Genomic DNA, 57,671 nt, shown 5'->3' on the forward strand with positions numbered 1-57,671 from the left:
AGGCCCGATAAGCTGGCGCATCGGGCATATATGTTGACCCGGTGCGCCTTATTTCATGCCGGATGCGGCGTGAACGCCTTATCCGGCCTACAGGCTTATTCGGCTGGCATCGAATACTCGGTAACCTTATTAATGGTTTCCGGCCCTTTTTCCGGTTTCGACAGGTGCATCGCCGCGAGCGTGTTGTAAGCCGACTGGCTCACTCCGCCTTCGAAGCTCATCTCACTTGCCCCCGGAAGCTGGTAAGCATTTGCGCCCGGATTCCATTTCTTAAAGAATTCCGAAAGATCCGCCTGAGCAACCCAGGATGCACACAGCATCAGCGTGTCAGCAGCGTTACCGTTTGACTCAGCACAGTAATTTCTGCCGCCAAACTTATCATTGCTGACATCATCGCCGCGCGCTTTACGGTGCATCAACTGGAACAGGTTCCAGCCCTTCATCCCTTTACGATCGCTGTAGAACTTAGGCAGGTCACCATCTGGATACCACTGTCTGATATCAAAGTTTTCCTCTGCCCACTCCTTCAACTGTGCGTACATCAGCAGACGGTCACCCGCACCGCCGCGCGCCCAGGCCTGACCGTTGCTCTCGTCCAGATATTCCGGCGCGACGGTAATGTCGTCAGCGACACGGTTCATCTTACCGAGATAGCGATCCTGCATGTACAGCGCCAGCACGTTGTTCGCCACTTCAGTTGCACCCGGTACGTTCAGCGGTGTTTCTGCAGCGTTATGACCGACTTCGTGCCAGATCAACCAGTCGTTCAGCGGCGTCGTCGGCAGCGTGGTGCTGTTCGTCGAGAAGCTGCTGTTCATTACCGGATAACCCGAGTGCGCATCACCGATGGAGATCTGCACATCGTTGGCGAAACGATGCTTGTGACCTGTCAATGCTTTATAGGTAAACATCCGGTGGTTACCACTTTCGCCATCACGACCGTAGAAGTCATTCATCGAGCTGGCAAAGGTATCCAGTTCCTCTGCGAATTGTTTCAGGTCACCCTTGTAATTGCTGGCGTTCAGGTTGTTCTTCGGTGCGGTGTAGACGAAAGAATCTGACTCCAACTCGCCCAACGGCGCAGGAGATTTCAGATCGTTTTTCCATGCGCCGTCTTTATAGAACGGTGCTTTTACCACACCGGTAAAGGTGAAGCTGGCAGATTCATTGGTAGAGCTATTGCCCTTGATATAAATCAGACCGCCGTAAGGAACCTTGAACGTCACCTTACCATTAGCCTCCAGAGTATATGTTTTGGTGACTCTTGGCGGACGGTTCAGAGCAACTTCATGCTTTTCACGTCCGGTCAGGTCATCGGCCAGCGCCACGGTTACGGTCACTGGGACTTTCGCATTGGACTTAATGCTAACTTCCTGCTGAGCTGGTGCCCACAGGCCGGTTGATTGCATGTTCCCCGCAAACCATTTGGTCGGATTCGAGTACAGGCTGATGGTTTCAGTAACCTCCTCTCCACCTACAGATACCGCTCCCGGATACTTCTCAACATCAACTTTAATGTTCAGATCCCACCAGGAACGGCCCAGCATCAGGCGCGTCAGCGGTTTTTCCATATAGTTGAGCGGATAGCTCGGGTTCATCATGCCTGCTTTGCTGCTACCGTCACCGTAGATCATGTTGTTATCAACCAGCGATTTCTTCAGTTCCGCGGAGCACTCGGTGCCGCCCTCGTAAGCATCGTTGGCGTAGCAGTTCAGGAACTCAGTGAACGTTTTAAAACCCAGCTCGTCATTTTTGCCTTCTTCATAACGATAAGCCGTGTCGTTCCACAGCCAGACCGACATGTTCTGGTACAGACGTTCCAGATCGACGCTGTTCAGACGTTCGCCTTTACTGCCTTTAGTACGGAAATAAAGCTCATGTTGATACAGGCGCTGAATGTTGGTGCCTAAATCCGCAGCCTGCACCATCGCTTTCGCAGTGTCGGCGTCAAGATTCAGTTGCGTATACTGCGGAACATACATTGTCCCCGTCACAGGAACACCCGTACCAGGACGATATTCCAGGCAGTTGACCTCATAGTGATAGTCAGGATCCTTACACTCTTCCAGCCTAGGGAACGCATCCAGAATTCTCTTCTTCGCCGCAGCCAGCAACTCAGGCGTTTTGTAGTCGGCTTCATCAATAAACGCGTATTGAGTTACTTGTTCACCATCAACCTCTTCTTGCCAACTGGCAACTTCCAGCTTCGGTTTCTTATCAGGTTTGTTATCAATCTGATATTTCCAGGTAACTTCGCCTGTCTCAGAATTAATGGTGTACGGCAGCGCACCTTCCACAACCGGATAACGTTCATAAACCCAAATGCCATTCGCTCGGCGCTGGCGTACGCGATCCGGATAACCCTGCGGATCGTTGTTCACCACCGATTTGTTCAGAGCCATTGACAGACCCGCGGCATCCAGCAGACGCACAAAGCCAGACGCGCTCTCTTCCTTAAGATTGCTCATCACGTTTTCCATGATCAGCACTGAGCCGCCTTTGTTCAGATAGGCGATCAGATCGGTCACATCCTGCTGAGTCAGCTTCGGTTTGCTGGTATCTGCACGCAGAGGCACTGCATAGGGATCGCCAGACCACTGAGTCACATATTCAAAACCGTTGAGGATCAGCAACGGAACTTCTTCCGGATTCAGATCGCCATAGCTGGTCAAATGTTTAACAGAAATACCTGCAAAATCCGGATGGAAGCCAAATGGAGCACTGTTCCCAGTGACCTGGCCATGACGTTTGAAATAAACGTTTTCCAGGTTCGTACCCACGGTCATTGTGCTCTTGGTATTCGGCTGCCAGATGTCGTTTGACAGGTAGCGCAGTACGTTCTGCATGAAGTGCTTCATATCATCTGAATCACCGCTGAGCGTACACTCACCTTTATCATTGACACCACCGGCCCAACTGTAACCATTAGGGCAACGCAAAATGCTGTTGTAGTGCGGGTTACCGATAACCATCAGCTTGCCATCACCGACTTGCCCCAGCGAAATAAACGGCAGGTTGAAGGTCGCGGTATCGCGCGTCACGTTTTCCGGCACAACAAGAGAAGGCGCTTCAGTAATGTACGCCAGCTCGTTTTTATCCCAGGCGCGTTTTTCACCAAAGGCCAGCCAGTAGTTTTTATCATTACGCGCCATCAGAATCGGGAAGGCCGCGTTGGAGATATTCACCACCGCCTGACCGCGCGCATTACCGGTGCTGCCATAGAAGTTGGTGGAGTCATGGAATACATGGAACTTGCTGACAGATTGGTAGTTCGTATCCACACCCCACAGTTTGTTGATAACGCCCTGAATCTGACCGTCATTAACATTGCGTGTCGTCAGCGAGAACCAGCGAGCCTCGTTACAACCGGCGGTTTTCGTACAAATCGCGGTATCGATCTCTTTGGCCTGTCCCGTCTTAAACTGCTCGATAAATTCGTTTGGCAGCACAACGGTTTGATCGCCTTCATCCAGCGTCGCGCCATTGGATAACGAGAGATTGATAATCTCGTTAATCACGTTGGGATATTCAGCAAAGACCTTGCGTACATCGTCCGGAACAACACGGGTATTATTTTGCCCGGTCGTCGAATAGCGATGAATCAGTTGATCGACATTCGCGCCGCGAACTTCATCACCCAGTTCAGTCAGCGCAATGGTCGACTTGTTGCCGCGTACTGAGCCAAGTTCAAAGGTATCGATACCAAAGGAGATGGTTTCGCCCCAGCTAAAGGAAAATTCACCATTTTCCCCTGTCACACCACGGCCTGAATTGGTGTAGTAGTCAACACCAGCAACACCATATCCCTGGCTATCCACCAGGCGGCCTTCGGAGAGAATAATTTCAGTAGGTTGATACTGATAAAACTGTTCCGCATTAGCTGACACAAATTTGGCGTTCAGATCCGGCGTTGTTCCCTCTGTCGTGACGGGCACGACCGGTGAGGTATGGGTGGATGGCGCTTTATCGGTCGCGACATTGTTTTCCACTTCCTCATTTACCAGCTTTTTGAATTCTTCCGGTGCCAGATCGATTTGCTTATACAGTTTTTCAAAGCGTGCGCGATCGACCACTGACGAGAAGGTCAGACAAAGTTGTTCTGCATCCGCCGGGCAACTGTCGCTGGAAGTTAACAGAGAGATAGCGTTGGTTTTCTCATTTTCAGAATCCGCCAGCTCCTGCGCGTCCTCGAGGCTAAACGACACTTTGTCAACCGCACGCAGGCTACGCGCAGCTTCTGACTGGGTGTTGAAAGTTGCAATGGTCGTACTACCAACCACACAACTCACGGTGTTGCCAGGTGTAAAAGTAAAGCCATCGCTGGATTCACCATTACAGGTAGCACCAGTTACCCGCTGGCTTCCGCCCAGGGTCAGATAACCCGTTTTCGTGGGAACAGGTTCTGGCTCTGGTTCTGGTGTCGGCTCAGGATCAGGGGTTGGATCCGGCGTAGGTTCTGGGTCCGGCGTCGGCTCAGGCGTCGGCTCCGGGTTTGGTGTTGGATCAGGTTTCACTTCCGGCAAAGACCCTGTTCCAGAATCTACAGGCGGAGTATCGGAGGACGAGCCTGAACCACCGCCATCACAACCGGCTAACAGGGTTGCGCTTAAAATAGCCGCTAAAAGCGATTTCTTATATTTAAATTTCTTATTCATTAATAACGCAAGTGACAAAACAAAGTTAAAAAATTCGTAACTGTGGAAATAGTTTTATGTTTTACCTTCTCTAAAAATAACCTCCATTCTTAAGAAATCTGCATTATTGATAACGAAATAGATAAAATTTATAGGAATATCCCCTATACGATGTCAGAGGGGTGATTTATAAAAATTTTTAACAAACAAAAAAGTAACAATTATTCACAATATTACTATCTCAAGTCATTGATAGTTTTAACGATTGCGATTGCAAAAGCAACAGATAGCACGCTACTTGCTCATCAAGCGAACACAATTAATACAGCTTGTTTTGCGTGGTAAAAAAACACAGATTTTCACGCCATTAATTATTTACCGGGTTATCTAATCATCAAACATTATTGATCTAATGATAATAAATAGAGAAATAATCTTGCTATTGTTTAGCCGGAATAACGAAACAGATATGAAAAAAGCCGGATGATATTTACAGCCATCCGGCTCTATTGAATTACGAAACCAACATTCCGGTAAACACATATGCCTGCAGCAGCGTGATAATGCCAATAACGCTGGCAAAGATCAGACTGTGCTTCACGGTGTAACGGAACAATTCAGATTCTCTGCCCACCATGCCCGTCGCGGCGCAGGCCACGGCGATAGATTGCGGGGAGATCATCTTGCCGGTCACGCCGCCGCTGGTATTTGCTGCCACCAGCAGAGTGTCCGAGACGTTGATTTGCTGCGCGGTGGTTGATTGCAGTGAACCAAACAGGGCGTTCGAGGATGTGTCAGAGCCGGTAAGAAATACCCCCAGCCAACCAAGGAACGGCGAGAAGAACGGGAACATCACGCCAGTACCCGCCAGTACCAGCGCCAGCGTAGTGGACATGCCGGAATAGTTGGTCACGAAGGCAAATGCCAGCACCATGCCAATCGACAATATCGGCCACTTCAGGCTAATTAGCGTTTCTGCGAAAACGCCAATACCTTTCTTGATCCCGACACCAAGAATGAAGATAGAGATAATTGCCGCGATAAAAATCGCAGTTCCGCCAGCGGAGAGTGGATCAAATTTAAACACCGCATCCATTGGCGTCGGTTGGGCGACAATGGGTGCCGCTTTCAGTACCTGTTGATGCAAATGGGGGATCTGGAAGTTAATCACCAGCGAATAAAACGCGCCGCCCGGAGCGAATAACGCTTTAAACGGCTTCATGGTCCAGATGGTGACCAGCACCGTTAAGATTAAAAACGGTGACCACGCACGAATGATTTGCCCAAGGCTGTATTCTGACGGTACTGGGCCGCCAGAAGACGGTTTATTCACCACCATCGCACCTGCGGATTGCCCCATGCTGATTGCCGTTTCGGTATTTTTCGGCCGCCAGACTTTGAGGAATAAAGAGAGTGAGACGATACTCACCAGCGCCGAAGTAATATCCGGCAGTTCCGGGCCAATGTAGTTAGAGGTAAAGAACTGGGTAACTGCGAAGCTACCACCCGCCACCAGCGCCGCTGGCCATGTCTCTTTCACCCCTTTCCAGCCGTCCATCATCGCCACCAGCCAGAACGGCACCAGTACCGACAGGAACGGCAACTGACGTCCCGCCATTGCGCCAATGTCGAACGGATCGATGCCAGTCACCTGACCGGCAACCAGAATAGGCACGCCCAACGCACCAAACGCCACCGGCGCGGTGTTGGCAATCAGACACAGCCCCGCCGCGTATAACGGTTTAAAGCCCAGCCCCACCAGCAGCGCGCCAGTAATAGCCACCGGCGCGCCAAAGCCCGCAGCTCCTTCTAACAGTGCGCCAAAAGAGAAGCCAATCAGCAACACCTGCAAACGTTGATCGTCGGTGATGGAGATAACCGAGCTGCGGATAATATCAAACTGGCCGCTGGCAACGGTTAATTTATAGAGAAATACCGCCGCGACAATAATCCAGGCGATTGGCCATAAACCATAAATAAAACCATATCCCGCAGCAGCAAATGCCATATCAATCGGCATTTTAAAGGCGAATATCGCAATCAATATCGATAATATAAGGGTTATTGCTCCGGCGACATGCCCTTTCAGACGTAATATCGCAAGCGCAACGAAGAAGAATATTATCGGGATCAGGGCAACCAGAGCGGATAGCCCCAGCCCTCCCATCGGCATATACATTTGGGTCCAGGTAACCATATTGTTCAGTCTCTTATTATCTTTATATGCTTGATATGCTTAAGGTTGCAATAAGCAAAAGAGGACTGAACTGTAAAATATAGGCGTTATACTTTACAGCAACAGCACGCCGCTCACGCAATTGCTACCTCAGGCATAACAAGTATATCGGGTAAGGGGTTCTGTTCCGCACCCGCAGGCGCAGAGTATCGTTAAGATGTCCATATTGTTGTTTTAACCCGCTAATGATGCGCTACGGGTATTTAATTTTATTAAACCCTGATAATCGCTCCGGTTATTTCCGGGATAAATGAACTACCGCAGTAACTATAATAGCCCCAGCGGTAAAACTTGCCGGGGCTTTTGCTATTGCTATTAATGACTTTCTTTTTCGCGTAAACGCCAGGCATGTAATAACGGTTCGGTATAACCGTTTGGCTGTTTCACACCGAGGAAGATTAAATCGCTGGCGGCTTTAAACGCACACGAGTTAGCAAAATTCCCCACCATCGGACGATACGCCGGATCGCCAGCGTTTTGCTGATCAACCACTTTCGCCATATTCTCCAGCGACGCCTGCACCTGTTCTTTGGTCAGAATGCCGTGACGTAACCAGTTGGCGATATGTTGGCTGGAGATGCGCAGCGTTGCACGGTCTTCCATCAGCGCCACGTTGTGGATATCCGGCACTTTTGAACAACCAATCCCCTGCTCTACCCAACGCACCACATAACCCAGAATCCCCTGCACGTTGTTATCCAGCTCTTGTTGGATCTCTTGTGCCGACCAGTTTGCGTTTTCAGCAACCGGAATGGTCAGCAGATCGTCCAGCAGAGGCTCAAATTCTGCATTGAACTCTGTGTTGGCAATGTTGGCTTGCACGCTCTGTACGTTGGTTTGGTGATAGTGCAACGCATGCAACGTGGCTGCGGTCGGTGACGGAACCCAGGCCGTGTTCGCCCCGGCACGTAACTGATCGCCCTTTTGGCTGTACATGTCTGCCATCAGATCTGGCATTGCCCACATCCCTTTACCGATTTGCGCTTTACCGCGCAGCCCACAAAACAGGCCGGAAAGCACGTTATTGCGCTCGTAGGCTTTGATCCACGGTGTCGATTTCATCTGGTTTTTACGCAACATCGGGCCCGCTTCCATCACCGAATGCATCTCATCACCAGTACGGTCGAGGAAGCCGGTGTTGATGAACGCCACGCGGTTGCGTGCCTGGGCGATACAACTACGCAAGTTCAGCGAGGTCCGGCGTTCTTCATCCATAATGCCCATTTTCAGGGTATTTGGTTCCATACCAAGCATGGTCTCAACGCGGGTAAACAGTTTGTTGGCAAACGCCACTTCCTGCGGACCGTGCATTTTCGGTTTCACAATATAGACGCTGCCAGTACGCGAGTTTTTCTGCACTTTTAAGTCGTAGAGGGCAATCGCACCTGTCATGACGCCATCAAGAATACCTTCCGGAATTTCATTGCCTTCGCTGTCCCAAATTACGGGGATAGTCATCAAATGCCCCACGTTGCGGATAAACAGCAGCGAGCGCCCGTGCAAAGAAATTTCAGAACCATCGGCGGCGGTGTACTGACGATCGTCATTCAGTTTACGCACGATTTGCCGACCGTTTTTCTCCATTTTCTCTTGCAGAGTGCCCTGCATCAGCCCCAACAGATTGCGGTACAGCAGGATTTTATCTTCAGCATCAACCGCAGCGACCGAGTCTTCACAATCGAGAATGGTACTGATGGCGGCTTCGACGATAACGTCGTTGATATGCGCCGGATCGTCTTTGCCAATCCGTCCGTTGGCATCGATTTGCAGTTCGATATGCAGACCGTTATTTTTCAGCAAAATGCAGGTCGGTGCAGCAGCATCACCACGGTAGCCGACAAACTGCGCCGGGGTACGTAACGTGGTTTCTGAGCCATTTTTCAACAGAATACGTAATTGTTTGTCGACCACCTTAAACGCCGCCACATCCTGATAGCTGCCGTTTTCCAGCGGTAGTGATTCATCGAGGAAGCGGCGAACCCAGGCGATAACCTGCGCACCACGCTGCGGATCGTAGCCGCTGACCATCGCCCCTTCCTGCGGGATGATGTCGCTGCCGTATAGCGCATCGTACAGTGAACCCCAGCGAGCGTTCGCCGCATTCAACGCGTAGCGGGCGTTCATTGCCGGAACCACCAGTTGCGGCCCCGCCTGGCTGGTGATTTCGCTGTCGATGCCGGTGGTTTCCACCGTCACATGGCCCGGCTGCGGCACCAGGTAGCCCAGTTCACGCAGGAAAGATTTATAGGCTGCTTTATCTTTTACCGGCCCCGGATTGCTGCGATGCCATTCGTCGAGCGCCGCCTGAATGCGATCGCGCTCTGCCAGTAACTGACGATTCTCTGGCGACAGATCGTGAACAATATCATCAAAATTGTGCCAGAACGCCGCAGAGTCCAGCCCTGCTCCGGGTAAAACTTCTTCATCAACAAAACGTTTAAAGTTGGCGTCAATGCGTAAACGGCCCTGGGTTATGGTTTCACTCATTGTTAATCTCCTCGTTTTCGCTTATTTCGCCAATACCGCTGCTGCCGCTTTCGCGACCTGCGCATCCTGTGCCCCGGTTAAACCAGACACACCCACAGCGCCAATAATCTGCCCATCAACAACAACCGGTACGCCGCCTTCCAGCGACGTCAGTAACGGTGCCGTCACAAACGCCGTACGTCCGTTGTTCACCATCTCTTCATAGCCCTTAGTTTCGCGGCGCCCCAGCGCGGCGGTACGCGCTTTCTCCTGGGAGATGTAGGCCGCAATCGGCGCGCAATCATCCATACGACTTAACGCCAGCAGATGACCGCCGTCATCGGCAACAGCAATGGAAACGGACCAGTTATTTTTCTGCGCCTCTTCCTGACCTGCGGCAATAATTGCACTCGCCATTTGCTGGCTAAGAATGACTTTAGTTTTCATTTTGTTATTCCTTTTCAAGGGCTTGTTCTACAATTTCAATCCAGTGACGCACAGAGGTACGACCGGCGCTCGCCAGATGCGTCTGGCAACCAATGTTGGCGGTAACGATCATTTCCGGTTTGCCGCTTTCCAGCGCATTCATTTTGTTATCCCGCAACTGGCGCGCCAGATCGGGATGCGTTAACGCATAAGTTCCCGCCGAACCGCAGCACAGATGGCTGTCGGGAACGTCGGTTAAGGTAAATCCCAGCCGCAGTAACACTTTTTCTACTTCGCCATTCAGTTTTTGCGCATGTTGCAGGGTACACGGACAGTGGAAGGCCAGTTTTTTATCGCCGCGAATCGCCAGCTTTTCCAGCGGCTCCTCACGCAAAAGCTCGACTAAATCAACCGCCAGTTCGCTGACCTGACGCGCTTTATCGGCATACAACGCATCGTTTTTCAGCATCTGCCCATACTCTTTAACGAATGCCCCACAGCCGCTGGCGGTTTGCAAAATTGCCTCGGCGCCTGCTTCAATCGCCGGCCACCAGGCATCAATATTATTTCGCGCGCGCTCTAACCCTTTCTCTTGCGCATTAAGATGATAGTCCACCGCGCCACAACAGCCTGCTTCGTTAGCTGGCATGACGCTGATCCCCAGACGATCCAGCACCCGCGCGGTTGCCGCGTTGGTGTTGGGCGAAAGCGTAGGCTGGACGCAACCTTCCAGCATTAAAACCCGACGCTTATGACGCAACGGCGGACGCGGTTTGGCTTTCACGATCCCGGCGGGGAGTTTTGCTCTAATCTGCTCTGGCAAAAACGGTCGTAGCACCAGGCCTACTTGCGTCAGCGCACGGAAGACCGCCGGACGCGGCACTACCTGACGCAGCCCTTCGCGTAGCATTCGATCCGGCAGTGGACGTTTCACTTTTTGCTCGACGATATCACGCCCGATATCCAACAGAGTGTGATAGCGCACACCAGAAGGACAGGTGGTTTCACAGTTGCGGCACGTGAGACAGCGATCGAGATGCTCCTGCGTTTTAAGTGTAACTTCGTTACCTTCCAGCACCTGTTTAATCAGATAGATGCGCCCACGCGGCCCGTCCAGTTCATCACCCAGGAGCTGATAGGTCGGGCAGGTTGCGGTACAAAATCCGCAGTGCACACAGGCGCGCAGAATGCTGTCAGCTTCCAGCGCCCGCGTATTCTGGCGCATCTCTTCGGTTAACCGGGTTTGCATAGTCTGCTCCTTAAAGTTCCGCGTACATGCGACCGGGGTTAAACACACCGCAAGGGTCGAGCTGCTGTTTAAGCTGCTGGTGATAGCGGAATAAAGGGGCAGGCAATGGAGCAAAACTGCCATCACCTGGACTAAAGCGAGTTGCGTGACCACCAGCGTTGCGGGCGATACGGTGGATTTGATTGTCATCGGCTGTCGATTTCAGCCAGCGTAACGCGCCCCCCCAGTCGATCAGTTGCTCGCCGGGTAAATCCATCATCGGTGCATCGGTGGGTAATGAAATGCGCCACAAAGTCCCTGGTAACGAGAAGAATGGCAGTTGTTGTTCACGCAATTGCTGCCAGAACTGACCCGCAACCTCTTCGCCCCCCAGCAGTTCACGCGCCGCTTTTACCGAGCCTTCACCGCCTTCAAGGCGGAGCCACAAGCCGTTGTCGAAGTAACATAAACCGCTAATGGGTAATGGCTGGAGTTGCCACTGGGCGATTTCGTTCATGGCTTCTTGCAGGCTGATTTCCCGACGCAGGCTGATAGTGGCGCGCGGTCGAGGCAACACTTTCATTGAGATTTCAGTAAGTACGCCAAGACAGCCATAGCTTCCGGCCATTAGCCGTGAGAGATCGTATCCGGCAACGTTTTTCATCACTTCGCCACCAAAACGCAGATGTTTTCCACTGCCGGTAATAATGCGCGTACCGAGGACAAAATCGCGTACCGAACCGCTCCACGGTCGACGCGGCCCCGCCAGACCACAAGCGACCATGCCGCCCCAGGTGGCTTCTTCACCATAATACGGTGGCTCGCAGGGCAGCATTTGCCCCGCACTTTCCAGCGCCGCTTCAATCGCCATCAGCGGCGTTCCGGCACGAGCGGTGATCACCAACTCGGTCGGGTCGTAATTCACAATGCCGCGATGACAACGCACATCCAGCGTTTGCCCGGTGACAGGGCGACCTAAAAAGGCTTTGCTATTGCTTCCCTGAATCACCAGCGGCGTTTTATTACTAATCGCCTGATTCACCTGTTCCAGCAGCGCCTGGCTGTAATCACACTCACGTAGCATCAGAAACGCTCCAGTTCAGGGAAAGGTAAATGACCGTGGTGCACGTGCATGGCACCAAATTCAGCGCAGCGGTGTAGCGTGGGAATGTTTTTTCCAGGGTTCAGCAAACCATCGGGGTCAAATGCCGCCTTGACCGCATGGAAGGTCGTGATTTCATCGCTGTTGAACTGGGCGCACATTTGATTGATTTTTTCGCGCCCAATGCCATGCTCCCCACTGATGCTGCCGCCCACTTCCACGCAGAGTTCGAGGATCTTCCCACCCAGCGCTTCCGCGCGGGCAAATTCGCCGGGTTCATTGGCATCGAAAAGGATTAACGGGTGCATGTTACCGTCTCCGGCATGAAAGACGTTGGCGACGCGTAAATCATATTGCTGCGATAAACGAGCAATGCCTTCCAGTACGCCAGGCAGCGCGCGGCGTGGGATGGTGCCGTCCATGCAGTAGTAATCGGGAGAGATGCGCCCCACCGCCGGAAAGGCGTTTTTACGACCGGCCCAGAAACGCACACGCTCCGCTTCGTCCTGCGCCAGACGGACGTCAGTCGCGCCCGCTTTCCGTAAGATGTCGTTAACCCGTTCACAATCTTCCTGTACGTCAGACTCCACGCCGTCCAGCTCGCACAATAAAATCGCTTCGGCATCAACGGGATAACCGGCATGAATAAAATCTTCTGCCGCGCGAATCGACAGGTTATCCATCATCTCCAGCCCACCAGGGATAATGCCATTGGCGATGATGTCACCGACGGCGAGTCCGGCTTTTTCTACCGAATCAAAGCTGGCTAACAGAACCCGTGCCACGGGGGGCTTCGGCAGCAGTTTTACCGTCACTTCGGTGGTCACGCCGAGCATACCTTCTGATCCAGTAAACAGCGCCAGCAGGTCAAAACCCGGCGAATCCAGCGCGTCCGATCCCAGTGTCAGCGTCTCTCCGTCCAGCGTTTGCACTTCAATTTTCAGCAGGTTATGTACGGTAAGCCCATATTTCAGACAGTGAACGCCACCGGCATTTTCCGCCACATTGCCGCCAATGGAACAGGCGATTTGTGAAGAAGGGTCCGGCGCGTAATAGAGATTATGCGGCGCTACGGCCTGGGAGATAGCCAGATTACGCACGCCCGGTTGCACGCGCGCACGGCGACCGACGGGGTTTATATCGAGGATCTCTTTAAAGCGCGCCATCACTAACAACACGCCTTTTTCCAGCGGCAACGCGCCGCCAGAAAGCCCGGTGCCCGCGCCACGAGTCACCACCGGCACACGCAGACGGTGGCAGACAGCCAGAATCGCCGCCACCTGTTCTATCTGCTTAGGCAGAACAACCAGTAATGGACGCGTGCGATACGCGCTCAACCCGTCACACTCGTAAGGAGTGCTCTCCTCATCGGTATGCAGGATCTCGAGTCCGGGGACATGCTCACGCAGTGCCATCAGTACCGATGTTTGGTCGACATCGGGTAAAGCGCCATCAAGACGCTCTTCGTACAAGATGCTCATGAGTAGGGTTCGCTTTGTTGTGTTGTGTGGTAGCTGATTTTTGCGTGCTGCTTCTGTGAACAGTTATTAAGCGGGCTTTTTGTTTTCGTCTATCTCTTTAGTTACCGGTCAGACCATTTTTTTTCCAGCTCTGTGACCACGCATAGGTTAATTCAATGTTAAATTGATGTAACATAATCACTTGCATGATGTGCGTGTTTCGCGAATTAAGAACAGAAAAATTGGTCCTACCTGTGCACGAGGTCCGGGAATGAAAGATGAACGTCGCCCTATTTGCGAAGTGGTTGCAGAGAGTATCGAACGGTTAATTATCGACGGTGTGTTGAAGGTCGGGCAGCCGCTTCCCTCGGAACGTCGACTGTGCGAAAAGCTCGGCTTCTCGCGTTCCGCACTGCGTGAAGGGCTGACGGTGCTGCGCGGGCGCGGGATTATTGAAACGGCGCAGGGGCGCGATTCTCGGGTCGCGCGACTTAATCGGGTACAGGACACCAGTCCGCTGATCCATCTGTTCAGCACGCAGCCGCGAACACTGTATGATCTGCTCGACGTCCGGGCATTACTGGAAGGCGAATCAGCAAGGTTGGCGGCAACGCTGGGAACCCAGGCTGATTTTGTATTGATAACTCGCTGTTATGAAAAAATGCTCGCCGCCAGTGAGAACAACAAAGAGATTTCACTGATCGAACATGCGCAGTTGGATCACGCTTTCCATCTCGCTATTTGTCAGGCTTCCCACAATCAGGTGCTGGTTTTCACTCTGCAATCATTGACCGATCTGATGTTTAATTCGGTGTTTGCCAGCGTGAATAATCTCTACCATCGCCCCCAGCAAAAAAAGCAGATCGATCGCCAACATGCGCGGATCTATAACGCGGTTTTGCAACGACTGCCGCATGTGGCCCAGCGCGCGGCCCGCGATCATGTGATGACCGTGAAAAAGAATCTCCACAATATCGAACTGGAAGGCCACCACTTGATTCGCTCGGCGGTGCCGCTGGAGATGAGCCAGAGTTAGCGGGCGTTAAATCTGCTTTTCATACACACGGTAACGCTTATATGGCTGTGCGCCAATACGTTCCAGCATGTTATTCATGCCCGTATTGGTTTCGAGGATCCATGACATCTCCAGCGCGTCGATCTTCCTGCGGGTAAAGGGATCGCGTAATGCTTCAATCAGCAACAGCGCGATTACCGGTCCGATACGACTAAACTGATATTCGTCGCGCACACCCATTAGCGGCACTCGCGCAGTGCGCATACCACTGACTTTTAAGCGCCACAGCAATTTTGCCCAGCCGAGGGGAAATAGCGATCCATTCAGATCAGCAATCGCCTCGTTGATGTTCGGTAAGCCGACAACAAACGCGCAGGGTGCAGAGTCTATCTCAGCAATGTAGATCATATCGTCCGGCACCAGGTATTTAAGCTGATCGCCCATGATGGCAAATTCGCGTTCGGTAAACGGCACAAAGCCCCAGTTGTGCTGCCAGCCAGAGTTGAAAATCTCACGCAGGATCTGCATCTCTTCAGCAAACCGCTGGCGATTGATGCAGCGAATGGTCACCTTTTTGCGTACCTGATCCATCAGTTTTTTTAGCGCCGGAGAGAAAGTGAGATCGGTTCGCTGCATCCACCACGCCAGTAAATCAATGCCTTTCTGATAGCCCAATTGCTCGAGATGCGCGGCATACCACGGTTTGCCGTGCGGCATCATCGCGCAGGGCGGCGTATCAAACCCTTCAATCAGTAACCCACTCTCCTGATTGATATTCAGGCTGAAGGGGCCAGTGATGTTGCGTGCCCCTTGTGACTTCAGCCACCCTTCCGCTGCGTCAAATAAGGCCGCAAATACCTGTGGATCATCAATGGCGTCAATCATGCCAAAATGCCCCGTATCTTCGCCGTATCGCTCGCGGTGCAAGGTATCGATTTGCGCCGTAATGCGCCCGACTATCTGCCCCTCTTTTTTTGCCACCCACGCCTGCCAGATAATATGGTCCGTTCCCGGATTCTTTTGTGACAGATGCTCACTGCGTTCAATGCATAAAGGGGGGATCCAGTTTGAATCATTGGAATAAAGTGACGACGGAAAAGCGATAAATGCCTTTAAGTCATTTTTATTTATTACTTTTTCAATTTTAATCATCAGCAGATCGCATTCCATATTTACGTGGATAACAAATAATTAACGGTGAAAAACAGGCTGCAACTGCAACGAACGGCACCTTCATAATCCACCCAATGAATACAAACGAAGATAAAATAATATTTATTAATAATTACGGTAAAACCAGAGCCTGCGTAAGACGGTTAATAATGCCTTTTATAGACTTAATGCGACCAGACAAGGCATTACTTAATACATTCATAAATTAAATATCATTCACAATAAGAAACAAAAAAACAGAACTTATTATTTTAATCAATGTTCAATATCGCACCAATGAAAATACTATCTCATTTATCTTTTATGCATATATAATCCACCGCATTATTGTCATTTTATTTTTGATATCCAATTTTCTTGTGGTGTATATGTCCAATAAAATCTTTACGCATTCCCTGCCTATGCGCTATGCCGATTTTCCAACGCTGGTTGATGCTTTGGACTATGCCGCTCTGGGTAACGCCGGAATGAATTTTTATGACAGGCGTAGCCAGCTTGAAGATGAACTGGAATATCACACTTTAAAAGCACGTGCGGAAACAGGAGCCAGGCGACTGTTATCGCTAAACCTGAAAAAAGGCGATCGCGTGGCGCTGATTGCGGAAACCAGTAGCGGGTTTGTCGAAGCGTTTTTTGCCTGCCAGTATGCCGGATTAGTCGCTGTCCCACTGGCGATTCCGATGGGCGTCGGTCAGCGGGATTCATGGAGCACAAAACTGCAAGGGTTGCTGGCAAGCTGCCAGCCTGCGGCGATTATCACTGGTGATGAGTGGTTGCCGCTGGTCAATGCCGCGACGCAGGGCAAACCCGAGTTACATGTTTTGAGCCACGCCTGGTTTAAAACCTTGCCAGAAGCCGATGTTACGCTCCCGTTGCCAGTGCCAGACGATATCGCCTATCTGCAGTACACCTCCGGCAGCACCCGTTTTCCCCGTGGCGTCATCATCACTCATCGCGAAGTGATGGCCAATCTACGTGCCATCAGCCACGATGGCATTAAATTACGCCCAGGCGATCGCTGTGTCTCCTGGCTACCTTTCTACCATGATATGGGGCTGGTCGGTTTTCTTCTGACACCTGTCGCCACGCAGCTTTCAGTGGATTATTTGCGCACCCAGGATTTTGCCATGCGCCCACTGCAATGGCTTAAATTGATCAGCAAAAATCGCGGCACCGTCTCCGTTGCGCCACCATTTGGCTATGAATTGTGCCAGCGCCGCGTGAATGAAAGAGATCTCGCTGAACTGGATCTCTCCTGCTGGCGCGTCGCCGGTATTGGCGCAGAGCCTATCTCCGCCGAACAACTCCATCAATTTGCTGAATGTTTCCGTCCAGTTAACTTTGACGATAAAACGTTTATGCCGTGCTACGGACTGGCAGAGAACGCGCTGGCTGTCAGCTTTTCCGATGAAGCCTCTGGGGTTGTGGTTAACGACGTGGATCGCGACATCCTCGAATATCAGGGGAAAGCCGTTACGCCGGGTGTTGAGACACGTGCCGTATCAACTTTCGTCAACTGCGGTAAAGCGTTGCCGGAACATGGCATTGAAATCCGTAATGACGCGGGGATACCGGTAGCGGAACGTGTGGTGGGCCATATTTGCATCTCTGGCCCCAGCCTGATGAGTGGCTACTTTGGCGACATGGCTTCACAAAACGAGATTGCCGCGACGGGTTGGTTAGATACTGGCGATCTCGGTTATCTGCTGGACGGTTATCTGTATGTCACCGGGCGCATTAAAGATCTGATTATTATTCGTGGCCGCAATATCTGGCCGCAGGATATTGAATATATTGCGGAACAGGAACCGGAAATTCACTCTGGCGATGCCATTGCTTTCGTTACCGCCCAGGAAAATATTATTTTGCAGATCCAGTGCCGGATCAGCGACGAAAAGCGCCGCACGCAGCTTATCCACACGCTGGCGGCGCGGATACAAAGCGAATTTGGCGTAACTGCGGCTATCGACCTGTTACCGCCCCACAGTATTCCCCGCACCTCTTCCGGCAAGCCCGCCCGCGCAGAAGCGAAAAAACGTTATCAGAAGGCCGTTGCCGCTAATCCTCATGTTCAGGGATCTCTCGTATGAATCAAACTGTCGCGGTGACGGGCGCTACCGGGTTTATCGGGAAATATATTATCGATAACCTGCTCGCCCGCGGCTTTCACGTTCGCGCTTTGACGCGTACTACCCGCGCTCACGTTAGCGATAATCTCATCTGGGTGCGCGGTTCGCTGGAAGATACGCATTCGCTTAGCGAACTGGTTGCCAGCGCCAGCGCGGTGGTCCATTGCGCCGGGCAAGTGCGCGGACACAAAGAAGATATCTTTACCCGTTGTAACGTCGACGGCAGCCTGCGCCTGATGCAGGCGGCAAAAGAGAGCGGCTGCTGCCAACGTTTCCTGTTTATCTCTTCACTGGCGGCGCGTCATCCCGAACTCTCCTGGTATGCAAAATCTAAATTCGTAGCCGAACAACGACTGGCAGCAATGGCTGGCGAAATCACGCTGGGCGTTTTTCGTCCAACTGCAGTGTATGGCCCCGGCGATAAAGAGCTAAAACCGCTGTTTGACTGGATGCTGCGCGGACTTCTGCCACGTACTGGCGCACCAGATACGCAGCTCTCTTTTCTGCACGTCACCGATTTCGCCCAGGCTGTGGGTCAGTGGTTAAGCGCCGATTCCGTACAGACGCAAACGTATGAATTATGCGATGGCATCGCCGGAGGTTATGACTGGCGACGTGTCCAACAGCTTGCCGCTGTAGCCCGTTGTGGTTCTGTGCGGATGGTCGGTATTCCTCTGCCGTTACTCACCTGCCTTGCGGATATCAGTACCGCGTTGAGTCGCCTCGCAGGTAAAGAACCCATGCTGACCCGCTCGAAAATCCGTGAATTAACCCATGCCGACTGGTCGGCAAGTAATAAATGTATTTCTGAAGATATTAATTGGTTTCCCGGGGTTAGCCTGGAACACGCATTACGCAACGGGCTATTTTGATTGTCTTGTTTAAAGGTGTGTTAACGTTTCTATGGTAAATCGTGAAATAGTAATGGATTACATCCTTTCCTGTTTACAGGAGTTGGTCGAAAACGGTGTGGAAATTAAGCCCGACAGCGATCTCGTCAACGATCTCGGCCTGGAGTCGATCAAAGTGATGGATCTCTTAATGATGCTGGAAGACAGATTCGATATTTCCATTCCTATTAATATTCTGCTGGATGTCAAAACCCCTGCGCAATTAATGGAAACTCTACTTCCATGGCTGGAGAATAAATAATGGGGCTTTATGATAAATATGCGCGCCTTGCTGGTGAGCGGCTGCAATTTAGTGATAACGGTTTAACGCCGTTTGGCACCTGTATTGATGAAGTGTATTCCGCCACCGAAGGCCGTATCGGCAATAAAAAAGTGATTCTGGCCGGGACCAATAATTATCTCGGATTAACCTTCAATCATGATGCCATTGCGGAAGGTCAGGCGGCGTTAGCGACCCAAGGCACCGGCACCACCGGTTCTCGTATGGCTAATGGCAGTTATGCGCCGCATCTGGCATTAGAGAAAGAAATTGCAGAGTTCTTCAATCGCCCTACCGCTATCGTTTTTTCAACCGGTTATACCGCGAATTTAGGTGTCATCAGCGCACTTGCCGACCATAACGCCGTGGTGTTACTCGATGCCGACAGCCACGCCAGTATTTATGACGCCTGTTCTCTCGGCGGTGCGGAAATTATTCGTTTCCGCCATAACGACGCCAACGATCTGGAGCGTCGCATGGTTCGCCTCGGTGAACGGGCAAAAGAGGCGATTATCATCGTTGAGGGCATCTACAGTATGCTCGGTGATGTGGCACCGCTGGCAGAAATCGTTGATATCAAACGTCGCCTCGGTGGTTATTTGATTGTCGATGAAGCGCATTCATTTGGCGTATTAGGCGCAACGGGCCGCGGACTGGTTGAAGCCGTTGGCGTTGAAGACGATGTGGATATTATCGTCGGCACCTTCAGTAAAAGCCTGGCCTCCATTGGCGGTTTTGCCGTGGGTTCGGAAGCGATGGAAGTGCTGCGCTACGGCAGCCGCCCGTATATTTTTACCGCCTCGCCTTCCCCTTCCTGCATTGCGACCGTGCGCTCGTCGTTAAAAACCATTGCCACACAACCAGAGCTGCGGCAAAAGCTGATGGATAACGCCAACCATCTGTATGACGGGCTACAAAAGTTGGGTTATGAGTTAAGCTCGCATATCAGCCCGGTAGTGCCGGTGATAATCGGTTCGAAAGAGGAAGGGTTACGTATCTGGCGCGAGCTTATCTCGCTGGGCGTTTATGTGAATCTTATCCTGCCGCCTGCCGCACCTGCGGGTATTACGCTGCTGCGCTGTAGCGTTAACGCCGCTCACAGCCGCGAGCAAATCGATACCATCATTCAGGCATTTGCTACCCTGAAGTCGTAATATTGGCCCGCCGTGGTGTTACGCCACGGCTGGATTAATGTTGCCTGTCATACCAATACACCAGAATCAACGCCACTAACACAAACGCTACCGGTAAACCGAGCGCGGTAACGGGCGCGCTCAACGCAAATAGCAATCCCAGATTGACCATGATTTGATAGCTGATCCAGGTAAGCAAGCCAACGATGACGCCTACAGCAAGACGGCTGCCCATCCCCGGCGAGCGCGGAGTGCTAAAGGTAAAGGGCACAGCCAGTAAAATCATCGCCAGAGTTAAGATGGGTTGCCCCAGTTTTTCCCACAGTGCAAGGCGGTATTCGCTGCCCGGTTGTCCGGTTTCCTGCAAATAATGGATGTAATGGTTGAGTTGACGGACAGAAAAAGTATTCCCCGGCATCGATAACTCTTCGAGATTCATACTGGTGAATGCCGATTGCCAGGCAAGATTGGCTAATGCTTCCTGCGTTTCTTTACCGTTAAGCCATTTTTTGTGATTCACGCCGTGCAGGATCCACGTTTTGTCGTTTTCAATGGTGGCACTGCGTGCATAAATGTAGGATTCGAGCGAGAGATCGTCGCGGTAATGAAATATCTCCACGCCCACAGGCTGACCCAGTTCGTTCAGCGATTTCACCGTCACAAATTCATTGCCGCGCCTGGCCCACAGCATATTGCCGGTAATATCATCCTCATCTCCCAACGCTACCGCGGTAGATTTGATTTGCAGTGCCTGTTGCTGCAATGGCGACGCAACCCACTCATCAATCGCGCCTAACGAAACAGTCCACAGTATTCCGGCGACCAGCGCCACCAGTGCAATACGGAAAATAGAAAAACCCGTGCTACGAATGGCGGTAAGTTCGCTGTTTTTCGATAGTTGCCCCAGGCCAACAATCCCACCCAATAACGCGATAAATGGTGCAAGCTCGACCAGTGTGCGCGGTAAGGTCATCAGTACCACCAGCACCGCCTGAGTCCAGCGATAACCACCAGGGCTGACATCATCCAGTTCGTTAATCAGGTTGAAGGTGGTAAAAAGCGGCAACAGTAGCCCGGCCGCGGCAGCAAAACCGAGGAAGATATGGCGGATTAAATAGCGACTGAAAACATTCATCGGGAAAATTTCTGCAGCAAAGAGAAGTCGCGAGCAACCAGCATCAACAGACCTATTAGCATGAGTCCGGGCACTAACCACAAACCAGGAATGAGGGGAATCGCGCCGTTAGCCACCAGGGTGCGGCAGACGTCGCCGCCATAAAAAATGGCAATAAACAGTAATGTCAGTGGCAGTAACGTAGAAAATCGCCCCTGCCGCGGTTTTACCCGGCTTAAAGAAATAGCCAGCAGTGCCATCAACAACGCCGTCAGGCCACGGCTTTGTCGCCATTGCAGCTCAGCATGATCGGCAGGAAAGACAGAGTGTGCCAGTTCCGTGACCGATTTCGCTTTGCGTTTGACGTTAGGGCTTTGATCCAGCGGATTCAGATGTAATTGCAGATTACGGTAAAGCTGTTCGTTGTCGTCACGGCCCTGATGATCGAGAAGATAGGCAGTTCCGTTATGCAACATAACGGTAGGTTTCTCGGGTGATGGGTCGACCACATCGACCGAACGGGCGCGGAAAATACGTGTTCGATTGGCGGTAGAAGTATAAATCAGCGCATCGGTCAGGCGGTTATTATCTTGATCAACCGTCTGAGAGAGGATCATTCGTCCGTTATCGTTAGTGTTAAATTTCTTTGCCCGCAACTGGCGAACATCCAGCTCCGACTGCGACTGTTGCTCCAGTTGATAAATCTGCGCATAAGCCCACGGCCTGCCATACATCGACAACAGAGTGACAAAAATACTTAGCGGTATCGCCAGGTAAAGAACGGCTTTGTACAAACGCGCCGGACTGCCTCCCGCCGCAGAGATAGCGGTAATTTCTGAATCGGTATACATCTGCCCAAGCGTCACGCCAACCGACACATACAGGCCAACCGGTAATAACATCTCCAGTGCAATCAGCACCTTGTAGAAAACGATATCCAGTACAACATCAAGCGCTAAGGTTCCATTTGCCGCTTCGGTCAGATAACGCTGTGCGGAGTAGCTGGCAAAAATAAAGATCAGAAAACCGATGATAATCAGCACCAGACGGCGCGTACCACGCATGATGTAGTGCTCAACCAACTTCATCTCACTAACGCCCTCAATCCTTTGAATTTTTTATTCATTGATCAGCTTATGTGCCAACGCAATAACATGATCTACTTCTTCCGGCACCAGGCTACCGTCCTTTGCCCACTGGATTTGCCCGTATTTATTCAGCACCAGAATGGTTGAACTCTGCTCCGGCAGTTGCCAGGCAAGACGTCCCAGACCATTGGCGTCAATAACAAATTGCGCCCACGGATAGCGGCGTTTATTTTTTTCAATTTTACCTGCCACGAAATAACCGGTGCCAAAGATGGCATCATCGGTGTTCACTATGGTGGTGGGCTGAAAACGATCCTGAGGGAAATTTGCTATTTCTACTGCTTTGATTAGCAATGAGTTCTTTTTCTTTGCCGACTTTCGCCCGGCAATATACTGGATAATACGAACTTTTCCCGCCAGTTGCGTGCTATTCCACTTTTGGTAGTGAATCTCTTCGTTATTAAGCAGCAACTCACCGCCTTCCTGGATATAAACAGGGGGAACCGGTTTTCCTGTGACGAAATTGTGTGCCTGCGCACCAGGTAATAAGAGCATGATAATCAGTGCGACAATCAAACGAGATAACATCATTACCCCGGTTATAGCGGAAAACGCGAAATCAGCAGTTCTAAACGCTGACGAATATCGCTATCGAGTGCCACTGGTGCATCATACGACTGGCGATTTTCCATATCGTCCGCCACCATGTCGTCGTGCTTATCTCCCATCAGGCCATTAATGGCTGCGAGAAAGCGGGAAATCTGCAACGCCTCTTTATTTTCAGGATCAAGCGATCTTAACGTGTCGTAATAAGAAACCTGCTGGCTGATGATTTTTCGCACATCATGAAATTCCCTGCCTGTAAGCTGTGGTTTGGCAACAATCTCCTTCAGAATGTGCATTTGCTTCTGGCGATAAGCGATAAAGCCGTTCACGCTTTCTAACTGGCTATGGCGTAATAAATAACTCACCAGCCACCATACAAGAGGGCTTAAATAAATACGTAACAAGTTTCCGTAATACGACACGATATTTTTCTTACCGTTACGAAAACCGTCCTGAAAACGCCCAAGAAAAACCGTCGTTTTGCCGAATAAGAATCCCGCCCGGTGTTTTTTTAAATACAACCGTTGGGCAAAACGTAGATGCTTGTAGCGCGCTCGCATGTATTTAAACTGTTTGCGCTCGTCAGACGTAAGCTCCTCACCTTTGGACTGTTTGCGGATTAAATGCAGTAACTCCTGACGATTAACACCATTCAGCCAGAATTGCAGACATAACGCATAGTTATCCTGAATGATTTCAGCAGTACAACGCAAAGCAATTGTCGATGGTAAACTGACCCACTCATCAATAACATCATCTTCCTCAACCGCAACAAATAAACGCTCGCTCGCCTCAAGCGGGAAATATTTTCTCATCATCAGGATTTCTCTCCGGCTGCGTTATAACGCAATGAATGGCGCTGAAAAAACGCCTTTAAGGTCGGAATTAATGAGAGCGCCACATCCAGACATTGACCGCCGAAATAGGCAAACGCCGCTCCCAGCACGCCAAACAGATGGCAGAACATGAACAGCAACACGATGTAGCCGATTGAAGCGATGGTTTGCGCCACGAGAAAAGCGCGTTGTTTCCCCGCCATCAGCAGCAATGATTCCTGCGGGAAACCCAGCATCGAAATAACAATCGCGCCCAACATGACCTGAATCAGGTCATATGCTTCGAGATATTTAACGCCAAATACCAGCGAAATAAGTGGTTTACCAACGATCAACACCGCAAGCGCAACCAGAATGCCGATCCCGCCCGCCAGCAAGCCGGACTTCACGCCTAACAACCACGGTCTGGTGGTTCGAGGATCTAAACGCATCACTTCAGGGTAAAAGCTCTTACCCAGCAAACTGGCGGGCGTTCCGGCAGCGTCAAAGAATGTCATAGCGATTTTAAATAATCCGGCGGCCGCTGGCCCTAACACGATCCCCACCAGCACCGTGCTGCACGAGTTACGCGCCGACCAGATGGAGTGAGCAATGTTGGTTGACCAGACAAAACTCCACGCGCCTTTAATGTGTCTGGCAGACTCAAACAGATTTAATTTGAAGGCGTTATGGATATTTCTACGACGCAGTTCACGCGCAGCAAACCACCAGTACATCGTGCCACCAACCAGATTCGAGGCGTACCAGGCGATCACGAAGCCCGCAAAACCAAAGTCAAAATACCAGGCAATGACGCTTCCCGCCGCACGCAGAAAAGGTTTCGTCGCCTGCTGCACCGCAATTAAGTCGAAGCGATCCACTGCGCGCAAAATGCCGGTCGGCGTGGAGGAAGCCATTGAGGGGATAAGCGTGCAATAGAGCGCCGCCAGCCAAAAACTTTGCTCATCCAGACCTAACGAGTGAGAAAGAAATGGCAGCAAGGCAATGCCGCCGACAATCGCCACCGCACCACTGACGATATCCAGCGAAAAGGAAAAAGAGACAACATTGCGAAATTGTTGGGGATTATTATTGGTTAAGGCTGGCGTGCCATACTGCACTACCAACTGCCATGTCTGAAACTTAATAAAATCACTGATCGACTTGGCATACGATTGCACAATCACCAGTACGCCAAACATGGCTGGCGTCATCCCTTTCCCTGCGCATGAAAGCGCCAGTAAACCCAGCAAAGCGCTCACGACATTGCTGGAGCCTAACCAGGCGCTATTGCGAATAATGGTGCGAAATGCGCCATCTGCAAACCAATGTTTGATGTTAAAACCCGCCAATTCAGCCAGACCTTATCGTTGAAAATGAAAAACAGCCCGCCAGCCTTAAGTTAAACGTCGGCGGTCAGAAACGATGGCAACCAGAGAAACCGCTTTCTGTGCCTGTTCCAGCACTTCGCTGTAGGGCGCTCTGGAATCAATCTCAAGAATTTTTGTGCCGTTATAGCCAATCTTCGACATGACACCGATTTTGTCCTGCAACTCGGCATAGTCATGGTCAGGCTTGCGGGAGATAGCAGTATCAATATCAATACCCAGACGAATGATTAATTCCGGGCGGTATTGCGCCATTTGTTGGTATAACTGCCGCTCACGCTGCGCCAGGAACATGTTGATTTTCCCGGCAGCACGTTCGACGCCAATCCCAGGACCGTCATAATAGAAACCGGAAATTTCAGCCTGCGGAAAGCGATCGCTGACCACCAGAACACCACTTTGCGCCAGTCGCTGAACTTTGCGCAGATTTGCCATTCTTCGCAGCGAAAAGCCGTACATAATCGCCGCCGCCCAAAGCGCCGGAGATTGGGTTTTCATACTTTGGGTTTTGGAGGATTTTGCCGCCAGTCTCCGCTCCAGCCAGACACCAACAAACGGTAAGCGTTTAATTTTGTCGCCGTCTTCGCCCGAGAGCAGCCCCAGATAGCGGCGCTCGGTTTGCCAGTGCTGTTGCAGTGATTTCACCAGATCGGTGGTCAGCGTGGATTTCCCCGTGCCATCACACCCGACCACCGCAATCAGCCCTGGAATGTAGTTGGGCTGCGGCGCAGTTGTACTATTAGCAGTTTGCGTGTGTAGTGCATCCATTCGTTAAATCATCCCTTATCCATTTTGGTGATCAGGAAAGCGCGGCGTGAATTGAGCGTAGTGACACTTGCAGGACTTCATCGGCGGGTTGCCGCCCATCCAGTTCAAGGATCTTTGCGCCATTGAACGTCAGTTGTGGCGTGACGGCGATTTTTTCCTGTAACGCCGCCAGTTGATGGTCGGGCTTACGCGAAAACGCCGTCTGTTCATCAATAGCAAGACGAATCAATAACACAGGTAAATAAGACGCCATCCACTGGTATAGTTTCAGTTCGCGCTGCCTTAACATTTTTATCCAGCCGTTACCGCCAGTAGTTTTTGCCAGTTGCGGGCCATCAAAGCGAAAACCCGGCACTTCAACCTGCGGGTAGCGATCTGTAATGAGCAGATAGCCTTGCTGGCTTTTGCGCAACATTTTGCGAAACTTGTACGCCCGCCAGCAAGAAAGCAAATAAATAACCAGCGCGGTAATATTACCGGGCGGCGTTGAAGGCTTTTCATGCACATGTGCCGCTTTGCCTCGCAAATAACGGCCAAAAGGTGCACCAATAATGGGGAGCTGTGAAATCCACTCACCAATTCGCCCGGACGATTGCCCGAGATAAATGTGTTCTGTTGGCATTTTTGCTGCCAGTTCATTCACCAGGCTTGCCGTGAGGGTCGATTTACCCGAACCATCACATCCCACAATGGCAATAACGCGCACTGGCGTGGAATTAATTATTGACATATTACGTTGATTCACGAAAAACCCGGCAGCAAATAATGTATTGAATATTACGTGGTCCGTGCTCAGAATATCCGTTCAACCTTATTGTGACAATGGTTAATTGTGGTATTACCCTGAATTACGCTTTCATAAAAACATATTAACCAAATAAATATTTTGGGTGGATATTTAAATTTAAGGATATATTCATGCAATCAATAACCTCTCCGTTAATTGCCGTTATCGGCAGTGATGGTTCAGGCAAGTCAACGGTGTGTGAACATCTCATTACCGTTGTCGAAAAATATGGTGCCGCAGAAAGAGTTCATCTCGGGAAACAAGCAGGGAATGTGGGGCGAGCAGTAGTCAAATTGCCCTTAATGGGGAAATCACTTAATAAATCTATTGAACGCAATAAAGTGAAAACGGCGAAAAAATTACCGGGTCCCGTTCCGGCGCTGGTAATTACAGCATTTGTCGCCCGTCGCTTACTACGCTTTCGCCATATGCTTGCCTGTCGTCGTCGCGGGTTAATTGTTTTAACCGACCGTTATCCGCAAGACCAAATTCCTGGCGCTTACGATGGTACGGTGTTCCCGCCTAACGTTGAAGGCGGTCGTTTTGTCTCATGGCTGGCAAGTCAGGAACGTAAGGCGTTTCACTGGATGGCGAGCCATAAGCCTGATCTGGTCATCAAACTCAATGTCGATCTGGACGTTGCCTGCGCGCGTAAACCCGACCACAAAAGGGAATCGCTGGAAAGGAAGATAGCCATAACGCCGCAGTTAACCTTTGGCGGTGCACAACTGGTTGATATCGATGCCAATCAGCCGCTGGAGCAGGTGCTGATTGATGCGGAAAAAGCGATTAGGGATTTTATGACGGCACGAGGTTATCACTAGTCAGAAGTGATAATGCCCGATCGCAGGGAGCGGGCATTATCAGGAAGGTTAAATAAGCTGCAATGCTATCCAGTACAGACTACCAGACAGAAAAATTGCCGCCGGTAAGGTAAACACCCATGCCATCAGGATACTGGTTACCGTTTTACGCTGTAACCCACCGCCATCCACTACCATCGTCCCCGCCACCGCAGAAGAGAGTACGTGCGTTGTGGAAACAGGCATACCGATGTAACTGGCAAGACCGATAGACACTGCCGCCGTCATTTGCGCCGCCATGCCTTGCGCATACGTCATGCCACGCTTACCAATTTTCTCACCGATGGTCATCGCCACACGACGCCAGCCAATCATGGTGCCGATACCGAGCGCCAGTGCTACCGCCATGATAATCCACACCGGAGCGTACTCAATGGTGCTTAACATATCGCTGCGCAGTTTTTTCAGCAGGTTCTGGTCTTCTTTGCTAACGCCTGGCAGTTTCGCCAGTTTCGCGGAAGTATCAGAGATGCAAAGCATAATGCGCCGCAACTGACTGCGTTGACTTACGTTTAACGGCTCGTAGCTTTCCATATTGCCCGGCAGCATCGTTTTGACACGAGCAATCGCATCAAAAGTATTTGCTGGATGACAGTGGAACTCCGTCGCTTGCGTGCCTTCAGTTGATGCCGCAGGCAACGGGGGTTCCATCGCAATCAATTTCTGCGGCAGTTCCGGATGCTGTTGCAGATAGTGTTCGAAGTTGGTCACTGCATCGCGAGTACGGGTAATTTCATAGCCGGAAGCATTCATATTGACGACAAACCCGGCGGGCGCAATCCCCACCAGAACCAGCATCACCAGGCCGATCCCTTTCTGTCCGTCGTTCGCGCCGTGCGAAAACGCTACGCCCGCAGCGGAAACAATCAGTGCAATGCGCGTCCAGAATGGCGGCTTACGTTTACCTTTTTTCTTTTTGCGATCTTCAGGAATGCGGTGAATACGGTCACGCTTTTTCGTTCCGCTCCAGAAACGGCGCAGCAGGAAAATCAACCCTCCCGCAATGACAAGACCGACGATAGGGGAGACAATCAGCGAGGAGAAAATCTTGGTCACTTCACGCAGGTTTAACGCATCCATCACCGATGAGCCGGTTAACAGCGCGTTGGTTAAACCAATGCCGATAATAGCGCCAATCAAGGTGTGCGAACTGGAGGCCGGTAAACCAAAGAACCATGTTCCCAGATTCCAGATAATCGCCGCCAGCAGCATGGAAAAGACCATCGCCAGACCATGAGTTGACCCCATATTCAGCAACAAATCGGTTGGCAACATATGGACGATGGCATAGGCGACGCTAAGTCCGCCAAGCAATACACCAAAAAAGTTAAAAAATGCTGCCATCACCACAGCAAGTTGTGGCTGCATGGCACGGGTATAAATAACGGTTGCGACCGCATTCGCTGTGTCATGAAAACCATTAATTGCTTCATAGAACAACACAAACGCCAGAGCAAGTAATAACAAAAGCCCCGTATATACATCAAGGCCAACAAATAAATTTAGCATATATTAGATTACGCCATTTTGAATTTACGAACGAACGCATTATCAGTGACTTTAATGGCATGGGCAAAGTGAAATATCGCTTTTTAGTGATAAAAACAATGTTATTTCTTTAGGATCAGGGAATAAGTCACCATTCAGAAATCACGGAAAGAATTCATGACAAAGAATTTCAACCCCTAATATATTTATATTATGAATTTATTAATCTAAATAAATCCACCCGATAAATGTTTTGATTATTACACAAACAATTTTCCGCACTGGTTATTTCCATAATCAGTGCGGTTTATGGCAAAGTTTATTACTCTTTCACCACAATTAACGGTTCAATATCACTCTCTTTCTTGATGACCAGTGATTCATCTCCGCGCAAGCAAGTCCCACCGTAGTTACCGCCAACAGTAAAGGTACATACCTGAATGTATTTACCGTCCACTTTTGGCAGACACCACAACTGCTGGTAAATGTTTTTCTGCTCGGCAAATTTACCGCTGGTTTTGTCCAACACCTCTTCATGATGGCTGACGAGGTCGATATTGCTGCCACAGCGACCGGCAATCGGCTTCACGGCGTAACCGGTTTTCACCAGCTCATCATTAACGGTGAAATCGGTATCCAGCAGGTAGCGATGGTGCGGGAACAACGACCAGAGGATCGGCAGAATCGCTTTGTTGCCAGGGATCACCGTCCACAGCGGCTCAAAGACCAGTACTTCCGGACGCAGCAGAACGTCTATCAGGCGCACTTCATTTTGCGGATGGCCGGTACGGATCGGCACCGCAGCAAACTCACGGTCGCTGACTTCGCGAATCTGATCAAACGCGGTTTCCCATGCCCAGGTTTTCCACACGCAGTTAACCAGTCGCCCTTCCCCATCAATCAGTTGCCCGGCAGCATCCCAGCGCAGCTCGTCTAACCCGCGCAAGATACGCGTTTCAAAGCCCGCCTGTTGCAGCGCCTGCTCCATAAACTGCGCGTGATAGTTCTCCTCGATATCTTTGTCCTGCATGATATGGACAAACGGACGTGCACGACTGTGTTTCCAGGCTCCAGCCAGTTCGTTAATTAGCCCTTCAGCCGGATTGAAGCCGTTGCCTTTATAGCCTTGCTCCGCCCAACGTTCGAGGATCAAGCCCGCTTCAGTATGACAGGAGGCAGAATCGGCGTTGTATTCATAGACTTTCAGGCCGCGCTCATCCATGCAGAAATCCATACGACCGGTGATCATATGGTGACGGCGACGCTGCCAGGAGAGACGCAAACGCGGCCAGAGGATTTTCGGAATGTCGAACAGCGCCAGCAGATTGTCATCTTTCAGCACCTTGTCGGTGGCGTGGAGATACATCAGGTGCAGCTCGTTGGTGGCTTTAATCAGCTCCTGCTCGGCACTCTCGGTAATGGTGTAATAATGATACGGATCCTGATTGATCACTTGACCGTTCGCCTGCACGTAGGCGTTTTGTAGCGGATCTTTTTCATCCAGCCATTTGCCGTCAAACTGGCCTTTGTTTTCCAGCCGCGCCCCACTGATTTTCAACAAATCACCTGCAATTTCCGGCTGCGGTAAACTGTGTTCGGTATCTTCTGTCTGGATCATCCAGCCCAGGATGGTGGTGTCATCGAAGGTGTCTTTCAGGGTATAGCAGCCGTTTTCGACCACCATTTCCAGCTCACGCGTCCACTGTTGCCCTTGCGGCAATGGAGAATGAATCACGTTCTGTTCCGCAATACGGACTTTATTGCCGCGTAATTGGGTAATGATGGCGACATGGCCGGTGTCTTTAAATTCACCGCCCTTATCCCAAATAAGAAGCGCTCCTGCGACCGGCGCACGCGGCGAGCCGTTAGGAAATGCCTGCAATGGCAGGATGTTGTCGTTAACCACTTCACGCAGGAAGCGCAATGAGAAAATCTCCCACGCCATGCCCACATCGGTGAAGACCACACCGTAATTCAAAAAGAGAAAACGGCGAGCAAATTCAACACATTGCCATTTGTGGCCCATATATTCATCGTCGATATAGCTACGGAATACGGCGTCATCTTCGTATTCCTGCGGATCGAGAGAACTGTAATCTGAAGAGTAGATTGCTACACCACCGGGGGCGTAGCCCAATAATGTCCCGAACGGGGCATCCTGGCTGGTCGTTCCTTTGCTCATCACTTTACCTTTAACAATACAACCTAAGCAGTTGGCGTAATTGTTGTGCTCTGATTACCTGCTCAGCGACATTAACCGGACAGAGGTCTGACTTATCATACACCTCAACGCAGCGGCTGGTGCAAAGGGTTAAAAAATTCACAATCTGTACAGCAAGCGAGCTGCTACACTGCTTCAACACTACCACTCAGAAGGCAATTCAGTATGACAGACAATACTTATCAGCCCGCGAAAGTCTGGACGTGGGATAAATCTGCTGGCGGCGCGTTCGCCAATATCAATCGCCCGGTTTCTGGTCCGACGCATGAAAAAACGCTGCCTGTTGGCAAGCACCCGTTGCAACTTTATTCGCTGGGTACGCCAAACGGTCAGAAAGTAACGATTATGCTCGAAGAGCTGCTGGCGCTGGGCGTCACCGGCGCAGAGTACGATGCCTGGCTGATTCGCATTGGCGATGGCGATCAATTCTCCAGCGGTTTTGTCGAAGTGAACCCGAACTCGAAAATCCCGGCACTGCGCGATCATACGCATAATCCGCCGATCCGCGTGTTTGAGTCAGGTTCGATTCTGCTTTATCTGGCGGAGAAATTTGGCTACTTCCTGCCGCAGGATCTGGCGAAGCGCACTGAAACGTTGAACTGGCTGTTCTGGTTACAGGGTGCTGCGCCGTTCCTCGGTGGTGGTTTTGGTCACTTTTACCATTACGCGCCGGTGAAAATTGAGTACGCCATTAACCGCTTTACTATGGAAGCCAAGCGTCTGCTCGACGTGCTGGATAAGCAACTGGCGCAGCATAAGTTTGTGGCGGGCGATGAGTACACCATTGCTGATATGGCAATCTGGCCGTGGTTTGGCAACGTGGTGTTAGGCGGCGTGTATGATGCCGCAGAGTTTCTTGATGCGGGTAGTTATAAACACGTGCAACGCTGGGCGAAAGCAGTGGGTGAACGTCCGGCGGTGAAGCGTGGGCGTATTGTTAACCGCACCAACGGACCGCTGAATGAGCAGTTGCATGAGCGCCATGACGCCAGTGATTTCGAGACAAATACAGAAGATAAGCGTCAGGGGTAATGGTTAGCGTTCGTCGCAGCAAGCCCTCCAGACCGATGTAGGCCGGATAAGGCGTTCACGCCGCATCCGGCAATCAGGCAATCAGGCAATCAGGCAATCAGGTACAATGCCTGATGCGACGCTCGCGCGTCTTATCAGGCCTACGAAAGCATCCGACTTTAATTATCACGCGCTGGTAATGTCGTAATCCATATTGCGCAGCGCGTCTAATGTGGCTTTGGCTTCATCTTCATCGATGATGCTCATGGCAAACCCGACGTGCACCAGCACCCACTGGCCCAGCAAATCGGCCGGATTGCCTTCGCAAATCAGGGCGATATTCACGTCGCGCTTGATGCCACAAACTTCGACCTGCGCAAGTTGGTGAATATCTTCACCGACGGCCAGCACCTGGCCAGGAACGCCAATACACATTGTTAACTCCGGTTATTCAACTTCAATACTTTTGACGATCAGCGAATCGCCGGTATCGACACGCAACCGCTCGCCATGACAGAGCGGACACTGCGCATCGTGCTGATGAATCTCCACTACCTGGCTGCAATCCCAGCACCAGGCCTGGGCGGGTTTATAGACGATATGTAAATCGCACCCTTGCGCCACCGTTCCCTGGCAGACAATTTCAAAACTAAAACGAACCGCGCTCTCCTCAACGCAGGAGAGCGCGCCAATTTCCAGCCACACGGCGGTGACGCGCTTAACATCGTGCTGCTCCGCCTGCCGTTGGATAATTTCAACGGCGCTCTGGCAAAGCGACAACTCATGCATTTTCATCACTCCTGCGGCCAAACAGCAGGGCGCGACGCCCTGCGTGTGGCACATCCGGATTCGTGACTGGCAGCGAAAGGATCATTCGCGCGCAGTCATCCGTCAGGCGTTTGCCCTCTTCAATCGACATGCTGTGCGAAAGCGGCGACATCAGCGAGCAAGAGAGGTATTGCGAAACACCGTCCAGTTCGCCAACGGTAAAGGTCATAGTGCCATAAGGCAGTTGCAGACCGATCTTCTCACTCACTTTGCGCAGCGGCCAGAGTTGATCCGGGCCGGGGAAGATCACTGCACTCAGCATCCACGGGGTGATCACACACCCCGTCCACTGACCTTCGAACAGCGTAAAATCGGAAACATACACCGGCATGGAAGGATGCAGAAACGAGAGGTCGTGCATCGAACGCCGGGCAATTTCTTCAAACGCTGCCTGTACTTGCGCCTTTGGGGAGGTCTGGAAACCAGCAATCTCCTCAGTCATGTGCTGCCTCCCGCGGGATGGCTTCCACGCCTGATTCGCGCAGCGCAGCCAGAACCTGCTCAAGCGCAGGTTCAATCATTGCTTCGACCGTCGGCGTTAAACCGATGTGCGGCTCCAGCGATTCCGGGATCACGCCGACCAGAGTCAGCTTTTTCGGAAACTCGCCGGTGAAGCGCAGGGCCGACAATACGTCGGCCAGGCCAAGCTGATGCGGAGAGATTTTGTTGGTAAACAACGCCGGAACTTCTTCGTCCCGCAGGATCATCATCGTTCCCGGCGCGTTCTTTTTCGACACAATGGCATCGGCAATGATCAGATGATCGCGATTTGCCATGTCGCCAAGCAGTTCCATTCCCGCCGTGCCGCCATCGAGGATCTCAACATAATCCGGCAGAATGTATCGTTGCTCTAACGCTTCAACAATCCGCACGCCGATGGCTTCATCGGTCAGCAAAATATTGCCGACCCCTAAGACTAAAATACGCATTACAGAACCTTCACTGAAACCACTTCGTTGCCGTCGGCATCCACTACGTGAACCGCACAGGCCATGCACGGGTCGAAGGAGTGAATGGTACGCACCACTTCCAGCGGTTTATTCGGATCGGCAATCGGTGTACCCACCAGCGACTGTTCATACGGACCGACGTCATCATTGAAGTTACGCGGGCCAGAGTTCCAGGTGGATGGAACGACCGCCTGGTAGTTGCTGATGATACCGTCTTTAATCACCATCCAATGGGAGAGCATACCGCGCGGCGCTTCGAGGAAGCCAACGCCTTTGAACTCGCCCGTTGCTGGAATGTTCGGCTTCACGAACGTGGTGTGGTCGCCTTTGCCGATATTAGTGATCAGTGCACTGTATTGATTTTGCAGGATATCCTGCAATTCGCAGCAGTGAACGGTACGACCAATAATACGCCCCAGAGTGGAGTGCAGTTGCGCCACTTCCAGCGTGTTGCCCGTCAGTTTCTGATAAATCGCAACGATTTCATTCAGTTTGTTCTGGGTAGACTCGCGTCCTGCCGCCAGTTTCACCAGCATGTTCGCCAGCGGCCCCACTTCTACCGTTTTGCCGTAGAAAGTCGGTGATTTCACCCAGGAGTATTTACCGTCGTCAGACCAACCGTCGTAAGCTGGAATGGTTGTGCCTTCCCACGGTGCCTGCGGTGCTTCGTCTTTATACCAGGAGTGTTTCGCGCTTTCCTGAATCCCTTTGATCAGGTATTCATCGGAATGGGAAGTAATCGGACGATACGAGGACAAATCCGCGTTTTCGATATATCCGCCAGGGAACAGGAAGCTACCGTTTTTGCTGTCGGTCGGGAATTCCGGCACACTCAGGTAGTTCACCGCACCTTTACCGCGCTCCAGCCATTCCGGATAAAACGCCGCGATAACGGCAGTATCAACCTTATAAACCTGCTCAACAAAGTCGCTCAGCTTGTCGATGAAGGACTTGATGTACATCAGGCGCTCAAGGTTCAGTACGCCCAGACCGTCGAGGTTGATCGGGTTAGCGACCCCACCTACCGCCAGGTTCTGAATGTGCGGCGTTTTACCGCCCAGCAGCGCCACAACGCGGTTAGCGTCACGCTGGCACTCCAGCGCCTGTAAGTAGTGCGCTACCGCAATCAGGTTCACTTCCGGCGGCAGTTTCATCGCCGGGTGCCCCCAGTAGCCATTGGCGAAAATACCCAACTGACCGCTGGCAACCAGATCTTTGATCTTGTTCTGAACTTTGGTGAACTCTTCCGGACTGTTCAGATGCCAGGTCGAAACGCCTTTCAGCATTTCGGAGGCTTTGGTTGGGTCAGCTTGCAGTGCAGAAGTGATGTCCACCCAGTCCAGCGCAGAGAGCTGATAGAAATGGACGATATGGTCATGCGTGGTATGCGCAGCCAGAATAATGTTACGGATGTATTGCGCGTTAACCGGAACGTCAATGTTCAGCGCACTCTCTGCCGCACGAACAGAAGAGAGCGCGTGAGTGGTGGTACATACGCCACAGATACGTTGCACAATCATCCAGGCATCGCGCGGATCGCGGTTTTTCACGATCTCTTCCATGCCGCGCCACATGGTTCCGGAAGCCCATGCTTTCGAAACGACGCCATTTTCGATTTCGCAATCGATGCGTAAATGCCCTTCAATACGGGTTACCGGATCAATAGTAATTCTCTGGCTCATGCTTTGCTCGCCTCATGACGATTATGATCGTTTTGTTTTAAAGGAGGAAGTATCGGCAGTAGACGAATGAGTACGATGTAAGCGCAAATCTCAATAGCCACAAAACCAATAGAAATCAACAGTTCTTCCCACGTCGGGAAGTAGGCGTAACCGCCGCCAGGGTTGAATGCCACCAGCGAATAGGTCAGACGCCAGGTTGCACAACCTAACAGTGCGCTCAGTGCCGACAGGAACAGCATACGTGAATCATTACGCAGCTTCGCCACACGCAGAACGACCAGCGGGAAGAGCATCAGCAGGACTTCAATCCAGAACATGACGGAGTAGAAGTCACCGGCAAACGCTAACGACAGCTTGTCGCGATAGATTAACTCGCCAAAGCGCAGCACGATGAAAATCGCCAGCAGCACGCTGATGGTGTTGGTCAACTTGACGAACAGGCTCTTCTCATCCGGCCCGTTGCCACGCAGACCCGCCTGCACCAACGAACCTTCAAAGATGACTATCGAGAAGCCCATGATGAACGCCGTCAGCAGCGAGAACAGCGGCAACATTTCATAGCTCTGCCACAGCGGATGCACTTTGTAGCCCGCCGAGATCATCAGTGATCCCATGGAAGACTGGTGCATAGTCGGCAGCAGCGCGCCAAGCGCGATGATAAAGAACATCACCTTGTTCAAACGCTTGAGCGATACCTTCCAGCCCAGACGTTCAAACAATGCAGGAGCAAACTCCAGAGCCATCACACCGATGTAGATGGTCATACAAACCGCCGTCTCGAACAGTACCGAGTTCACGTTGAAGTGACCCGGAATGTAGAAGTACGGCAGGTTCCAGTAACGACCGACGTCGATGGTAATCGACAAGCCACCCAGTGAGTAACCGAACAAACTTGCCAACAGCGCCGGACGCACCAGCGGATGGTATTGTCCACGGTTAAAGACGTATACCGCCCACGCCAGCGCCCAGCCGCCACAGGCGAAACCGGTGCCGATCAACAGGTCAAACGCAATCCACACGCCCCACGGGAAGCCGCCATTCAGGTCGGAGACAGAGCCCAGACCGAACACCAGACGCTTCACAATCAGGAGCATACAAATGACGATTAACGGTCCAAAAATCATGACCGGTTTACTGATGATTTTGCCGCCCAGCGGTTGTGGATCATGACTCATGATCGTCTCCTCCGTCGTGATGGTCGTTTTTGGTGTTGCGACGAACCAGCACGGTTAAGCCCGCCAGCACAGCCAGTGGTAGCATCATGCCTTTATACAGGGTGTGTTGAATATTTTCGGAACGCGCGCCGGTAGAAAGATCGTCCAGCTTCGGCAAGTCGAGATTTTCATAAGGAACCCCCGTCAGTACCAGAACCTGAGTACCGCCGCCCTCTTTCTCGCCGTACAGATGCGGATAATATTTCGGCACTGTGTGCAGGTAAGTGTCGCCAGATTTCAACGTCTGACGCGGATAGTGGTATTCGCTGCCAGGCTTCAGCGCCAGGCGTTTTTTCGCCTCAGCCATCAGCTCTTCACGCGTACCAAAAATCACCGCGCCCGCCGGACACACTTCTACGCAGCCAGGTAGACCACCTTTATCGAGACGCTCCACACCTTTCTGGTTACACAGCTCACACTTATGCAGCGCACCAAACGGGTTGTTGTAGTCGTACTTCGGCACATTGTACGGGCAGGCGACCATGCAGTAACGGCAGCCGGTGCACACGTCTTTGTCGTAATGGACAATGCCGGTTTTCGGATCTTTTTTCAGCGCAGAAACCGGGCACACGGAGACACAGTTCGGATCGACGCAGTGCATACACTGTTTCTTAATGTACGCATAGCCATTCTCTTCCTGGTCTTTGTTGACGCCAGTGCCGCTGGTCCACACCTGGATGATGTTATTGGTATACGGCGACAGTTTGTCGTTGTTCGACCACGTCTGTTCCCCTTGCGGGTTACGTTCCGGGAAGTTGATATCCTGACACTTAGTCACACAAGCCTGGCAGCCTACGCACAAGGTCGAGTCATACAACATTCCCAGCGATCCCGGAATTGGCGGGCGGTTTTCAGCAGCCGCATGGCTGACAGACGGCAATGCGCCCGTCAGCAATGCCCCGCAGGAGGCTGCTTTAATAAAATTACGTCTGTTCACGGTTATTCTCCCCGTGAGTCAGCGTTATCTTTCTTTTGCTGACGACCCAGTTCACGCACCGCCATCACGCTGACACCGGCAACCAGCCCAACCACACCGCCAAGCAAACCGATAGCGCCCGCAGAAACGTTGCCGCCCTCTTTAGCGTTAACGTCCGGTTTCTGTGAACGCGGCGTCTGGTTTTCGACGTTGGCAAGCTGATGGATGCCTTTATGGAAGCCGATACCTTCTTCGTTACAGCCGTAGCACGGGTGACCAATCGCCACCGGCCATACACCGCCAACGTCGCAGAATTGCAGTGTGGAGCAGTTACCGTAAGTTTCCGGCCCTTTACAGCCGAGGTGGTACAGGCACCAGCCTTCGCGATGGCCATCATCACCAAACTCTTTGGCGAAACGACCAGCATCGAAGTGCGGGCGACGTTCGCAATGTTCGTGAATCAGACGCCCATAGGCGAAGGTCGGACGGTTTTTGTTATCCAGCTTCGGCGGTTTACCGTAAGTGATGATGTGCGCAACGGTCGCAAGGAAGTTGTGCGGGTTCGGCGGGCAGCCTGGAATGTTGATAACGGTTTTGCCCGGCAGAACTTCTTGCAGGCTGACCGCACCGGTTGGGTTAACCCCAGCAGCGGCGACACCGCCCCACGCGGAGCAGGAACCGATAGCGATAATTGCGGCAGCACCTTCTGCCGCTTTGCGGATGTGATCCACAATCGGCTCACCGGCGACCATGCAGTAAATACCGTTATCTTTTAATGGGATGGAACCATCCACAACCAACACATACTGCCCTTTGTATTTCTCGAGCGCGTTATGTTTGTTCTCTTCAACCTGATGGCCGAAAGCGGCGGAGAGCACTTCGTGATATTCCAGAGAGATAGTCTCCAGCACGAGGTTTTCTACCGTTGGATGCGTTGCACGAAGCAGAGATTCCGTACAACCAGTACATTCCTGCGCGCCAATCCAGATAACCGGCGGGCGCTGCGGGTTAGTGACCGATTCGGCCATCTCTGCGGCGGCTTTGCTACTCAACCCCATGGTGGCGGCTAATGCTGCACAAAGCTTCATGAAATCACGGCGATTAATGCCGTGAGAATGGATGAGGGTGTTATCTCCAGTCATTTATAGTTATTCCGTTGCGAAGACCTGGCATATATTTTGCCTCAACCGCAAAATCGATAATGCGATCGATGCGCCATTTACCACACATTTATTATGGTTATCATTGTCATGATACTGCGGCGGGGCGCTAAAACGAAGGGGAAGGAGCATTAGTGTAATTAATTAAAGCAAGATAATACGTATGTTTGATCAATTTTCGAGGCGATAACCAGCCATAAAAAAGCGCAAAGTAGAACAGGAATTATTCTCACGAAAGAAATCCATTACCATCTCTTTATCCAGCCCATAACGCCGCGTCAGAATGCCTGCTTCCCAGGCGCTAAGCTGACGATCGCCGGTCTTTTCATACATCCGGTGCGAGTAGCCTAATACAAAACCGCGTTTATAATCGGCGCAGAATTTCGTCACATTAACCGCACTGTCGGCATGTGTTGCTTTTAATCCCGCCATTAAGCCTTTACCAAAATGGTTATTCATAATTTATCTCCAATCGCTATATACAAATCTATATAGCGATATTTTAGGCAAAGTACGACTTTTACGCACGCTATTTTTTCCTGTATGTGAAAGACGTTATCCAGTAAGAGATAAACGCATCAAGAGAGATATTTGTCGAACCATTTCAGCGTTCTTTGCCAGGCAAGATCGGCGGCAGATTTGTCATAACGGGGAGTGGAATCATTATGGAATCCGTGATTAACCCCCGGATAAATATACGCCTCATAGACCTTATTATTAGCTTTCAACGCTGCCTCATAAGCGGGCCAGCCTTCGTTAATTCGCGTGTCCAGTTCGGCGTAGTGGAGCAGTAAAGGCGCTTCAATTTTCGCCACATCGGCGGCCAGAGCCTGGCGACCATAAAACGGCACCGCGCAGGCCAGTTCCGGATATGCCACCGCTGCCGCGTTCGATACCCCACCGCCATAGCAAAATCCGGTTATACCTACCTTGCCAGTGGCTTGCGGATAGCGTTGCATAAACTCAATCGCGGCAAAGAAGTCATTCATCAGTTTGGTTGGATCGACCTGCTGTTGCAGCTCGCGGCCTTTGTCATCGTTCCCGGGATAGCCGCCAACGGAACTTAAACCGTCAGGAGCGAGGGCAATATATCCTGCCTTCGCCACTCGCCGCGCCACATCTTCGATATACGGATTCAGCCCGCGATTCTCATGCACCACCACTACGGCTGGCGTTTTGCTGTTCATCTTCGAAGGTTTCACCAGATAGCCGCGCACCTCACCATGACCATTTGGCGAAGGATACGTGATGTACTCCGCAACAATATCCGGATCGGTAAACTCCACCTGGGTCGCCCATGCGTAATTTGGCCTGAGCAAATCAAACAATGCTAATGCCGTCATCCCGCCCACTGCATACTTCGCCGCAATATTGAGGAACTCACGTTTCGATATTTTCCCGTGAGCGTAATAGTCGTAGTAGTCCAGCAACTCTTGTGGGAAATCTTTAGCGGTCAGACGCGGCATCGTTTCACTCCTCAACTGGTGTTTTTTTTAAGCAAAGCATAAGCACGTGTTTTTGCCCAGTTTTTCGTCACACTGTGAGCGATGCTACGGGATCTCCCCTGGCAAATCGCTAGACTAGAAACATCGTTTCGAAATTGAACAGTGGAAAGGAGATGTCATGGTCTGGTTAGCGAATCCCGAGCGTTACGAGCAGATGCAGTACCGCTATTGCGGAAAAAGCGGTTTACGTCTGCCCGCGTTATCGCTCGGTTTGTGGCACAATTTTGGTCACGTCAACGCGCTGGAGTCACAGCGTGCGATCCTGCGTAAAGCCTTTGATTTGGGCATTACGCACTTTGATTTAGCCAACAACTACGGCCCGCCTCCTGGCAGTGCGGAAGAGAACTTTGGCCGTCTGCTGCGGGAAGATTTTGCCGCTTATCGTGACGAGTTAATCATCTCCACCAAAGCTGGCTACGATATGTGGCCCGGCCCGTATGGCTCTGGCGGGTCGCGTAAATACCTGCTCGCCAGCCTCGACCAAAGCCTGAAACGTATGGGGCTGGAGTATGTCGATATCTTTTACTCTCATCGCGTCGATGAAAATACGCCGATGGAAGAAACCGCGTCGGCGCTGGCCCATGCGGTGCAAAGTGGTAAGGCTCTGTATGTCGGGATATCGTCTTACTCGCCAGAGCGAACGCAAAAAATGGTCGAGTTGCTACACGAGTGGAAAATTCCGCTGCTAATTCACCAACCTTCGTACAATTTACTGAACCGCTGGGTGGATAAAAGCGGTCTGCTGGATACCCTGGAAAATAACGGTGTGGGCTGCATTGCCTTCACTCCGCTCGCCCAGGGATTGTTAACCGGAAAATATCTCAACGGTATTCCTGAAGATTCTCGGATGCATCGTGAAGGGCACAAAGTTCGCGGCCTGACGCCGAAAATGCTTACCAACGCCAACCTCAACAGTCTGCGTTTATTAAATGAAATGGCACAGCAGCGTGGTCAATCTATGGCTCAAATGGCATTAAGCTGGTTGCTGAAAGATGATCGAGTGACGTCGGTATTGATTGGTGCCAGCCGTCCGGAGCAACTGGAGGAGAACGTACAGGCGCTAAATAATCTGCTGTTTAGTGCCGAAGAACTGGCGCAGATTGACCAACATATCGCTGATGGCGAACTAAATCTGTGGCAGACATCTTCCGATAAATAACGTGTTAATACCGGGCGCGAGAACCGCGCCCGAATAAGATCAGTGATTATGACGGGTGAGTCGGTCAAGATAGCCCATCACAAATGCAGAGAGCACAAACGTCAGATGGATAATGACGTACCACATCAGTTTGTTATCCGGGACATTTTTCGCATCCATAAAGACGCGCAGTAAGTGAATGGAAGAGATTGCCACAATCGACGCCGCCACTTTATTTTTCAGCGACGTAGCATCCATTTTCCCCAGCCAGTTCAGCTTCTCTTTGTTCTCGGAGATATCTAACTGCGAGACAAAATTCTCATAACCGGAAAACATTACCATCACCAGCAAACCGCCAACCAGCGTCATATCTACCAGCGACAGTAACACGAGGATCAAATCAGATTCCGCTATCGAGAAGATATTCGGCAATACGTGAATAATCTCCTGAAAGAACTTCAGCGCCAGAGCAACCAGCGCCAGCGAAAGGCCAAAGTACACGGGGGCAAGCAGCCAGCGAGAAGCATACATTGCATTTTCAAGAAAACGTTCCATACATTCCTGTCGTGTAGTTAAAACGGGCAACAGTATATCGTAATTGAGTAAACAGCACGCAACAGCAAATCAACATATACGTTAATCCTTTGTCGCATAAATCCGACGTTTAGGGATCTTCCTGGTTACCTTATTAACCAGGAAGCGATTCCATTGTTGCCGAAAGGCTCCGGTATCATAACCACTTCGTCAATCCAGGCGTATCAGCCAAGCCCACACTTGCTGGATTATGCTGCAACGAAAACGGCGATTCTTAACTACAGCCGTGGTCTGGCGAAACAGGTCGCGGAGAAAGGGATACGTCACTGCGGAAGTGCACGGCGTGTGCGGCGGTGAGCATTTAGGCTGAAAAAATGCCCGGTTGTGAGAAGCGACCGGGCATCATTGTGCTTTTAACTCTTGCCTGATGCGGCGAAAAAACCTCATCAGGCCTGCAAACTCATGAAAATTCAAAACGTTGCAATAGATTTTGTAGGCCGGATAAGACGCGCCAGCGTCGCATCAGGCATTGAGCACCGAATGTCGGATGCGGCATGAACGCCTTATCCGGCCTACAAATTCATGCAAATTCAATATATTGCGATAGAGTCTGTAGGCCTGATAAGCGCAGCGCATCAGGCAATTCTGCGTTACTTCGCTTTGGCAGTTTCTTCGCCAACCAGACCTATCTTCAGGTAACCCGCCTGATGCAGCGTATCCATTACCTTCATCAACGTCTCGTAATCGACGGTTTTGTCCGCGCGGAAGAAGATGGTGGTATCTTTCTTACCTTCGGTTAACGCATTCAGTGCCGTAACCATCGTTTCATCGGTGACAGGATCGTTACCGATGAACATCGAGTTATCCGCCTTCACCGACAGATAAACCGGTTTTTCCGGGCGCGGCTGCGGCGTGCTGGTAGAAGCAGGCAAGTTCACCTTCACATCTACCGTCGCTAACGGTGCCGCCACCATAAAGATAATCAGCAGAACCAACATCACGTCGATAAACGGCGTCACGTTGATGTCGTGCATTTCGCCGTTATCGTCGAGGTTTTCGTTAAGATGCATTGCCATCGGACATTATCCTGCGCGTAATTTTTGTGCGACACGAACCGGATGCGCAGCGGCGCTGGCTTCCAGATCCAGATCACGGCTTTGCAGCAACAGCACCTGCGCTGCGACATCACCCAGCATCGCTTTAAAGCCGCCAATCTGACGTGCGAATACGTTATAGATAACAACCGCCGGAATTGCTGCCACCAGACCGATTGCCGTTGCCAGCAGCGCTTCTGCGATGCCCGGTGCAACAACTGCCAGGTTGGTAGTCTGCGTTTGCGCAATACCGATAAAGCTGTTCATGATGCCCCAGACTGTACCAAACAGCCCCACAAACGGCGAAATCGCGCCGATGGTTGCAAGGTAGCCGTTACCGCGCCCCATTTGACGCCCCACTGCGGCGACCCGACGTTCAAGACGGAAACTGGTGCGCTCTTTAATACCGTCGTTATCGTCGCTGCCTTCTGACAGTTCCAGCTCGTTCTGCGCTTCATTGAGCAAATGCAGACTTAAGCTTTTGCTACCAAAATCAGCGGCGATATCGTTGGCCTGGTTTAAGGAGCGAGCTTCAGCCAGCAGTTGCTGTTCACGCTTCAGGCGACGCTTCTGGTTGAAGAACTCAACGCTCTTGCTGAAGAAGATTGCCCAGGTGACTACGGAGGCCAGAATCAGCCCAATCATCACGCACTTAACGACAATATCGGCGTGCTGATACATACCCCAGACGGAAAGATCCGTCTGCATTAAATTATTACCCACTGTGTATCTCCAGGACGCAAGTCACAAAATCTGCGCACAATAATATCAAAACGACGTCGAATTGATAGTCGTTCTCATTACTATTTGCATACTGCCGTACCTTTGCTTTCTTTTCTTTGCGTTTACGCAGTAAAAAAGTCACCAGCACGCCATTTGCGAAAATTTTCTGCTTTATGCCAATTCTTCAGGATGCGCCCACTATTATTCATGCTAGTTTAGACATCCAGACGTATAAAAACAGGAATCCCAACATGGCAAACAAACAACTTGATACTCAACTGGTCAATGCAGGACGCAGCAAAAAATATACCCTTGGCGCGGTAAATAGCGTGATTCAGCGCGCCTCTTCGCTGGTCTTTGATAGTGTGGAAGCAAAAAAACACGCGACGCGTAATCGTGCCAATGGTGAATTATTCTATGGCCGCCGCGGAACGTTAACGCACTTCTCATTGCAAGAAGCGATGTGTGAACTGGAAGGTGGCGCAGGCTGCGTGCTGTTTCCTTGCGGGGCGGCAGCCGTTGCCAATTCCATTCTCGCCTTTGTCGAACAAGGCGATCATGTGTTGATGACCAACACAGCCTACGAACCGAGTCAGGATTTTTGTAGCAAAATCCTCAGCAAATTGGGCGTAACGACATCGTGGTTTGATCCGCTGATTGGCGCGAATATCGTTAAACATCTGCGGCCAAATACCAAAGTGGTATTTCTGGAATCGCCAGGTTCCATCACTATGGAAGTGCATGATGTTCCGGCGATTGTCGCCGCCGTGCGCAGCGTGGTGCCAGATGCCATCATTATGATTGATAACACCTGGGCTGCCGGAGTGCTGTTCAAAGCCCTTGATTTTGGTATCGATATTTCCATTCAGGCCGCCACCAAATATCTTGTGGGTCACTCAGATGCGATGATCGGCACCGCGGTGTGCAATGCCCGTTGTTGGGAGCAACTGCGGGAGAACTCTTATCTGATGGGGCAGATGGTCGATGCCGATACCGCCTATATGACCAGCCGTGGCTTGCGCACTTTAGGCGTGCGTCTGCGTCAGCATCATGAAAGCAGTCTGAAAGTTGCGGAATGGCTGGCAGCGCATCCGCTGGTTGAGCGGGTTAACCACCCTGCTCTGCCGGAAAGTAAAGGCCATGAGTTCTGGAAACGAGACTTTACAGGTAGCAGCGGACTATTTTCCTTTGTGCTGAAGAAAAAACTCAACGACGAAGAACTGGCGAACTATCTGGATAACTTCAGTTTATTTAGCATGGCCTACTCGTGGGGCGGCTATGAATCGTTGATCCTTGCGAATCAGCCGGAACATATCGTAGCCATCCGCCCACAAGGAAAGATTGATTTCAGCGGCACGTTGATTCGCCTGCATATTGGTCTGGAAAACGTCGACGATCTGATTGCCGATCTGGACGCGGGCTTTGCACGAATTGTGTAACATTGCCAAATTTGGACAATTTTGCAGACATTTAATTGTGATTAGTCTTAAATTGTTGCGTCCGGGATCAAGGCGTCCCGGACGATTCAGGAGTACAATAGGCAAATAAAGGCTTAAACGCTGTTCCACAGGAAAGTCCATGGCTGTTATTCAAGACATTATCGCTGCGCTCTGGCAACACGACTTTGCCGCGCTGGCGGATCCTCATATTGTTAGCGTTGTTTACTTTGTCATGTTTGCCACGCTGTTTTTAGAAAACGGCCTGTTGCCCGCCTCGTTTTTGCCAGGCGACAGCTTGTTAATACTGGCTGGCGCACTGATTGCCCAGGGGGTTATGGATTTTCTGCCAACAATCGCGATTCTGACTGCCGCAGCCAGTCTGGGCTGCTGGTTAAGTTATATTCAGGGACGTTGGTTAGGTAATACCAAAACGGTGAAAGGCTGGCTGGCGCAGCTTCCGGCTAAATATCATCAACGCGCCACCTGTATGTTTGACCGCCACGGTTTGCTGGCTCTGCTGGCTGGGCGTTTTCTCGCATTTGTCCGCACGCTGCTGCCAACAATGGCGGGGATTTCCGGTCTGCCAAACCGTCGCTTCCAGTTTTTCAACTGGCTAAGTGGACTGCTGTGGGTCAGCGTGGTGACCAGTTTTGGTTACGCCTTAAGCATGATCCCGTTCGTTAAACGCCATGAAGATCAAGTGATGACGTTTCTGATGATCCTGCCAATTGCCCTGTTAACCGCAGGCCTGTTAGGCACGCTGTTTGTGGTAATTAAAAAAAAATACGGTAACGCCTGACATTTTCCTCTGTTCCCGGCAGTAATGCCGGGAACGCATTTAACTCCCCTGCATCGCCCGCATTCTTGCTGCATCTTCACCCGGCGTCACACCGAAGTAACGTTTAAATTCGCGGCTGAACTGTGATGCACTTTCATAACCTACACGCATCGCTGCCGCACTGGCTTTCATGCCATCGTGGATGATCATCATTCGCGCCTTATGCAGCCGGTAGTTCTTCAAATACTGCAAAGGCGAGGTGCTGGTGACAGATTTAAAATTATGATGGAAGGCAGAAACACTCATATTGGCTTCTGCCGCGAGTTGCTCGACGCTTAGATTTTCGGTGTACTTATTCTCAATACGTTTCAGCACGCGGCTAATCAGACTGAAATGCGTCTGGCGACTGACCAGCGCCAGTAATGCTCCGCCGCAAGGTCCGGTCAGCACGTAGTAAAGAATTTCGCGGATGATCTGCTTGCCGAGAATGCGCGCATCCAGCGGTCGCTCCATCACATCCAGTAACCGCTCCGCCGCACATAAAATCTCTTCTGACAGCGTGGCGGAGTTTATGCCGCTGGCTGCCATCGACGGTTGAAAATGTTCATCCTCGCCAATGTCCATCAACAGTTCCTGTAACTGCAAAATATCAACATTGAGACGTAAGCCCGCTAATGGCACCTCCGGCGTAGCGTAAGTTTCGCACTCAAAGGGTAATGGCACCGTCAGTAGCAGATATTCATTGGCATCATAACGAAACACTCGTTCATTGATATAACCGATTTTATGCCCGGAAAAGAGAATTATGATGCCTGGCTCGTACATTACCGGCGTACGTGCCCCGGGATTCTCGCCAAACAGCAAGCACACATCAGGCAACAGTTCTGACAAACTATTTTCTTTATTTTTCAGATTATTAATTTTATCTGTCAGCAGTCGGCAAATCTCTTCACGTTTCATATTGTGTAATTTCTTAGGATTAATGCGGCAATTTGATTGTGCGCAATTTTGTACTATTTCTCCAGCACTCTGGAGAAATAGGCAAGACATTGGCAGAAATGAGCATTGAGAGCCACGGCGCTGGCGACCACAATGACAAACATCAGGCAGACTGATCTCTGCCCTCATATTGGCCCAGCAAAGAGAGCAAGTAATGAACAACTTTAATCTGCATACCCCAACCCGCATTCTGTTTGGTAAAGGCGCTATCGCCGGTTTACGCGAGCAAATCCCTCACGATGCCCGCATATTGATTACTTACGGCGGCGGTAGCGTTAAAAAAACCGGCGTTCTGGATCAAGTACTGGATTCCCTGAAAGGCATGGACGTGCTGGAGTTTGGCGGTATCGAACCAAACCCGACTTATGAAACGCTGATGAACGCCGTGAAACTGGTTCGCGAACAGAAAGTGACTTTCCTGCTGGCGGTTGGTGGCGGTTCCGTACTGGACGGCACCAAGTTTATCGCCGCAGCAGCAAATTATCCTGAGAATGTCGATCCGTGGCACATCCTGCAAACGGGTGGTAAAGAGATTAAAAGTGCCATCCCAATGGGCTGCGTGCTGACGCTGCCAGCGACCGGTTCAGAATCCAACGCAGGTGCGGTGATCTCTCGCAAAACCACCGGTGACAAACAGGCGTTTCATTCTGCCCACGTTCAGCCGGTATTTGCCGTGCTCGATCCGGTTTATACCTACACCCTGCCGCCGCGCCAGGTGGCTAATGGCGTAGTGGACGCCTTTGTACACACCGTAGAACAGTATGTTACCAAACCGGTTGATGCCAAAATTCAGGATCGCTTCGCAGAAGGTATTTTGCTGACGCTTCTCGAAGATGGCCCGAAAGCCCTGAAAGAGCCAGAAAACTACGATGTGCGCGCGAACGTCATGTGGGCAGCGACTCAGGCACTGAACGGTTTGATTGGCGCGGGCGTACCGCAGGACTGGGCAACGCATATGCTGGGCCACGAACTGACTGCTATGCACGGCCTGGATCACGCGCAAACGCTGGCTATCGTCCTGCCTGCGCTATGGAATGAAAAACGCGACACCAAGCGCGCGAAACTGCTGCAATACGCTGAACGTGTCTGGAACATCACCGAAGGTTCCGATGACGAGCGTATTGACGCCGCAATTGCCGCTACCCGCAACTTCTTCGAGCAATTAGGCGTGCCGACGCGCCTGTCCGACTACGGTCTGGACGGCAGTTCTATCCCGGCATTACTGAAGAAGCTGGAAGAACACGGCATGACCCAACTGGGCGAAAATCATGATATTACGCTGGATGTCAGCCGTCGCATTTACGAAGCAGCCCGTTAAGCTTTTTCCTCCTCAAACTTTCGTTTTTGGGTATTTCGTCCAGACTTAAGTTCACAACACCTCACCGGAGCCTGCTCCGGTGAGTTCATATAAGGAGGAACATATGACTAATCCAACCGTTATTAAGCTACAGGATGGCAATGTCATGCCCCAGTTGGGACTGGGCGTCTGGCAAGCAAGTAATGAGGAGGTAATCACCGCGATTCAAAAAGCCCTGGAAGTGGGATATCGCTCGATTGATACCGCCGCGGCCTATAAAAACGAAGAAGGCGTCGGCAAGGCACTGAAAAATGCCGCACTTGCCAGAGAAGAGTTGTTCATCACTACCAAACTGTGGAACGACGACCACAAGCGTCCCCGTGAAGCCCTGCTGGACAGCCTGAAAAAACTCCAGCTTGATTATATCGATCTCTACTTAATGCACTGGCCCGTTCCCGCTATCGACCATTATGTCGAAGCATGGAAGGGAATGATCGAGCTGCAAAAAGAGGGGTTAATCAAAAGCATCGGCGTCTGTAACTTCCAGATCCACCATTTGCAACGTCTGATTGATGAAACTGGCGTGCCCCCCGTGATTAATCAGATCGAACTTCATCCGCTGATGCAGCAACGCCAGCTTCACGCCTGGAACGCTACGCACAAAATTCAGACCGAATCCTGGAGCCCGTTAGCGCAAGGCGGAAAAGGTGTCTTTGACCAGAAAATCATTCGCGATCTGGCGGATAAATACGGCAAAACTCCAGCACAGATTGTCATCCGCTGGCATCTGGATAACGGCCTGGTGGTGATCCCAAAATCAGTCACACCTTCACGCATTGCCGAAAACTTTAATGTCTGGGATTTCCGTCTCGACAAAGACGAACTTGGTGAAATCGCGAAACTCGATCAAGGTAAACGCCTCGGTCCCGATCCCGACCAGTTCGGCGGCTAACGCACAAATTCTCCCGGTGGCGGTAATGTTCCGCTACCGGACTTTTCAGAAATCATTTATTCCCCTCGCCTCCCGCCCGTTGTTACTCTCCTCCGTTCAGAAATGCCACATTTAAGGACATCATCATGCGGAGCTGGAAGCTCTTAAAGCAACAAAGCATCTACAATATGGATAAACGCGACGGTGAGGTAAAAAACAGATGAGACAAATACTTCTTCTGTTTTTGGCTGTTTTTGCAAGCTTCACGACTCAGGCACAATCACCATCGCTAACCGCTGAACAAACAGTTCGCCTGATTTATCAAAACTATAAATCGGATGCCAGTGCGCCTTATTTCGGTGCAACAGGAGAGCAGGCAATAACATCTGAACGCATACAAAAGGTGCTAACCCTGAATGATAATCTCACTCTACCGGGCAATATTGGCTGGCTGGATTACGATCCGATTTGTGACTGTCAGGATTTTGGCGATCTGGTGTTAGAAAGCGTAGCGATTACCCAAATAGACGCCGACCACGCGGATGCCGTTGTGCGCTTTCGTGCCTTCAAAGACGATAAAGAAAAGACCACACAAACGCTGAAAATGGTGGCCGAAAATGATCGTTGGGTCATTGACGATATTGCCAGCAATCATGGTAGCGTCTGGCAGGCAGTTAATAGCGAGAATGAAAAAATCCTGGCAACGCTGGCATCGCTGCAAAAAGAACAGCCAGAAGCTTTTGTCAGTGAACTATTTGAGCATATTGCCGATTATAGCTGGCCCTGGACGTGGGTTGTTTCCGACACTTATCGTCAGGCCGTTAATGCCTTCTATAAAACTACCTTCAAAACTGACAGCAACCCCGATGAAGATATGCAAATCGAGCGGCAATTTATTTACGATAATCCGATCTGTTTTGGCGAAGAAACGCTATTTTCTCGCATTAATGAAATCCGTGTACTGGAGAAAACCGCTGATTCCGCCCGCATCCATGTTCGTATTGCGCTGACCAATGGCAACAGCGAAGAGCAGGATTTGGTTTTACAGCGGCGCGAAGGGCTGTGGGAAATTGCAGATTTCATCCGTCCGAATAGCGGAAGTTTGCTTAAACAGATTGAAGCGAAGACTGCGGCCAGATTAAAGCAGTGAGTTGAATAGGAATAATAAATAAAAGGGAACACTATATGAAAACGATTTTCACCGTGGGAGCTGTTGTTCTGGCGACCAGCTTACTAAGTGGCTGCGTCAATGAACAAAAGGTCAGTCAACTGGCGGGTAATGTACAAACATTAAATGCCAAAATCGCCCGACTTGAGCAGGATATAAAAGCATTACGCCCGCAGATCTACGCCGCCAAATCCGAAGCTAACAGAGCCAATACACGCCTTGATGCGCAAGACTATTTTGATTGCCTGCGCTGCTTGCGTATGTATGCGGAATGATAAAAATATCCCCGGTAGCAATTCTGCTACCGGGGATAATTAACTTAACGACCAACAGCCACTTTTGGGCGTTTCTTCGCCCCGGCATTCACCGGGCGAGATTGCGCGGGCGGCGCTTTCTTTGCTCCGGCAGGTGTCTGGCGCTGGGTCGCCATTGGCGTATGTTTGGTCAACGCCGGACGGGTATTGCGGTTCTGGCGACGGGCCTCGCGCATCTCTTCAATGGTTGGCGCTGGCACTAAGCAATCGCGACGACTGCCAATCAGATGCTTTTTACCCATCGCTTCCAACGCCTGGCGGATTAACGGCCAGTTTGCCGGATCGTGGTAACGCAATAACGCTTTATGCAAACGTCGCTGCTTGTCGCCCTTCGGTACGAAGACGTCTTCGCTCTTATAACCAATCTTCGCCAGCGGGTTTTTGCCGGTGTAATACATGGTGGTCGAGTTAGCCAACGGCGACGGATAGAAGTTCTGCACCTGGTCGAGACGGAAGCGGTGTTTTTTCAGCCACAGCGCCAGGTTCACCATATCTTCATCACGCGTACCGGGGTGTGCGGAGATGAAATACGGGATCAGATACTGCTCTTTGCCTGCCTGTTTCGAGTAGGTGTCGAACAGCTCTTTAAAGCGGTCATAGCTACCCATGCCCGGCTTCATCATCTTCGACAGTGGCCCTTCTTCGGTATGTTCCGGCGCAATCTTCAGATAACCACCGACGTGATGGGTCGCCAACTCTTTGATGTAGCGCGGATCTTCTACGGCGATGTCATAGCGCACGCCGGAGGCGATCAGGATCTTTTTAATGCCTTTCAGATCGCGGGCACGGCGATAGAGATTGATCGTCGGCTCGTGGTTAGTGTCCATATGCGGACAAATATCCGGATACACACACGACAAGCGGCGGCAGGTCTGCTCGGCGCGTGGCGATTTGCAGCGCAACATATACATGTTGGCCGTTGGCCCGCCGAGATCGGAAATCACGCCCGTAAAGCCCGGAACGGTATCGCGGATCGCTTCAATCTCATTAATGATCGAGTCTTCCGAACGGCTCTGAATAATGCGCCCTTCATGCTCGGTAATAGAACAGAAAGAACAGCCGCCAAAGCAGCCACGCATAATATTGACCGAGAAACGGATCATTTCGTAAGCCGGAATACGGGCATTACCGTAAGCCGGATGCGGCACGCGCTTGTACGGCAACGCAAAGACGCTGTCCATCTCTTCGGTAGAAAGCGGAATGGCTGGCGGGTTGATCCACACATAGCGGTCGCCATGTTTTTGCATCAGCGCACGAGCGCAGCCTGGGTTGGTTTCGTGGTGCAGAATACGCGAAGCATGTGCGTACAGCACTTTATCGCCCTTCACTTTCTCGAATGAAGGCAACAACACGTAGGTTTTTTCCCACGGTTTCGGACGCGGCGGCTGCACAGTAACGACTTTCGCTTCCTGTTTTTTCGGTGTCACCGGTTTGTTATCCGCGCACGGCAAATCTTCACCATACGGATGCGGAATCGGGTCAATTTTCCCGGGAGTGTCGAGACGAGTAGAATCCACGCCACTCCAGCCAGGTAGCGCTTCTTTCACGATAATCGCGGTATTACGTACATCGCGGATTTCACTAATCGGCTCGCCCATCGCCAGACGATGCGCCACTTCCACCAGCGGACGCTCACCGTTACCGAACATCAGCATGTCGGCTTTGGAATCTACCAGCACCGAACGGCGCACGGTGTCAGACCAGTAATCATAATGCGCGGTACGACGCAGGCTGGCCTCGATACCACCGAGGATCACCGGTACATCTTTCCATGCTTCTTTACAACGCTGGGTATAAACCAGTGTCGCGCGATCCGGACGCTTACCCGCGACATTATCCGGGGTGTAAGCATCGTCATGACGTAAACGACGATCGGCAGTGTAACGGTTGATCATCGAGTCCATGTTGCCTGCGGTCACGCCGAAAAACAGATTCGGTTTTCCCAGACGCATAAAGTCATCTTTGCTGCTCCAGTCCGGCTGGGCGATGATCCCGACACGAAAGCCTTGCGCTTCCAGCATACGACCGCAAATCGCCATCCCGAAGCTCGGGTGATCAACATACGCGTCGCCAGTAACCAAAATGATGTCGCAGCTATCCCAGCCAAGTTGATCCATCTCTTCACGAGACATCGGCAAAAACGGTGCCGGTCCAAAACAGGCGGCCCAGTACTGCGGCCAGGAGAACAGGTCGCGATCCGGTTGGATCAGGGAGATAGAGCTCATTTTGCTTCCAGAAATGGTAAAAAAATAATCAAAGGCCGGGGATTATAAGCCGGAACGAAAGAGAAATCGAAAGGTATTCCATACTCGCCCTCCTCGGGCGAGTATGGAGATTAAGGCACCGGATTAACCAGCAGTTGCCCGATGGAACCGCGATCCGCCATTTCCAGCGTCTGGCTATTAAAGTAGAACGGGAAGTGCGCCCAGGAAGGCTGACCGAAATAGACAAGCAGTTCCACTTGCCCATCAACCCATACGGTGTCTTTCCAGCCTCTGTCTTCCGGGAATGGCATCGCACCGTTCACGTTACGGATCTGGAACATCACGCCTTCAATATGGAATGATTGCGGCTCATCTGCCCGCACCGTCCAGCGTTCCCACGTACCTTGCTGCGCGGTGACATCAATACGATTGACGTCCCACAACTGCCCGTTGATGCCAGGATCGTCACCCAGGCTAATATCACGGCTGCGAATCGGAGAGCCGGCCATTATTTCGGTCGGTAACAAACGCATCGGCAGGCTGTCTGTCACCAGCGGCAGAAGACCGGTCGGGCGCAGCGTCAGCACCAGCGTGGAAACCAGAATGCTGGATGGCTCAAAGAAGCCACGAATACGATCAACAATGCTCGCCGCTTCACCACAGGTGATCGACACTTCATCACCGTTGCTCATATCCACCAGAATCTCACGACGCTCGCCCGGTGCCAGCGAAAGCTGTTTCACCGACACGGGTGCAGGCAGGAACCCCTGGTCGCCAGAAATCACGTGCAACGGACGTCCGTCACTCATCTGTAATTGATAACGACGGGAGTTCGACGCGTTCAATAAACGCAGGCGCACCCAACCACGCGAAACTTCAACATACGGGCTTTGTACGCCATTGACCAGTAGCGTATCGCCAACAAAACCGCCGCTTCCCGGCTCGTTGTATTCCGGCGTGCCAAAGTTATCCAGCCGTTTATCCTGGATAATGACCGGAAAATCATCCACTCCATAATGATTAGGGATTGGCAGCGACTTGCTGACTTCATCTTCCACCAGCCACATCCCGGCAAGGCCGTTATAAACCTGCTGTGCCGTGCGGTTCGGTGTGTTGGCGTGATACCACAGGGTCGCGGCGCTCTGACGAATTGGCAGCACAGGTGCCCAGTCAGCATTTGGCGACATCATGCGTGCAGGCCCCCCCATCAGCGGGCCTGGCACCTGTAGCCCGGCGACTGTCATTGAGACATTTTCTGTCAGTCGGTTGCTGTAAATCAGCTTAACATCATCGCCCTTCCAGACGCGGATAGTCGGCCCAAGGTAGCGACCATTGATACCCCAAACCGACGCGCGCGTTCCTGGCGTAAATGACCAGTGCGCACGTTGTACTGTCATAAACAGCGGTTGCCCACGGCGAGATTCAAGCAGCGGCGGAACGGGCAGCGGTTGCTGTTGCCCGGCTGCGCTTGCCTTCAGGGGGACTGCTCCTGCACACAGTGCAATCCCCGATGCCTGAATGAACTGACGCCGACTGAGTGACATATTTGCTCCATGTAAAACTGGCTAAAGTAATACCGTGCAGGAAAACATTCCCGCAAAAACAGACTGCCGACTTAAACTTTTCCGGCGGCTTCGCGCTCTGCGACTTCTTTATCGAGCTCGGCTATTTTTTGTTCCATTATCGAACGACAATGGGCAGCCAGCTCGCGAACCTGATCTTTACCATATTGACTGACGTCAATTGGCGGCAGCATTTCTACGATCACTAAACCATTATTCAGTCGGTTAAGATTAATCTTATTCGAAGTTGTGGAAACACACACGGGAATAATGGGGACGCCTGCCGCAATCGCCGCATGAAATGCCCCTGTTTTAAACGGCAGCAGGCCACGACCACGGCTGCGCGTTCCTTCCGGGAACATCCAGATGGAAATACGGCGTTTTTTGAAGTGATTCACCACTTCCGCGATAGTGCCGTGCGCTTTAGTACGATTGTTTCTGTCGATCAATAAGTTGCCAGTTAACCAGTACAACTGACCAAAAAAGGGGATCCACAGCAAACTCTTTTTACCCACAGTGACTGTCGGTGGCTGCACGATATTCGATGCCGTCACCATGTCATAGTTGTTCTGGTGGTTAGCGATATAGATAGCATTACCATAACTTTCAGCATCAGCGGGTTTGCGACACTCAACTTTAAGGCCGAACAGCGGCGCAAGACGACCAAACATATGCCCAAAGGTGGCCACATGCTTCGGATTTCTCGGGCTGAACAGACAGTAAATGGAGCCGAAAACACAGACTAACAAGCTGTAAATCACGGTAATAATAAGACGAAAGATATATAGCATAACACCCTCTGAAGATCTGAGAGACTGGCATTGTACGTCACCTGAAATCAGGTTAGGGCATTGTTAAAAGCCGCTCTCTGGAAAAGCGTATTGTTAATCGCAACGCATGAATAAACAACGGTTTCAAGGGAATTTTTATCGTTTCCTGGGGCTGATTACGCTGCCGGATGACGACTTAACGTTCCATCCGGCAGTCCTTGCAAACGGGAGAAAGCCCCCTCCGGCATATTACTCTTCGCTATCGCTGCTGCTGGCGCGGAGAGGCGAATCAATCTCGACACGGTCGATACGCTGCAAACCACGCATCAAGGTGCCGCGACGGCCACGCTCACCGGTAACTTTCAGCAATTCTTCCGGGCGCAGTTTGATTTTGCGTTTCCCGACATGAATGGTCAGGGTACTTTGCGGCGGCAGTACATACAGGTGTGCCAAACCATCCTCGCCCCGCGCGGCTTCTGCCGACGGAATGTTGATGATCTTGTTGCCTTTACCCTTCGACAGTTGCGGAAGCTCGCTTACCGGGAACATCAACATGCGGCCTGCCTGAGTAATTGCCAGCAACATATCAGAAGCATCTTCAATGACTACCGGCGGCATGACATGCGCATTTTCCGGTAAAGTGATCAATGCTTTACCTGCACGATTACGCGCCACCAGATCGTTAAAGGTGCAGACAAAACCGTAACCCGCATCGGAAGCCATCAACAGTTTCTGATCGTCGCTTTCCATCAGCATATGGTCAACGGTAGCACCTGGCGGCAACGTCAGTTTGCCAGTAAGCGGTTCGCCCTGACCACGCGCCGACGGCAGCGTAATTGGGTCGATGGCATAGCTGCGTCCGGTAGAATCAACAAACACCACTGGCTGGTTGCTCTTGCCTTTCACCGCAGCTTTAAAGCTGTCACCCGCTTTGTAGTTCAAACCTGGGGCGTCAATGTCGTGGCCTTTAGCGCTACGCACCCAGCCCATCTGCGACAGCACGATGGTAACGGGTTCAGACGGCAGCATGTCGTGCTCACTCATTGCTTTCGCTTCTTCGCGTTCCTGCAACGGTGAACGGCGATCGTCACCATATGCTTGCGCATCGGCCTGCAACTCTTTCTTCAGCAGATTATTCATCTTGCGCTCGGAAGCCAGAATGCTCTGCAACTGGTCACGCTCTTTTTCCAGCTCGTTCTGCTCACCGCGAATCTTCATCTCTTCCAGTTTGGCGAGATGACGCAGTTTCAATTCGAGGATCGCTTCCGCCTGGGTTTCCGTGAGGCCAAAACGCGACATCAGCGCCGGTTTCGGTTCATCTTCATTACGAATGATCTCAATCACTTCGTCGATATTGAGAAACGCCACCAGCAAACCTTCCAGGATATGCAGGCGCTTGAGGACTTTCTCCAGACGATAGTTCAAACGGCGGCGCACGGTATCGCGACGGAATACCAGCCATTCGGAGAGGATTTCCAGCAGGTTTTTCACCGCCGGACGCCCATCCAGACCGATCATATTAAGGTTAATGCGATAGCTCTTTTCCAGATCGGTGGTGGCGAAGAGGTGATTCATCACCTGATCCATATCCACGCGATTAGAGCGCGGCACAATCACCAGACGGGTCGGGTTCTCGTGGTCGGATTCATCGCGTAGATCGTCAACCATTGGCAGCTTTTTGTTACGCATTTGCGCAGCAATTTGCTCCAGTACGCGCGCACCAGAAACCTGATGCGGTAAGGCACTGATGACCACCGCGCCATCTTCTTTCTTCCACACTGCGCGCATACGCACAGAACCACGACCATTTTCGTAGATTTTGCGGATCTCCGCCCGGGAGGTGATGATTTCCGCTTCGGTCGGGTAATCCGGCCCCTGCACAATATCCAGTAACTGATCGAGCGTGGTTTTCGGCTGGTCGATTAAGGCGATTGCTGCCTGTGCGACTTCGCGCAGGTTATGTGGCGGAATGTCCGTTGCCATCCCGACAGCAATACCGGTGGTGCCGTTAAGCAAAATATTCGGCAGGCGGGCAGGCAGCATTTTCGGCTCCTGCAAGGTGCCGTCGAAATTTGGCACCCAATCCGCCGTCCCTTGCCCCAGCTCGCTCAATAACAGCTCGGAATATTTCGACAGACGGGATT

The 57,671-nt window shown here is 51.4% G+C and carries 49 protein-coding genes and 1 pseudogene (1 of these 50 running past the window's edge); 15 read left to right on the top strand and 35 right to left on the bottom strand.

Annotated features, from left to right (window positions below; genetic code table 11):
- Window positions 1–95: 95 nt before the first annotated feature.
- From sslE to glcD, 7 genes are all read right to left on the bottom strand, one after another.
- Entirely contained in the window at window positions 96–4,655 is a 4,560-nt protein-coding gene (gene sslE, locus A1WG_RS16375) for a lipoprotein metalloprotease SslE (protein WP_001517086.1), read from the bottom strand.
- Window positions 4,656–5,148: 493 nt separating this feature from the next.
- Window positions 5,149–6,831, bottom strand: coding sequence for a glycolate permease GlcA (gene glcA, locus A1WG_RS16370; protein ID WP_000259271.1), 1,683 nt, complete (start codon window positions 6,829–6,831; stop codon window positions 5,149–5,151).
- 354 nt (window positions 6,832–7,185) lie between these two features.
- Window positions 7,186–9,357 carry a malate synthase G gene (glcB, locus tag A1WG_RS16365; protein ID WP_001517087.1) on the bottom strand — a complete coding sequence of 724 codons (2,172 nt, stop codon included), beginning with the start codon at window positions 9,355–9,357 and terminating at the stop codon, window positions 7,186–7,188.
- A 21-nt stretch (window positions 9,358–9,378) separates the two neighbouring features.
- The gene (locus A1WG_RS16360; RefSeq protein WP_000853256.1) at window positions 9,379–9,783 is read right to left on the bottom strand and encodes a GlcG family protein; all 405 of its coding nucleotides are present in this window, start codon (window positions 9,781–9,783) and stop codon (window positions 9,379–9,381) included.
- Between the two features lie 4 nt (window positions 9,784–9,787).
- Entirely contained in the window at window positions 9,788–11,011 is a 1,224-nt protein-coding gene (gene glcF, locus A1WG_RS16355; protein ID WP_016242546.1) for a glycolate oxidase subunit GlcF, read from the bottom strand.
- Between the two features lie 10 nt (window positions 11,012–11,021).
- Complete coding sequence (gene glcE, locus A1WG_RS16350; RefSeq protein ID WP_000943105.1) at window positions 11,022–12,074, bottom strand: glycolate oxidase subunit GlcE; 1,053 nt, start codon at window positions 12,072–12,074, stop codon at window positions 11,022–11,024.
- Window positions 12,074–13,573: a glycolate oxidase subunit GlcD gene (glcD, locus tag A1WG_RS16345; RefSeq protein WP_001517089.1), complete on the bottom strand. Its 1,500-nt coding sequence runs from the start codon at window positions 13,571–13,573 to the stop codon at window positions 12,074–12,076. Before glcD ends, glcE begins: the two co-directional genes overlap by 1 nt.
- A 250-nt stretch (window positions 13,574–13,823) precedes the next feature.
- Between glcD and glcC the strand changes: the two genes are divergently transcribed.
- Window positions 13,824–14,588 carry a transcriptional regulator GlcC gene (glcC, locus tag A1WG_RS16340; protein ID WP_001517090.1) on the top strand — a complete coding sequence of 255 codons (765 nt, stop codon included), beginning with the start codon at window positions 13,824–13,826 and terminating at the stop codon, window positions 14,586–14,588.
- Between the two features lie 6 nt (window positions 14,589–14,594).
- On the opposite strand, the gene yghO is transcribed toward glcC, so the two are convergent.
- Complete coding sequence (gene yghO / locus A1WG_RS16335; RefSeq protein ID WP_001517091.1) at window positions 14,595–15,737, bottom strand: protein YghO; 1,143 nt, start codon at window positions 15,735–15,737, stop codon at window positions 14,595–14,597.
- A 371-nt stretch (window positions 15,738–16,108) separates the two neighbouring features.
- Here yghO and A1WG_RS16330 point away from each other — a divergent pair, with 371 nt between their 5' ends.
- The 4 genes from A1WG_RS16330 to spt are packed head-to-tail and all read left to right on the top strand — an operon-like array spanning window position 16,109 to window position 20,193.
- Window positions 16,109–17,830, top strand: coding sequence for a fatty acyl-AMP ligase (locus A1WG_RS16330; protein ID WP_001517092.1), 1,722 nt, complete (start codon window positions 16,109–16,111; stop codon window positions 17,828–17,830).
- Complete coding sequence (locus A1WG_RS16325) at window positions 17,827–18,741, top strand: NAD-dependent epimerase/dehydratase family protein (RefSeq protein WP_001077188.1); 915 nt, start codon at window positions 17,827–17,829, stop codon at window positions 18,739–18,741. Before A1WG_RS16330 ends, A1WG_RS16325 begins: the two co-directional genes overlap by 4 nt.
- A 31-nt stretch (window positions 18,742–18,772) precedes the next feature.
- The gene (locus A1WG_RS16320) at window positions 18,773–19,021 is read left to right on the top strand and encodes an acyl carrier protein (RefSeq protein ID WP_000248105.1); all 249 of its coding nucleotides are present in this window, start codon (window positions 18,773–18,775) and stop codon (window positions 19,019–19,021) included.
- Window positions 19,021–20,193 carry a serine palmitoyltransferase gene (gene spt / locus A1WG_RS16315; RefSeq protein WP_000524948.1) on the top strand — a complete coding sequence of 391 codons (1,173 nt, stop codon included), beginning with the start codon at window positions 19,021–19,023 and terminating at the stop codon, window positions 20,191–20,193. Before A1WG_RS16320 ends, spt begins: the two co-directional genes overlap by 1 nt.
- A 34-nt stretch (window positions 20,194–20,227) precedes the next feature.
- On the opposite strand, the gene lptG is transcribed toward spt, so the two are convergent.
- The 7 genes from lptG to A1WG_RS16280 are packed head-to-tail and all read right to left on the bottom strand — an operon-like array spanning window position 20,228 to window position 26,696.
- Window positions 20,228–21,307, bottom strand: a complete 1,080-nt coding sequence (gene lptG, locus A1WG_RS16310; protein WP_001517093.1) for an LPS export ABC transporter permease LptG — start codon at window positions 21,305–21,307, stop codon at window positions 20,228–20,230.
- Window positions 21,304–22,374, bottom strand: a complete 1,071-nt coding sequence (gene lptF, locus A1WG_RS16305; protein ID WP_000779618.1) for an LPS export ABC transporter permease LptF — start codon at window positions 22,372–22,374, stop codon at window positions 21,304–21,306. The genes lptG and lptF overlap by 4 nt, the downstream gene beginning before the upstream one ends.
- Window positions 22,375–22,404: 30 nt before the next feature.
- A complete protein-coding gene (locus A1WG_RS16300; RefSeq protein ID WP_000952663.1) occupies window positions 22,405–22,962 on the bottom strand; it encodes a YtfJ family protein in 558 nt (185 codons plus the stop codon).
- Window positions 22,963–22,973: 11 nt separating this feature from the next.
- The gene (locus A1WG_RS16295; protein WP_001517095.1) at window positions 22,974–23,798 is read right to left on the bottom strand and encodes a hypothetical protein; all 825 of its coding nucleotides are present in this window, start codon (window positions 23,796–23,798) and stop codon (window positions 22,974–22,976) included.
- Window positions 23,798–25,147, bottom strand: a complete 1,350-nt coding sequence (locus A1WG_RS16290; protein WP_000896902.1) for a lipopolysaccharide biosynthesis protein — start codon at window positions 25,145–25,147, stop codon at window positions 23,798–23,800. Before A1WG_RS16290 ends, A1WG_RS16295 begins: the two co-directional genes overlap by 1 nt.
- Before the next feature lie 45 nt (window positions 25,148–25,192).
- Entirely contained in the window at window positions 25,193–25,951 is a 759-nt protein-coding gene (locus tag A1WG_RS16285; RefSeq protein ID WP_000339328.1) for a nucleoside/nucleotide kinase family protein, read from the bottom strand.
- Between the two features lie 31 nt (window positions 25,952–25,982).
- Window positions 25,983–26,696, bottom strand: a complete 714-nt coding sequence (locus A1WG_RS16280; RefSeq protein WP_072274938.1) for a dTMP kinase — start codon at window positions 26,694–26,696, stop codon at window positions 25,983–25,985.
- A gap of 173 nt (window positions 26,697–26,869) precedes the next feature.
- Between A1WG_RS16280 and A1WG_RS16275 the strand changes: the two genes are divergently transcribed.
- Window positions 26,870–27,562: a dTMP kinase gene (locus A1WG_RS16275; RefSeq protein ID WP_001517097.1), complete on the top strand. Its 693-nt coding sequence runs from the start codon at window positions 26,870–26,872 to the stop codon at window positions 27,560–27,562.
- A 48-nt stretch (window positions 27,563–27,610) separates the two neighbouring features.
- Here A1WG_RS16275 and pitB read toward each other — a convergent pair whose 3' ends face one another.
- Together pitB and gss are read right to left on the bottom strand one after the other, a co-directional pair.
- Window positions 27,611–29,110, bottom strand: coding sequence for an inorganic phosphate transporter PitB (gene pitB / locus A1WG_RS16270; protein ID WP_000933317.1), 1,500 nt, complete (start codon window positions 29,108–29,110; stop codon window positions 27,611–27,613).
- 301 nt (window positions 29,111–29,411) lie between these two features.
- Complete coding sequence (gene gss / locus A1WG_RS16265; RefSeq protein WP_001517098.1) at window positions 29,412–31,271, bottom strand: bifunctional glutathionylspermidine amidase/synthase; 1,860 nt, start codon at window positions 31,269–31,271, stop codon at window positions 29,412–29,414.
- A gap of 204 nt (window positions 31,272–31,475) precedes the next feature.
- Between gss and yghU the strand changes: the two genes are divergently transcribed.
- Window positions 31,476–32,342, top strand: a complete 867-nt coding sequence (yghU, locus tag A1WG_RS16260) for a glutathione-dependent disulfide-bond oxidoreductase (protein WP_001517099.1) — start codon at window positions 31,476–31,478, stop codon at window positions 32,340–32,342.
- Between the two features lie 165 nt (window positions 32,343–32,507).
- Here the strand turns inward: yghU and hybG are convergent, their stop codons facing one another.
- The 10 genes from hybG to yghX all read right to left on the bottom strand — a co-directional run bounded on the left by hybG (window position 32,508) and on the right by yghX (window position 40,537).
- Window positions 32,508–32,756 (bottom strand): hydrogenase maturation factor HybG, encoded by a 249-nt coding sequence (gene hybG / locus A1WG_RS16255; protein ID WP_000334894.1) that lies wholly within the window; start codon window positions 32,754–32,756, stop codon window positions 32,508–32,510.
- Window positions 32,757–32,768: 12 nt separating this feature from the next.
- The gene (gene hypA / locus A1WG_RS16250; protein WP_000544957.1) at window positions 32,769–33,110 is read right to left on the bottom strand and encodes a hydrogenase maturation nickel metallochaperone HypA; all 342 of its coding nucleotides are present in this window, start codon (window positions 33,108–33,110) and stop codon (window positions 32,769–32,771) included.
- Window positions 33,103–33,591, bottom strand: coding sequence for a hydrogenase-2 assembly chaperone (gene hybE, locus A1WG_RS16245; RefSeq protein WP_000134011.1), 489 nt, complete (start codon window positions 33,589–33,591; stop codon window positions 33,103–33,105). Before hybE ends, hypA begins: the two co-directional genes overlap by 8 nt.
- Entirely contained in the window at window positions 33,584–34,078 is a 495-nt protein-coding gene (locus A1WG_RS16240) for a HyaD/HybD family hydrogenase maturation endopeptidase (protein ID WP_001221938.1), read from the bottom strand. The genes hybE and A1WG_RS16240 overlap by 8 nt, the downstream gene beginning before the upstream one ends.
- A complete protein-coding gene (hybC, locus tag A1WG_RS16235) occupies window positions 34,078–35,781 on the bottom strand; it encodes a hydrogenase 2 large subunit (RefSeq protein WP_000083056.1) in 1,704 nt (567 codons plus the stop codon). The genes A1WG_RS16240 and hybC overlap by 1 nt, the downstream gene beginning before the upstream one ends.
- Window positions 35,778–36,956, bottom strand: coding sequence for a Ni/Fe-hydrogenase cytochrome b subunit (gene hybB / locus A1WG_RS16230; RefSeq protein WP_000017694.1), 1,179 nt, complete (start codon window positions 36,954–36,956; stop codon window positions 35,778–35,780). Before hybB ends, hybC begins: the two co-directional genes overlap by 4 nt.
- Window positions 36,946–37,932, bottom strand: coding sequence for a hydrogenase 2 operon protein HybA (hybA, locus tag A1WG_RS16225; protein WP_001081870.1), 987 nt, complete (start codon window positions 37,930–37,932; stop codon window positions 36,946–36,948). The genes hybB and hybA overlap by 11 nt, the downstream gene beginning before the upstream one ends.
- Window positions 37,933–37,934: 2 nt before the next feature.
- Window positions 37,935–39,053: a hydrogenase 2 small subunit gene (hybO, locus tag A1WG_RS16220; protein ID WP_000145417.1), complete on the bottom strand. Its 1,119-nt coding sequence runs from the start codon at window positions 39,051–39,053 to the stop codon at window positions 37,935–37,937.
- Between the two features lie 189 nt (window positions 39,054–39,242).
- Window positions 39,243–39,530 (bottom strand): DUF2623 family protein YghW, encoded by a 288-nt coding sequence (gene yghW, locus A1WG_RS16215; RefSeq protein ID WP_001059136.1) that lies wholly within the window; start codon window positions 39,528–39,530, stop codon window positions 39,243–39,245.
- Between the two features lie 119 nt (window positions 39,531–39,649).
- Window positions 39,650–40,537 carry a YghX family hydrolase gene (gene yghX, locus A1WG_RS16210; RefSeq protein WP_001517100.1) on the bottom strand — a complete coding sequence of 296 codons (888 nt, stop codon included), beginning with the start codon at window positions 40,535–40,537 and terminating at the stop codon, window positions 39,650–39,652.
- A 157-nt stretch (window positions 40,538–40,694) separates the two neighbouring features.
- Between yghX and gpr the strand changes: the two genes are divergently transcribed.
- The gene (gene gpr / locus A1WG_RS16205; protein ID WP_001517101.1) at window positions 40,695–41,735 is read left to right on the top strand and encodes an L-glyceraldehyde 3-phosphate reductase; all 1,041 of its coding nucleotides are present in this window, start codon (window positions 40,695–40,697) and stop codon (window positions 41,733–41,735) included.
- A gap of 39 nt (window positions 41,736–41,774) precedes the next feature.
- On the opposite strand, the gene A1WG_RS16200 is transcribed toward gpr, so the two are convergent.
- A complete protein-coding gene (locus A1WG_RS16200) occupies window positions 41,775–42,269 on the bottom strand; it encodes a TIGR00645 family protein (protein ID WP_001517102.1) in 495 nt (164 codons plus the stop codon).
- 126 nt (window positions 42,270–42,395) lie between these two features.
- Here A1WG_RS16200 and A1WG_RS22980 point away from each other — a divergent pair.
- Window positions 42,396–42,572, top strand: a pseudogene (locus tag A1WG_RS22980) (SDR family oxidoreductase); the annotation flags it as partial.
- 326 nt (window positions 42,573–42,898) lie between these two features.
- Here A1WG_RS22980 and exbD read toward each other — a convergent pair.
- The gene (gene exbD, locus A1WG_RS16195) at window positions 42,899–43,324 is read right to left on the bottom strand and encodes a TonB system transport protein ExbD (protein ID WP_001240714.1); all 426 of its coding nucleotides are present in this window, start codon (window positions 43,322–43,324) and stop codon (window positions 42,899–42,901) included.
- Between the two features lie 6 nt (window positions 43,325–43,330).
- Complete coding sequence (gene exbB, locus A1WG_RS16190; protein WP_000527841.1) at window positions 43,331–44,065, bottom strand: tol-pal system-associated acyl-CoA thioesterase; 735 nt, start codon at window positions 44,063–44,065, stop codon at window positions 43,331–43,333.
- A 251-nt stretch (window positions 44,066–44,316) separates the two neighbouring features.
- On the opposite strand from exbB, the gene metC reads away from it, so the two are divergent.
- Both metC and yghB read left to right on the top strand, forming a co-directional pair.
- Window positions 44,317–45,504 carry a cystathionine beta-lyase gene (gene metC / locus A1WG_RS16185; RefSeq protein ID WP_001517103.1) on the top strand — a complete coding sequence of 396 codons (1,188 nt, stop codon included), beginning with the start codon at window positions 44,317–44,319 and terminating at the stop codon, window positions 45,502–45,504.
- A 139-nt stretch (window positions 45,505–45,643) separates the two neighbouring features.
- Window positions 45,644–46,303 (top strand): DedA family general envelope maintenance protein YghB, encoded by a 660-nt coding sequence (yghB, locus tag A1WG_RS16180; RefSeq protein WP_000268420.1) that lies wholly within the window; start codon window positions 45,644–45,646, stop codon window positions 46,301–46,303.
- Window positions 46,304–46,342: 39 nt separating this feature from the next.
- Here yghB and yqhC read toward each other — a convergent pair whose 3' ends face one another.
- Complete coding sequence (gene yqhC, locus A1WG_RS16175; RefSeq protein WP_001517104.1) at window positions 46,343–47,242, bottom strand: DNA-binding transcriptional regulator YqhC; 900 nt, start codon at window positions 47,240–47,242, stop codon at window positions 46,343–46,345.
- Window positions 47,243–47,435: 193 nt separating this feature from the next.
- Here yqhC and yqhD point away from each other — a divergent pair, with 193 nt between their 5' ends.
- The 4 genes from yqhD (at window position 47,436) to yqhH (ending at window position 50,952) form a co-directional block, all read left to right on the top strand.
- Complete coding sequence (yqhD, locus tag A1WG_RS16170; protein WP_001058791.1) at window positions 47,436–48,599, top strand: alcohol dehydrogenase; 1,164 nt, start codon at window positions 47,436–47,438, stop codon at window positions 48,597–48,599.
- Between the two features lie 103 nt (window positions 48,600–48,702).
- Window positions 48,703–49,530, top strand: coding sequence for a 2,5-didehydrogluconate reductase DkgA (dkgA, locus tag A1WG_RS16165; protein WP_000184343.1), 828 nt, complete (start codon window positions 48,703–48,705; stop codon window positions 49,528–49,530).
- 199 nt (window positions 49,531–49,729) lie between these two features.
- Entirely contained in the window at window positions 49,730–50,659 is a 930-nt protein-coding gene (locus tag A1WG_RS16160; RefSeq protein ID WP_001248952.1) for a YqhG/Tai3 family protein, read from the top strand.
- 35 nt (window positions 50,660–50,694) lie between these two features.
- Window positions 50,695–50,952 carry a lipoprotein YqhH gene (yqhH, locus tag A1WG_RS16155; protein ID WP_001517105.1) on the top strand — a complete coding sequence of 86 codons (258 nt, stop codon included), beginning with the start codon at window positions 50,695–50,697 and terminating at the stop codon, window positions 50,950–50,952.
- Between the two features lie 44 nt (window positions 50,953–50,996).
- Here the strand turns inward: yqhH and A1WG_RS16150 are convergent, their stop codons facing one another.
- The 4 genes from A1WG_RS16150 to parC form a co-directional block, all read right to left on the bottom strand.
- Window positions 50,997–53,216: a YgiQ family radical SAM protein gene (locus A1WG_RS16150; RefSeq protein WP_001517106.1), complete on the bottom strand. Its 2,220-nt coding sequence runs from the start codon at window positions 53,214–53,216 to the stop codon at window positions 50,997–50,999.
- 110 nt (window positions 53,217–53,326) lie between these two features.
- Window positions 53,327–54,739 (bottom strand): cell division protein FtsP, encoded by a 1,413-nt coding sequence (gene ftsP, locus A1WG_RS16145; protein WP_001517107.1) that lies wholly within the window; start codon window positions 54,737–54,739, stop codon window positions 53,327–53,329.
- Window positions 54,740–54,810: 71 nt separating this feature from the next.
- Window positions 54,811–55,548 carry a 1-acylglycerol-3-phosphate O-acyltransferase gene (plsC, locus tag A1WG_RS16140; RefSeq protein ID WP_000965727.1) on the bottom strand — a complete coding sequence of 246 codons (738 nt, stop codon included), beginning with the start codon at window positions 55,546–55,548 and terminating at the stop codon, window positions 54,811–54,813.
- Window positions 55,549–55,776: 228 nt separating this feature from the next.
- Window positions 55,777–57,671, bottom strand: the 3' portion of a protein-coding gene (gene parC / locus A1WG_RS16135) for a DNA topoisomerase IV subunit A (protein ID WP_001281917.1). The gene runs 364 nt beyond the window's last position; only the last 1,895 of its 2,259 coding nucleotides appear in the window; its start codon lies off the right edge, out of view; it ends in the stop codon at window positions 55,777–55,779.

The organism is Escherichia sp. KTE96 (genome assembly GCF_000408525.1).
GTDB lineage: Bacteria > Pseudomonadota > Gammaproteobacteria > Enterobacterales > Enterobacteriaceae > Escherichia > Escherichia marmotae.

What these genes read in the sequence shown, in the direction of transcription:
- glcC (WP_001517090.1), top strand. Translation starts at nt 13,824, where the DNA reads ATGAAAGATGAACGTCGCCCTATTTGCGAAGTGGTTGCAGAGAGTATC.
- sslE (WP_001517086.1), bottom strand. Translation starts at nt 4,655, where the DNA reads ATGAATAAGAAATTTAAATATAAGAAATCGCTTTTAGCGGCTATTTTA.
- glcF (WP_016242546.1), bottom strand. Translation starts at nt 11,011, where the DNA reads ATGCAAACCCGGTTAACCGAAGAGATGCGCCAGAATACGCGGGCGCTG.
- gpr (WP_001517101.1), top strand. Translation starts at nt 40,695, where the DNA reads ATGGTCTGGTTAGCGAATCCCGAGCGTTACGAGCAGATGCAGTACCGC.
- yghX (WP_001517100.1), bottom strand. Translation starts at nt 40,537, where the DNA reads ATGCCGCGTCTGACCGCTAAAGATTTCCCACAAGAGTTGCTGGACTAC.
- A1WG_RS16150 (WP_001517106.1), bottom strand. Translation starts at nt 53,216, where the DNA reads ATGAGCTCTATCTCCCTGATCCAACCGGATCGCGACCTGTTCTCCTGG.
- A1WG_RS16330 (WP_001517092.1), top strand. Translation starts at nt 16,109, where the DNA reads ATGTCCAATAAAATCTTTACGCATTCCCTGCCTATGCGCTATGCCGAT.
- A1WG_RS16360 (WP_000853256.1), bottom strand. Translation starts at nt 9,783, where the DNA reads ATGAAAACTAAAGTCATTCTTAGCCAGCAAATGGCGAGTGCAATTATT.
- yqhD (WP_001058791.1), top strand. Translation starts at nt 47,436, where the DNA reads ATGAACAACTTTAATCTGCATACCCCAACCCGCATTCTGTTTGGTAAA.
- A1WG_RS16300 (WP_000952663.1), bottom strand. Translation starts at nt 22,962, where the DNA reads ATGTTATCTCGTTTGATTGTCGCACTGATTATCATGCTCTTATTACCT.
- glcD (WP_001517089.1), bottom strand. Translation starts at nt 13,573, where the DNA reads ATGAGCATCTTGTACGAAGAGCGTCTTGATGGCGCTTTACCCGATGTC.
- A1WG_RS16325 (WP_001077188.1), top strand. Translation starts at nt 17,827, where the DNA reads ATGAATCAAACTGTCGCGGTGACGGGCGCTACCGGGTTTATCGGGAAA.
- A1WG_RS16200 (WP_001517102.1), bottom strand. Translation starts at nt 42,269, where the DNA reads ATGGAACGTTTTCTTGAAAATGCAATGTATGCTTCTCGCTGGCTGCTT.
- lptG (WP_001517093.1), bottom strand. Translation starts at nt 21,307, where the DNA reads ATGAATGTTTTCAGTCGCTATTTAATCCGCCATATCTTCCTCGGTTTT.
- hybG (WP_000334894.1), bottom strand. Translation starts at nt 32,756, where the DNA reads ATGTGTATTGGCGTTCCTGGCCAGGTGCTGGCCGTCGGTGAAGATATT.
- spt (WP_000524948.1), top strand. Translation starts at nt 19,021, where the DNA reads ATGGGGCTTTATGATAAATATGCGCGCCTTGCTGGTGAGCGGCTGCAA.
- hybB (WP_000017694.1), bottom strand. Translation starts at nt 36,956, where the DNA reads ATGAGTCATGATCCACAACCGCTGGGCGGCAAAATCATCAGTAAACCG.
- yghW (WP_001059136.1), bottom strand. Translation starts at nt 39,530, where the DNA reads ATGAATAACCATTTTGGTAAAGGCTTAATGGCGGGATTAAAAGCAACA.
- plsC (WP_000965727.1), bottom strand. Translation starts at nt 55,548, where the DNA reads ATGCTATATATCTTTCGTCTTATTATTACCGTGATTTACAGCTTGTTA.
- exbD (WP_001240714.1), bottom strand. Translation starts at nt 43,324, where the DNA reads ATGGCAATGCATCTTAACGAAAACCTCGACGATAACGGCGAAATGCAC.
- glcA (WP_000259271.1), bottom strand. Translation starts at nt 6,831, where the DNA reads ATGGTTACCTGGACCCAAATGTATATGCCGATGGGAGGGCTGGGGCTA.
- yqhC (WP_001517104.1), bottom strand. Translation starts at nt 47,242, where the DNA reads ATGAAACGTGAAGAGATTTGCCGACTGCTGACAGATAAAATTAATAAT.
- hypA (WP_000544957.1), bottom strand. Translation starts at nt 33,110, where the DNA reads ATGCATGAGTTGTCGCTTTGCCAGAGCGCCGTTGAAATTATCCAACGG.
- A1WG_RS16240 (WP_001221938.1), bottom strand. Translation starts at nt 34,078, where the DNA reads ATGCGTATTTTAGTCTTAGGGGTCGGCAATATTTTGCTGACCGATGAA.
- A1WG_RS16285 (WP_000339328.1), bottom strand. Translation starts at nt 25,951, where the DNA reads ATGGATGCACTACACACGCAAACTGCTAATAGTACAACTGCGCCGCAG.
- dkgA (WP_000184343.1), top strand. Translation starts at nt 48,703, where the DNA reads ATGACTAATCCAACCGTTATTAAGCTACAGGATGGCAATGTCATGCCC.
- pitB (WP_000933317.1), bottom strand. Translation starts at nt 29,110, where the DNA reads ATGCTAAATTTATTTGTTGGCCTTGATGTATATACGGGGCTTTTGTTA.
- A1WG_RS16160 (WP_001248952.1), top strand. Translation starts at nt 49,730, where the DNA reads ATGAGACAAATACTTCTTCTGTTTTTGGCTGTTTTTGCAAGCTTCACG.
- yghB (WP_000268420.1), top strand. Translation starts at nt 45,644, where the DNA reads ATGGCTGTTATTCAAGACATTATCGCTGCGCTCTGGCAACACGACTTT.
- A1WG_RS16275 (WP_001517097.1), top strand. Translation starts at nt 26,870, where the DNA reads ATGCAATCAATAACCTCTCCGTTAATTGCCGTTATCGGCAGTGATGGT.
- ftsP (WP_001517107.1), bottom strand. Translation starts at nt 54,739, where the DNA reads ATGTCACTCAGTCGGCGTCAGTTCATTCAGGCATCGGGGATTGCACTG.
- metC (WP_001517103.1), top strand. Translation starts at nt 44,317, where the DNA reads ATGGCAAACAAACAACTTGATACTCAACTGGTCAATGCAGGACGCAGC.
- A1WG_RS16320 (WP_000248105.1), top strand. Translation starts at nt 18,773, where the DNA reads ATGGTAAATCGTGAAATAGTAATGGATTACATCCTTTCCTGTTTACAG.
- gss (WP_001517098.1), bottom strand. Translation starts at nt 31,271, where the DNA reads ATGAGCAAAGGAACGACCAGCCAGGATGCCCCGTTCGGGACATTATTG.
- yghU (WP_001517099.1), top strand. Translation starts at nt 31,476, where the DNA reads ATGACAGACAATACTTATCAGCCCGCGAAAGTCTGGACGTGGGATAAA.
- hybO (WP_000145417.1), bottom strand. Translation starts at nt 39,053, where the DNA reads ATGACTGGAGATAACACCCTCATCCATTCTCACGGCATTAATCGCCGT.
- lptF (WP_000779618.1), bottom strand. Translation starts at nt 22,374, where the DNA reads ATGAAGTTGGTTGAGCACTACATCATGCGTGGTACGCGCCGTCTGGTG.
- A1WG_RS16295 (WP_001517095.1), bottom strand. Translation starts at nt 23,798, where the DNA reads ATGATGAGAAAATATTTCCCGCTTGAGGCGAGCGAGCGTTTATTTGTT.
- glcE (WP_000943105.1), bottom strand. Translation starts at nt 12,074, where the DNA reads ATGCTACGTGAGTGTGATTACAGCCAGGCGCTGCTGGAACAGGTGAAT.
- yghO (WP_001517091.1), bottom strand. Translation starts at nt 15,737, where the DNA reads ATGGAATGCGATCTGCTGATGATTAAAATTGAAAAAGTAATAAATAAA.
- hybE (WP_000134011.1), bottom strand. Translation starts at nt 33,591, where the DNA reads ATGACTGAGGAGATTGCTGGTTTCCAGACCTCCCCAAAGGCGCAAGTA.
- hybC (WP_000083056.1), bottom strand. Translation starts at nt 35,781, where the DNA reads ATGAGCCAGAGAATTACTATTGATCCGGTAACCCGTATTGAAGGGCAT.
- glcB (WP_001517087.1), bottom strand. Translation starts at nt 9,357, where the DNA reads ATGAGTGAAACCATAACCCAGGGCCGTTTACGCATTGACGCCAACTTT.
- yqhH (WP_001517105.1), top strand. Translation starts at nt 50,695, where the DNA reads ATGAAAACGATTTTCACCGTGGGAGCTGTTGTTCTGGCGACCAGCTTA.